Genomic DNA, 41935 nt, shown 5'->3' with positions numbered 1-41935 from the left:
GAATAGAACATGATAAGGTCTTCCAATTCATCCTTGTGCGTACCAAAGTCAGAATAAATTCCGTATTTTAATGTTCTTCCAAAGCTCTTATAGAACTTTTCGTATTTTTCGCGCTCGTTTTTTTGCATATTCAAAAGCTCGGACTTAATCTTCTCTTTAAGTTTTTTTGCTATGAACTGCAATTGTCTGTCGTGCTGCAAAAGCTCTCTTGAAATATTCAAGGACAAGTTTTCACTATCTACAAGACCTTGAACAAAAGCAAAATAATCAGGCAAAAGATCTGCACACTTATTCATAATTAAAACGCCGTTAGAATACAATTCAAGACCTTTTTGATATTCCTTAGAATAATAATCAAAAGGCGCATTTTCAGGAATATACATGATCGCTCTAAAGTTTGTAGCGCCCTCTACATTTTGATGTATATATGCCAAAGGCTTTCCAAAACCATAGTGCTTTTCTTCATAGAATTTATAATAATCTTCATCTTTTAGTTCGGACTTGTTCTTACGCCAAATAGGAACCATGCTGTTGAGTATTTCGTATTCTTTGTAATCTTCATACTCGTTTTCGGTGCCTTCTTTTTTGCGGCTCTTAGTAACAAGCATCTTAATAGGATATCTTATAAAGTCAGAATATTTTTTAACCAGACCTCTTATACGATATTCTTCCAAAAACTCGTCATAGTTTTCTTCATCTGCACTTGTCTTGATTGTCAAGATTATATCAGTTCCTATGGTGTCTTTTTGGGCTGGCTCGATTGTATAGCCTTCTGCACCGTCAGATTCCCAAAGATAGGCTTCAGTAGAATTATAAGCTCTGGTCAGCACCTTTACATTTTGTGCTACCATAAATGCGGAATAAAAGCCTACGCCGAACTGACCTATGATATTAATGTCTTCTTTTTGCTCCTTGTTAAGTTTGAAATCCAATGAACCGCTTTTTGCAATAGTGCCTAGATTGTTTTCTAGTTCTTCTTTTGTCATGCCTATACCGGTATCAGATATAGTAAGCGTACGCGCATCTTTATTAATGCTTATTCTTATATAATAATCTTCTTTATTAAAATTAATAGAATTGTCAGTCAATGCAAGATAATACAACTTGTCCAAAGCATCGCTGGCATTAGAAATAATCTCTCTTAAGAATATTTCTTTGTGCGTATAGATCGAATTGATCATCAAATCTAGAAGTCTTTTTGACTCTGCTTTAAACTCTTTTTTTTGCATATCGTCCTCCTGTACAATGTTAAGAATTTAAATCCATAATATTATTAGTTCAAATTTTTTCCAATGTCAAGTTAGTACCACACATCACTCAAAAAAGCATTTTTTATCAATCTTATATCATCATCAATTATTTCAATCACATCAAACCTTGCGGGCATATCAAAAAGATTATTTTGCTTAATATACGTAACAGCAGCTTTTGCAATATGCTGCTGTTTTTTGTAATTAACCGCTTCGGATGGTGAACCATAGGCTGTATTTGCTCTGCTTTTAACTTCCAAAAAGACAAGTGTTTTTCCGTCTAATGCGATAATATCAATTTCTCCAGACGAGCATCTGTAATTAGTCTTGAGAATCTTATATCCTATTTTCTTTAGATATGCTTCGGCTCTTGCTTCGCCTATCCTGCCTTTTTGGACATTTTGTTCGCTCATCAAAACCCCACAAAAAACTCTCTTAATCTTTAGCGTCTATATTTTCTGAATTTAAGTACAAATGCGTCAAAAAACTTTGTCTATGTATAGGGCAAGGACCCCATTTTTTCAAGGCTTCCAAATGAGATTTTGTTCCATAGCCTTTCGAATTTTTAAATCCATATTGCGGATACACCTTGTCCATTTCGCGCATATACCTGTCTCTTGTTACCTTTGCCAAAATACTTGCCGCTGCGATATTATAAGACAATTCATCGCCTTTTATAATTGCCTCGTATGGGCAGGGCAAATTAAGTCCTTTTACGGCATCTACCAAAATAATATCGGGTATTATCTTAAGTCCATTTGCCGCCAGTTCCATACCTCTTTTGGTAGCCTGTAAAATATTGATTTCGTCAATGACTTTATGGTCAATCATAACCACATTATATGCAACAGCGTTTTTTATGATAATTTCATAAAGTTCTTCTCGTTTTTGTTCAGATAACTTTTTGCTGTCGTCAACGCCTTCTATATATTGTCCTTTGGGCATTATAACAGCAGCACAAGACACAGGTCCTGCCAAAGGTCCGCGTCCTGCTTCATCAATGCCGCAGATGTAATTTAAATCGGCATAATTCTTTTCATAATCTAAAGTGCTTTTAGACAATTTATTACTCCGTTATGATGGTTGTTCCAAAGAAATATTTCCAAGTCTGCCTGAGCGAAAATCGTCCAACACCGCTACGGCAGTTCTTTCGATATCAAGTTCTCCACCTTTTATTAGATATCCTCTTGATTTTGCTATATCTTCCAATGTTTCTGTATTGTTTCCATATCTTTTGATGAGATTATCTTTAAACCTATTATTCATCTCCATCAAAAACTCTCTTGAAAGTTCAACAACATCAAGTATATCATCTTTTATGCTTCCGATGTATGCAAGATGTTTTGCCAAATCCATATCGTCCAGCTTAGGTGCTAGCACGCCCGGAGTATCCAGCATATCGATTATATTATCCACTCTGACCCATTGTTTGCCGCGGGTAACTCCAGGTCTGTTTCCTGTTTTTGTTCTGCCTGCACCGCACAATGAATTAATTATAGACGATTTTCCGGTGTTTGGGATACCTGCAACCATAACTTTTGGGATATAATTAATGCCCTTTTTTTGCCATTTCTGGATTTGATTGCTAACTAATTTTTTTATTTCTGGGATTATTACTCTTGCGCCGCCGCTTTTGGTCGCTATGACGCTTACCGCAAGATTGCCATTAGAAGACAGATGTTGTACCCACTCTTTGTTGTTTTTTTGGTCCGCCAAATCGGCTTTATTCAAAACGTACAAAACAGGCTTATTGCCTATGAGATTTAAAAAATGACTATTAATGCATGCTCTTACAGCACGCGAATCCAAAACATAAATAACTGCATCAACTATTTTTAAATTTTGCTCGGCTTCTCTTATGGCTTTTGCCATATGTCCGGGAAACCATTGAATGTTCATAATTTTATTCCTTAATTAGATCAGGGCGAAGCTTTTTTGTTATAATTTTGCTTTGCTCTTCACGCCATTTTTGTATCGCTTTGTGGTCGCCGCTAAACAAAACCTCTGGAACGCTATGTCCCATAAATTCTCTAGGACGTGTATAATGCGGATATTCTAACAATCCATTTTCAAAACTTTCAAACTTGGCGGACTGGTCGTTGCCCAGCACTCCACGTTCTAATCGCGCTACGCAGTCAATAACCACTTGAGCGGCAAGTTCTCCGCCTGTAAGTACATAATCGCCTATCGAAATTTCTTCGTCAATATAAAAATCTATTATTCTTTGGTCAAGTCCTTCATAATGTCCGCAAAGCAAGACCATATGCTCTTTTTGGCTCAATTCATTGGCAATTTTTTGGTTAAATGTTCTCCCTTTAGGCGATAAATAAACACGCCAAGCCTGATGTCCAGGATCTGCAGCTTCCAAAGCATCATATACAGGCTGAGGCATCATAACCATACCTTCTCCGCCTCCAAAAGAATAATCATCGCATTTCTGATGGCGGTCAATAGAATAATCTCTTATATTATAAAGCTGAACATCCAACACTCCAGCATCAATAGCACGTTTTAATATGCTGCATTTTAAAGAATCAAACATTTCGGGGAACAATGTCAGCACACTAATCTTCATAAATGCTGACCTCTTCAAATACTTTTTCGTCTAAAACTATCTTTTTGTTTTCGATATCTATTTGGATAACAAGCTTACGAAGATAAGGAAATCTTACTACTTTTTCGCCCTTTACAGTATAGACATCAGCAGCACCATATTGCTCAATATCAACAACTTTTCCAATATATTTTTGACCTGTATACACATCGCAGCCCAAAATGTCCACAATATAATATCCGCCATTTTCTAAAGGTGCAGCATCCTGTCTGTCTATATAGATATCCTTACCTCTCAAAACTTGGGCGTCTTCTATGCTGCAAATTTTGCTTAGATTAAGATACACCATACCGCCGCTTTCATAAGATGAAAGCACTTTGTAATTGATGTCATCTATATAAACGTTTTTAACTTTCAAGAGATTATCAATATCATCGGTAAAAGGTTTGACTTTTATCTCACCTTTTAAACCGCGAGTTTTTAGAACTGTCCCTATCAACATTCTTTGATTCATATATGTTCTCCGATATATTTAAGGCGGCAAAATCTGCCGCCTTAAATATATTAATTTTTCAGATTATTGTTTATCTACAATTTCTACGGTGTATTTTACACCTTCTTTCATTCCTGCGGCACGAACGATTGTGCGTATAGCCTTAACTATCTTGCCTTGTTTTCCAATAACCTTGCCCATATCTTCCTTGGACAACTCTACCTTAATAGTAGTATCTTCTTGCGACACCTTAACTTCTTCAAGATTATCAGCAAGCCCTTTTACTATATATTCAACTAGTTCAACCATTATTATTACTCCTTAGACTTTTTAACGGCTTTAGTCTTTGCAGGTGCGGGCTTAGCAGGCTTTTCAAGAACGCCAGCTTTAATTAATAGTGATTTTACTGTGTCTGTAGGTTGAGCACCTTTTTTAATCCAATCTTTTGCCTTTTCTACATCCACTTTAACTTCTGCGGGATCGGTTAATGGATTGTAATATCCCACAATTTCAATGAATTTTCCGTCACGGGGTGAACGTGAATCTGCGACAATTATTCTATAAAAAGGTGATTTTTTGTCGCCTAATCTAGTAAGTCTTAATTTAACTGCCATAAAAATTTTTCTCCTTGTATGTATGTATAAAATTTATATATAATTGGTTTTTATATATTTCGTATCTTTAGAAGGGCAAACGCATTCTTCCGCCTTTTCCCTTAAATCTTTTCATCATTTCTTTGGTCTGTTCGTATTGCTTTAACAGTTGATTAACTTCTTGTATGCTCGTTCCACTGCCATTGGCTATACGCTTTCTTCTTGATGCCTTGATGATATCAGGATTATTGCGTTCTTCTTTGGTCATAGACTGAATAATAGCCTTAAAAACTTTAATGCGGCTTTCATCCAAATCGCCATCCTTGATATTAAACTTGTTTGCGCCCGGCATCATGTTAAGAATTTCGGACAATCCGCCCATCTTGCTGATACTGTCAAACTGCACCAAAAAATCGTCTAGTGTAAAGCTGTTTTCAGCAATACGGCGTTCCATTTTTTTTAGGTCTTCTTCATTGACAGCGGCTTGGGCTTTTTCTATAAGAGTCAAAACATCGCCCATTCCCAAAATTCTGGACGCCATACGGTCAGGATAAAAAGGTTCAATATCTCCAACTTTTTCGCCTATACCGCAAAACTTGATAGGCTTGCCTGTTACTGCACGTACGGACAGAGCCGCACCGCCTCTTGTATCGCCGTCAAGTTTGGTCAAAATTACGCCTGTGATATTAAGTCTTTCGTTAAAAGTCTGCGCTACCGTAACAGCATCTTGACCTGTCATAGCATCAACGGTCAACAAAATTTCACAAGGACGCGTAGCCTTAATGATTTCTTCAAGCTCTTTCATCAGCTCGTCGTTTATATGCAATCTTCCCGCTGTATCCAAAATTAAGGTATCGCAAGATTTTTTGGATGCTTGAGTGATAGCGGATTTTGCGATTTTGACAGGATTGGATGTTCCTTGTTCAAAAAATTCAGCACCTGCATTTTTTGCAACGATTTCCAATTGCTTAATAGCAGCAGGACGATAAACGTCGCACGCTGCTAGCATGACATTGCGACCTTGCTTTTTTAACATATTAGCAAGCTTGCCGCACATCGTAGTTTTACCAGCACCTTGAAGTCCGCACATCATTATAATAGCAGGATTGCCGGATAACTCCAGCTTAGACAAAGTGCCGCCCATTAGATTGATTAATTCTTCATTGACAATCTTAACAACTTGTTGCGAAGCGGTCAGACTGTTAAGAATCTCTGCGCCTGTAGCTTTTTGGGAGACTTTGGAGATAAAGTCCTTGACTACTGCAAAGTTAACGTCCGCTTCCAGCAAGGCAACTCTTACTTCTCTCAAAGCGGTCTTGACTTCTAGTTCGCTAAGTCTGCCTTTATGGGCAATCTTAGAAAATATATGATTTAATTTTTCGCTTAATCCTTTAAATAATGCCATAAAAATCCTGCTTAGATTAGTTTTAGCAAACTATCTAAAAATTTTAAAACTTCGTCTTTATCTACGCTGTTTGCTTGAAAAGTCTTATCTTTGTATTCAATAATCTTTTCTCTCAAATCATAAAATTTGGAAGCCATTTTGAGTTTATCTTCATATTCGGTTAATGCCTTTTTGGCGCGTGTCAGATAATCTCTTACTCCCTGACGTGTAATACCCAATTCTTGAGATATTTCACCCAAAGACATATCTTGGTTATAAAACCTATCCAAAATATCTCTTGTCTTTTGATTGAGTAATGCACCGTAAAAATCCGCCAGCAAACCGACTTCTAACTCTTTCATTGCTTCTTCCTGTAAAGTATAATCACTTTACAGTCATAATATACACGGTGAAATGATTTTTGTCAATTAGATTGTAAAAAATAAAAAAAGAAAATTTTTCTAAACCATTGAATCTACAAATTCTTTTGAATCAAACTCTATAATATCATCTATACCTTCGCCAACACCTACATACATTACGGGCAAGCCCAGTTTTTTGGATATGGCAAGCACCACTCCGCCTTTTGCTGTTCCGTCCAGCTTGGTCAAAATTATACCGTCTAATTTGACAGCTTCATTAAATATATCTGCTTGAGATATTGCGTTTTGACCTGTGGTAGCATCCAAAACAAGCAGTCTTATGTGATTAGCTTCGGGATATTCTCTTTCTGCAATTCTTGTAATCTTTTTGAGCTCTTCCATCAGGTTCTTTTTGTTATGCAGTCTGCCTGCTGTATCTATAAGCAGGATATCAGTACCTTTGGCTTTTGCAGACTGTATAGCGTCATATACGACTGCTGCAGGATCTGCGCCTTCGCCCTGACGCACTATTTTTACCTTAGCCCTTTCTGCCCATACGGTAAGCTGGTCTGATGCGGCAGCTCTAAAGGTATCAGCGGCTGCAACCATAACTTTATACTTTTTATCTGAGAAATATTTTGCAAGTTTACCGACAGCGGTAGTTTTGCCTACGCCGTTAACGCCTACTACGGTAATAACCATAGGAGAAGTAATTTCGGGTACTTCTACCTCATCCAAAATTTCAGTAATTATTTCTTTTAAAACTTCTATGACATCATCGCGTTCTTTGATTCTTCTATCTTCTACTTCTTCTCTTAATCTGTCCAATATATATTCAGCAGCTTCGGCTCCCATATCAGAACTCAAAAGTATTGCTTCAAGTTCGTCAAAAAAATCATCGTCCAATACACCGCCTGTAAAAAGAAGGTGTAATTTGTAGCTTATTGACTCTCTTGTCTTTTTCAAAGCTTCCCAAATTTTTTTGAACAAACCCATAAGAAATTATGCTCCTTCTATTTGTGCAACCTTTACCGCGTCTTCTAGTCTTACGCTTACAACCTTGGATACACCCTGTTCTTCCATAGTTACACCGTACAAGCTATCGGCTAGCTCCATTGTCGGCTTTCTATGCGTTATAACAATAAACTGAGTCTTGTTGCTGAAGTTCTGCAAGTATTTTGCAAATCTCTCTGCATTGGCATCATCCAATGCCGCTTCAATTTCGTCCAGAATGCAAAACGGCATAGCGCGAAGCTTCAAGATCGCAAACAAAATCGCTATAGCGGTCAAAGCTCTTTCTCCGCCTGACAGCAACGAAATGCTCTGCAGCTTCTTTCCAGGCGGCTCGGCAATTATTTCGATACCTGCTTCAAGAGGATCTTCAGCTTCTTCCAAAACAAGCTTAGCATTACCGCCGCCAAACAACTGACGGAACACCTGTGAAAAATTGACCTTGATCTGTTCAAATGAACGGTCAAATCTGGTGATCATCTCAGAAACCATTTCTTTAATGACCTTTCGTATATCTGCCATGGATTTTTCAAGGTCTTCTTTTTGCTTGGTTTCTTCATCAACTCTTTCTTTTAGGATACGGTATTCTTCTATGGCATCAGGATTGACATAGCCTAAGCGGATAATTTCACGCCTTAATCTATTGGCTTCGGCAATTCCTGCTTCGCTGTCAAAATCTGGCAGCTTAAACTCCAAACATCCTTCATAGTCAAGGTTATATTCTTCGGCTATTTTTTCGCTGTCTATATGTAAGTTGACATCAATATCGTTAAGACGTTTTTCATGTTCAAATTTCTTTTCTTTTAGCTTATTGAGTTCTTCTTGAACTTTTAGCCTGTTGGAATCCAACTCTATAAGTTTTGCCTGACAATCCTGTTTATATTTATCAAGGTCTGATAATTTTTCTGAAACTTCTTTTAGTCTTTCATGATCCTTAGGATCCGCAGCTATTCCGCCCAATAACGGCAAGTCTGCTGTTTCAATGACTTCGTTATTAGATTTTATATTCTTTTTGCTTTCCGAAATTGCTTCGTCCAGATACTGTATTCTTGCAGTCAGTCTGTTAATTTCGCTGTCGCATGCATTTTTTTGAGTATTATATGAAGCCAAATCAACTTTAGAATTGGTTATTTGAGCAAGCAGCTCTTCACGCTGTTTTTTCAGCTCTTCAAACTGTTTTTGCTTCTGACTGTTGACATTATCTTCAGATTTTTGCTGCGAACTTATTGTGTTTTCCTGACTGCTAAGAGTTGCAATCTGTTGCTCAATATTTTCTATATAGTCCTTAGCTTTTTCAACTTCTGAAGTATAGAATAATATTTCTCTGTTATAGCTTTCTATATTTCCTGCTGCTTTTTTATACTGCTCTTTTTCAGATGCAAGCTCAACTTCTCTTACGTGCAAGTCATTTTGGCATTTCTTTAACTGCTGATTAAGCTTTTCAACTTCTTCTTCGACTTGTGATTTTTCTTTCAAAGCAGCAGATAACTGTTCTTCTATATCTTTCAAATTCTTAGATGCTTGTTCCAGCTGATTTTCATAACTTAACAGGTTGGAAACATCATTTTTCTTGCTTCCGCCTGTAATACTTCCGCCGTAAGCAATAATATCTCCGTCTAGGGTAACGATTTTGAAAGAATAATTGGTTGCTTTTGCTATATTGACAGCGACATCAAGGTCTTTAGCAATAACTGTACGTCCCAAAAGCATGCGGATTATTCCGTCATATCTGCTTTCAAAAGATATAAGATCGGCAGCCACTCCATAGCAGCCGTCAAATTTCTTGATTTTATCAAGCAAATCCTTTTCCAGATAACGGGCCTTAACAGCAGAAACGGGCAAGAATGTAGCGCGTCCCAGCTTATGCTGTTTTAGATAATTAACGGCATATTTTGCGCCTTCTTCGTCAGGCGTGATTATGTTCTGCGCTGTAGCACCCAAAGCCATATCAATTGCTGTTTCTAGATGCGGCTTAACCTTAATGACTCTTGCTACAACATTTTCTATATGACGCGCCAAAACAGCGTCAGTTTTAGCTGCATTAAACAACGACTTAACGCTAAAGTTATAATTGCGCATATCTGATGCGATTTCGCTAAGCAATTTTTGTTGCGTTTTTTGTCTATGAAATTCTGCGCTAAGCCTGTCGCATTTTGCTGCAAGCTCTTTGGACGCTTTTAGATTGGTATTATAATCGTTGGATAAAACTTCTAGTTCAGATCTTAATTTGCTTCTCTCAAGTTCAAGTCTTTCAACATTTTTTTGAAGCTTGATTGCTCGTATTTCATCTTCAGTTAAGCGGCTTTTTAAAGATTCTGTCTTTTGGGTGTTTTCGCGGATTTTTTCTTCTAAACTTATTTTCTTGGTTTGCAAAGAAGACAATTCAGACTTGATGTCTGTTATTTTGTTTAAAGACAAAAGCTCTTCTTGATGTGCTTTTTGGGCTTGAGCTTCTATCTCGCTGATAACGCCTGAAATCTCTATATATTGATTGTTTAATTCTTCGATTGTATTTCTTAAATCATTGATATCGTCTTTTAGTTTTGAAGACTTGTCGATATTTTCGTCAAGCGCTTTTTTGCATTCTTCTCTTTCTGATTCGTCTTTCAAAAGCTGCATTGACAATCTGTCGTTTTGCTCTTTTAAATAAGTTATTTTTTCTCTTATCAGCTTTTGTCCGCTTTCTGCTCTTTCTAACTTTAATGACAAGGCAAGTCTTTCATCATTCAATGCTTTTATCTGGCTGTCAAGCTTGGATGAATTATCCATAGCTTCCATATAATCTAAATAAGCCTTATCATATAACTGTTGATATTTTTCAATTTCTTGATTAACAGCATCTAAAGCCTCTGCAGCGACTTTCTTTTTGGCTTCTGCTGTCTCATATAAAACTATATAATTGTTTATATCAAGAATACGTTGACGCTTTTTTAATTCAAGATATTTTTCTGCTTTTTCAGCTTGAGCTTTTAACGGCTCCAAACTTTTTTCAAGCTCATTCAAAACAGCAACATGAGTAGTCAGCTTTTCTTCTACTCTTGCAAGCTTTCTTTCATTTTCTATTTTAACTTGTTTGTACTTGGTAATGCCTGCTGCGTCTTCAAAAATGCCTCGCCTGTCTTCGGGCTTGGCGCTCAAAATTTCGTCTATTCTTCCCTGTCCGATTATCGAATAGCTGTCTTTCCCTAGACCGGAATTATGCAAAATAGCCGTAATATCTTTTAGACGGCAAGGAGTTTTGTTAATGGCGTATTCGCTTTCACCGTTTCTATATAATTTTCTTGAAATTACAACTTCTTCAAAATCTGTATCAAAAATTCTATCTTTGTTATCAAAGTATAATAAAACTTCGCAATAGGACAAAGATTTTCTGTTCGCAGTTCCATTGAAAATAACGTCCTGCATATTGGAACCACGCAAACTTTTTGGAGATTGTTCACCTAACGCCCATCTGATACTGTCGGCAACGTTGCTTTTCCCGCATCCGTTAGGACCAACAATGGCCGTTACACCTTCCCCAAATTCAATAGTCAGTTTATCTGCAAAGGATTTGAATCCGTATACTTCTAATTTTTTAAAATACAAAGCACTATACCCTTAAATTTACTTTAGTTATTTTAGCATATATAAGCCTGTTTGAAAAGTAATAAAAATCAACAAACAGCGTAATAATACCGTATTAATAACGCAGTTAGTCTGATTTTGTCATAAAAATCCTAACAGACCGATCTTATCTGGCAGTTATATCAAGCCCAATTTCTCACAAGCAATCTTAGCAGAAAGTTTTTCAGCTTCATTCTTGCTTTTGGCTTTTGCTCTTGCCAAAACTTTTTGGTTAATTACGACTTCAACCAAAAATAGGTTTTTATTATTTTCGACTATTTCTGAATATTTGAAAATATCTTTTTTTTGCTGTAAAGTATGTTCTAGCAAAAGTCCGACATAGTTATCCGTTTTGTTTTTTAGAGCCTGCGCCATATTGGCGCCTAAAGACCTAAAAATAAAATCTCTCGCTTCTTCAAGTCCGCCGTCCAAAAATATTGCGCCGGTAACCGCTTCAAAAAGATCGCATTTTGTGGCTTCGGACTTTACAGGATTAGAGCGTGTTTCGCCCACTCCGCAACGCAAAAAATCTATGATGTTTAGCTCATCCACAGCTTTTGCTAGCGGTGTTTTGTTCACAATTGATGCTCGCTTTTCTGATAGATGCTTTTCTTTCCAGCCTTCTTTGGCGTTTTGATATAAAAACTCTGCGACGACAAGGCTCAAAACGCTGTCGCCCAAAAACTCCAACATTTCGTTGCTTGGCACTTTTCTTTCATTGGAATATGACGAATGCGTAAAGGCGGTAATTAATATCTCTTTATCATTAAACTCATATCCAATAAGACTTTGTATTTTTGATATATCCATACTATTGTGCCAGTTTGGAAAGCCCTGATTTGATTTTTTCTATCAGGTCTTGCTTTGCCATTGATTGCGCCTGCAAAATAGCGGCTGCTATTGTTTGAGCTTTAGAAGAGCCGTGAGTTTTTACGACAATCTTTTTGCAGCCTAAAAAAGGAGCCCCGCCCATCTTGGTATAATCCAATCTGTCTTTTAGTTTTTTAAATGAAGGCTTCATTAATGCAGCTCCGATTTTGGACAATGTTCTTTCCATGATAGATTGCTTCAAGCCGGTCAGCATAAGATTCATTGCGCCTTCCAAAGACTTAAGCATTACATTGCCCACAAATCCGTCTGCGACTATAACATCATAATCGCCTGAAACTGCGTCTCTAGCTTCCATATTGCCCACAAAATTAACAGGCGCATTTTTTAAAAGTTCAAATGCGGCTTTTGATTGAGCATTGCCTTTTTCGTCTTCGGTGCCTACTGACAAAAGTCCGACCTTGGGAGATTGTATTCCATAAATTGACTGCATATATGATGAGCCCATTATCGCGAACTGAACAAGATATTCAGGCTTGCAATCCATATTGGCTCCGCTGTCTATAAGCATGGTATGACCGTAAGTCAATGTAGGCAGAACGGGCGCTAATGCAGGTCTGTCTATTCCGTCAAGACGTCCTACGATAAGCATAGCTCCTGTCAAAAACGCTCCGGTGCTTCCTGCCGATACCATAGCTGCAACTTCATCATCTTCTTTCAGACGGTAAAGCCCTTTTACAAGAGAAGATTCTTTTTTCTCTCTGATAGCCAATGTAGGATGCTCGTTATTTCCTATAACTTCGGCTGCATCCAAAACCTCTATACGGCTGTTGTCAAAAGTGTATTTTTCAAGTTCTTTAGAAATAACATCATTTTTCCCAGATAAAACAATCTTTATTTCATTGCTTTGATTTAAGGCTTCAACTGCGCCCTTGATGATTTCAACGGGTGCGTTATCGCCACCAAAAGCGTCAACAATAATCTTCATAATAATAACTCCATATTGATTGATAAAATTATTATAAACAAAAATATTAAATATAGCAAATTTGTATCCAAGGCAAGCAAAAAACTGTTTTTATTTTTGATTAAAAACTTTTAGACAAAATTATTTATTTTTTGCGATTAATATTTATTAATTATCTTTCTAAAAATCAATCGATTTTATATCTGTCCTTGTAGCGGTCTTTGGCTGCTTGCGTGTATTTTTTTATAAATTCGGTTTTGGCATGTGTGTATGCATCACGGTTATGTTTATATTTTTTTGCCAATTCTAATTTGAGCTTTTCATATTGTCTTGCTACATCATCAAATTCTTTTAGATAATCTCTAAAATACAATTCATCGCAATCGCCTGGATATCTTATATGCAAATGAAAAACTTTTTTCAAAAAACCTTGTTCTGAATAGCCTTTTAAAAACATCATGCTAGGCTTAGGTCTGTCTGGCTGAAACGAAAAGATGTATCCTGTATTAATTAGTGATGCTTTCAGCTGTTCCAAATCGGTATCAACTTTTATTTCAAGCAAAATATCTATGGTCGGCTTGGCGATAAGACCATCAACCGAAGTGCTGCCTATATGATTTATTCGCACTATATTATCAATTCCTACCGCATATATTATATTTTGCTTTTCTTCACTATACCAGTTTTTATATTCTTCGTTATATTCTTTTAAAATTATTGGAAACAACTGCCATAATTCTTCATTGGTCATTTCAGATAACTTTTTCATCTCTTCACCTAAAAAATTTTTATTAAAACCATTATACATAATAATCAAAAAAGAGTATGTATTGTAACATACTCTTTTTTATTTTTTAGTATAAAAACCACACCTGCATATCGCTTTTTTCTCTATTTGCCCACATAAAATATGGCAGCAATTTTAAATCTATTTTTTGATATTTTGGTTTTTGATATGAATACAGCTCTGTTTGCGCTCTCTTGTAAGCGGGCAATATAATATTATATTTAGCTATACTTCCTTCTTCTAGTTTAGGTTTTCTTGATAGATCAAGTTTAACATCATTTAAATCAATATTTGGATTGTCTATTCCTTCTGCGGCATATACAATCGGTCCTCTGGTTACTGCGGCTCTTCCGCTGTCAGCTCTGACCTTATTATGCGCATACACCAATCTTACAGACATTTCAAAATCAATTTTTATATTAGTTTCATCTGACAAACCTATTTCTAAATACCCATTCTTAACAGCACCTTTGTATGATTTTTTGTTAACAAAAACCTTATATCCTGTTGTCCAATACGGAATACGCAAACACACCTTAATTGGTTTTTTAGGCTTGATGTTAATATTAATCTTGCCTTCCCATGGCATTTGGGATTTTATATCCACAAAAACACCGTTGATATCGGCAGTTGAGCTTATATATTGATTGATAAAGATACTCTCTTCATCATATTTGAAAATCAAACCGCCGATAGATGCAATAGTTCTGGTCAAGTTTGGCGGACAGCACGAACAATCAAAAACTTCTTGGCGTCTCAAAATAGGCATATGCTGCTTTACCTTGCAAGTCTGATTAAAATCAAATTTTTGGACATCAGCTTCCAAAGGATTTTCATAAAAAAATGATTTTCCGTCTAAAGACACTCCCGCTAAGACATTGTTATATAATGCTCTTTCTATGGTATCAGCATATTTTGAATCAGCCTCAATATTATTCATGCGGTCACAAAACATTATCAATGCGATAGCAGCGCACGTTTCTGCATAAGCACTTATATTGGGTAGGTCATAATCATAAGTAAAAGCCTCTCCGTAATGCGATGAGCCAACGCCGCCAGTAATATACATACGCTTAGTTGTGATGTTTTCGTATATAGCCTTGCATGCATTCAAAAGCTCTTGATCGTTGCATTCTTTTGCAATGTCTGCCATTGCAGAGTACAAATATAATGCTCTTACACTATGACCTTCGGCTGTTTTTTGCTGCCTTACAGGAATATAAGATTGGTCATAACGATTGTCTACCGTTTGATAAACCTCTTCCTGTTTTTGTCCTCTTTGGTCTATAAAGAACTTGGCAAGATCAAGATATCTTTTTTCATCAGTTGTTTTATACAGCTTATAAAGAGCTAATTCTATTTCTTCATGTCCTGGCGTAACAAAAGCCGCGGTGTGTTCTATTTTGAACACTTTTTCTATATGGTCGGCAAGTTTTTTGACAATATTCAAGAATTTATCTTTGCCTGTTGCCTGATAATACACAACTGCAGCCTCGATAAGATGTCCAGCACAATACAATTCATGTTCTGTTCTTAACTTCCATTTTTTGTCAGGCTCTATATGAGAAAAATAGCTGTTAAAATATCCATCGCTTTGCTGATGAGCTTGTATTTCGTCAATATAACCATCGCACAGCTTTTCTAATTCTGAATCTCTATGGTCAATCAAAACATAAGCAACACTTTCTATCCATTTTGCCACATCAGAATCAAAAAAGATATGCGGCTTGTTGGGCTGCCCCTCTTTCCATATTTGCTTCAATGCCTCAAATCTGCCAGTTTCTAAAAAGCGTTTATGAATGCTTTTTATACTTTCGATATTTATTTTCTGGCGGTCTTTAAAAAAGCCTTCAGTTATCTTAACCTTACTTAAATCAACTCTTTGCATACACCTACCGATAACCGCTTAATAAATGCTTTTGTTCTTCCAAACAAAATCAGATATCAACAAATCGTTTTCCAGCTTATCCAAATCAGTATTTTTATCGATTACTACCAATTCAACATTCATAATTCTTGCAAAATCTCTTATATGCTCTAAATCCAGCTGTGTAGTTAAAACGCTGTGATGCGCTCCGCCTGCCATAATCCATGCAGCAGCGCTAGTCTTAAGATCAGGCATAGGTCTCCATAATACTCTTGCAACGGGCAGCTTAGGCATAGATGCAGGCTTTATTATTTCTGCCTGATTTACAATCATTCTAAAGCGGTCACCTAAGTCTATCAAGGTTACCAAAAGCGCATTTCCTGTTTTGCCCTCAAAAACAAGTCTTGCAGGAGGCTCTTTTCCGCCTATTGACAAAGGATGAACTTCCAGCGAAGGCTTGCTGTCTGCGATACTAGGACAAACCTCAAGCATATGTGCACCCAAAATAGCTTCTTTTCCTTTTTCTAGATGATATGTATAATCTTCCATAAAAGATGTTCCACCGTCTAACCCTTGAGCCATATATTTTAACAAATGCGTCATAGCCGAAGTTTTCCAATCACCCTCTGCGCCAAATCCATATCCTTCTTTCATTAGCGTCTGGCATGCAAGTCCGGGAAGCTGTTCAAGTCCGTGCAGATTTTCAAAAGTGGTAGTAAATGCACTAAAACCGCCTTCATTTAAAAAGCGTTTTAATGCTATTTCATATTTAGCCTGAACTTTTACAGCATCGATATCAACATCTTTTTCCAAAATATATTGCTCTTTATAATTTTCAATCACTCTGTCAGTCTCTTTTGGACTTACTTTATTGACATAATTCAAAAAATCGCCAATGCCATAGCCGTTTACAGACCAGCCAAATCTAGTCTGCGCTTCAACCTTGTCGCCCTCTGTAACTGCGACTTCACGCATATTATCACCTAGTCTTGCCACTTTTAAAGTATTGCTTTTATCGGCAGCGGCGGCGGCTCTACACCATGTAAAGATTTTTTTGCATACTTCTTCGTCTTTATAATAACCTGCCACAACTTTTCGTCTTATTCTCAATCTTGAAACTATATGTCCAAACTCTCTGTCTCCATGTGCGGATTGATTGAGATTCATAAAATCCATATCGATAGTATCATAAGGAATACATTCATTAAATTGTGTATTAATATGAAGCATAGGCTTATTCAAAATCTTAAGTCCATTTATCCACATCTTAGCGGGACTAAAGGTATGCATCCATGTTATTATGCCTATGCATTCAGGATCCGAATTTACTGAGCGTGCCATTGCGGTTATTTCTTCCGGAGTTTTGACGGTATCATAATATTTTATAGTGACAGGATTATCTTTTTGAGAATTAAAAAACATCGCGATTTCACGACCATGCTCTGCAACTTGTTTTAAAACCTCTTCGCCATACAAATGCTGGCTTCCTACCACAAAATAAACAACTTTATTCTTCATATCAATCATTCTCCTTATTGACGATTTTTGATTTATTTTTTTGTCTGTCCGTAATAAGCGTTTTTACCATGCTTTCTCAAATAGTGCTTTTCTATCAAAAAACTATCCGCAGGTGTTATCGACGGCTGAATGTTTTCACTCAAAAATGCCATTTTGGCTACCTCTTCCAAAACAGCGGCATTAAAAACCGCGTCTTTTGCGGTTTTTCCAAAAGTAAAAGGTCCATGAGATTTTACAATGACTGCAGGGGTGCTTAAGGGGTCAATGTTTTTAAATGTCTGGACTATTACTTTGCCTGTGTTTTTTTCGTAATCGGTCTTGATTTCTTCTTCAGTCAATGCTCGTGTACACGGAACATCGCCATAAAAATAATCTGCATGCGTTGTTCCGTAGCACTTTATCGGTCTGCCGGCTTGAGCCCATGCAGTCGCATATGTTGAATGAGTGTGCACAACTCCGCCTATACTTGGGAAGTTTTTGTATAATTCAATATGAGTAGGTGTGTCCGAAGAAGGATTGAGAGCGCCTTCAACAACCTTACCGTTTAAATCGACCAAAACGATATCTTCCACTTTAAGACGGTCATATTCTACGCCGCTAGGTTTTATTGCGATAACACCTGACTGTCTATCAATAGCAGAAACATTTCCCCAAGTGAAAATAACAAGATTATATTTGACAAGATTAAGATTTTGTTCCCAAACTTCTTTTTTAAGATTTTCTAACATTTTGATGCTTCCTTAATTGCTTTTAATCTTTTCATAACATCGTTTTCGCCGCGTCCAAAATAATCATGCAAGGTCTTGTATTCGGCGAATAATTTGTTATAAACTTCTACATTTTGAGGAATAGGCCTATACACAAGGTCTTTTCTGACCTTAGCCATAACTTTGACCGCATCCGAAATATTATCAAATCCGCCGCGTGCAGAACCTGCTGCAACTGCGCCAAAAATAGCGCTTCCTAATGCAGGAGCTTGCGGTGACCCGCTTATCTTAATTTCCATATTGGTAACATCAGAATAAATCTGCATCATCATAGGATTTTTTGATACTATTCCGCCTGCGGCATAGAGTTCGTTAATAGGAACGCCGTTTTCTCTAAATGTCTCAATAATCAGTCTTGTTCCGTAAGCGGTAGCTTCTATTAATGCTCTATATATTTCTTCCGGTTTGGTCAAAAGCGTTGCACCTAAAAGCAATCCAGTCAAATCCGCATCAACCAGAACAGAACGGTTTCCGTTCCACCAGTCAAGCGCCAATAATCCGCTTTCACCAACCTTTAGCTTTTGAGCTTTTTTAGTCAAAAAGTCATGTATGTTAAGATTTTGCTGCTTTGCCTGTTCATAATAAGAGTAAGAAACGCAATTTTTTACAAACCAGTCAAAATGATCGCCTACACATGATTGTCCTGCTTCATAGCCCATAAATCCAGGCAAAACTCCGTCTTCTACCACTCCGCACATACCAGGGACTATATGTTCTTCTTCTCCCAACAATATGTGACATGTTGATGTTCCCATAATCATAAGCATTTTGCCTGCTTCTGTTATACCAGCTGCCGGAACAGCCACATGCGCATCCACATTGCCGACAGCCACAGCAGTTCCTTTTCTTAGTCCTGTAAGTTTAGCTCCAAAATCATTAATTTCGCCTGCTTTTGTGCCTATGGGATAAATATCTCTTGATAATTTTGTATCTACGAGATCTTCCAATAATGGATTGAGTGCTTTATAAAACTCTTTGCTCGGATACCCGTTATGCTTATGCCACAATGCCTTATATCCGGCAGTACAGCTGTTTCGCATTTCTTTTCCTGTAAGCATCATTATTATCCAGTCAGTAGCTTCCATAATTCTGTCAGCTTTTTTGTATATATGAGGCGTTTCTTGTGCTATTTGCATAACCTTAGGAACAAGCCATTCGCTGCTTATTTTTCCGCCATAATAATCCAAAAACTTTTCTCCGCGTTCTTTTGCGATTTTATTAAGCTGGTTGGCCTGCTCTTGTGCAGCATGATGTTTCCAAAGTTTCACATAAGCGTGCGGCTCGTTTTTAAGTTCGTCATAAAAACACAAAGGCTTACCAGATCTATCTGTGGGCAAAATAGTACAAGCTGTAAAATCAATTCCTATACCTACTACATCATCAGCACAAACCTTCGCTGTTTTTAAAACATCAGGAATTGTGTTTGATAACACATCCAAATAATCCTGCGGATGCTGTAAAGCCCAGTCAACGCCTAACTTAGTTTTGCCGTCTGGCAAGTATTCATCCATTACTTTGTGAGGATATTCAAAAACAGAAACTGCGACTTCTTCGCCTGAGTTTAAATCAACCAAAACAGCTCTTCCGCTAAGCGTTCCAAAATCAACTCCAATGCTGTATTTGCTCATTTCTCCCTCCAATCTATTATTTTAATTTAAATTAAAATATTAAATAAAAAATTGAATTATTGACTTTATTTTATCATTATAAAATTACTAAGTCAATATATAAAATATAATCTTGTAATATATAATTTAATTTCACATAAAATTAAAATAATATAGGTGATTTAGCTTGCAATTACCATTTTAATTTATTATACTTATTAATAAAATAAAGTTTAGGAAAGACATAATGAAAAACATTAAAAATATTTATGATTGTTTACCTATATGCAGTGCTTTAAGTTCAGACGTAAGAATTGAAATAGTAAATCAGCTTTTAAAAAATAAAACAATGAATCTCGATAATCTGGCTAAGATATTAGGGTTAACAAATGGTGCTATTACTGCTCACATCAAAAAGCTATCAGATGCCGGCATTATTACTGTAACTACATCTTCAGGGGTACGTGGTTCTCAAAAACTATGCTCCTTGGCTGTTGATAAAATAATTATTGATATAACGGGCAATGAAGCTCAGACCAATGCATATGATTTTGAAGTGGATGTTGGTCAATATTCTGATTATCAGATCACGCCTACATGCGGAATTGTTACCAAAGATTCTATTATAGGCGAACTTGACGATCCTAGGTATTTTTCTTATCCTGAAAGATTTAATGCAGGGCTTCTTTGGTTTACAGAAGGATTTGTAGAATACAAAATCCCTAATGCGCTAAAGCCCAACCAAAAAGCAATTGAATTGCAATTGACTTTTGAAATCGCAAGTGAAGCACCTGGATTTTCTTCTCAATATCCGTCCGATATATATTTTAGCGTTAACGGCATAGAACTTGGATACTGGACTTCTCCTGGCGAATTTAATGACCGTCCGGGATTGGTTTCTCCCAGCTGGTGGTTTAAAAATCTGGGACAGTATGGAAGATACAAAATGCTTATCATAAACCAAGAGGGAACATTTATTGACGGATTGCCCATAGGAAGTACAACTATTGAAGATTTGGGAATATATCATAATTCAAACATAACTTTTAGAATATCAGTACCAGCCAAAGCCGCAAATAAAGGCGGAGTTACATTGTTTGGAAAATCTTTTGGAGATTATCCTGATGGAATAAAAATCAGACTGGTTTATGAAAATATAAATCAAAACGGAAATGCAAAATAACATTTATTAGAATATAATTATAAAAAAAAGCCTTCAAAAATTTTGAAGGCTTTTTTTATCTTAACATATCGTCATTTAGGCGGTTTAATAAACTAGAAAAAATATCTATATGTAATTCTTCATCTAGGATTATGCGTTCTAGCAGTTTTTGAACTTGACGGTTATCAATCATCCTTATATGACGGCGATAATTTCTAATTGCTGTTTTTTCGCCTTCTATATTAGCCAGCAGCATTTCTTTTGGATTTTTTGTATATATGACATAATCTGCTGTCCACATCCGGCATCCTACTTCATATTCAGGATCTCCGCCCAAATTCTTTATTGCCATACCCAGCAATTCCAAATGCTCCATTTCCACTATCGCTATCCCAAGCAATACCCCTGCTAATTCATCCAAAACATCATTCATAAGAATACGCTGATATATGTATACATTTATTGCTGTTAGTTCGCTTTGGCAGCCAGCATAATCTTCTTTTATGAGCATAACTGTTTTTGGATCACAAACAGGTTCGACTTCTGGATAAGGTAAGTCAAGTTTGAATCTTTTGCGGCGTTCGTTGTTTTCCATATTAACACCCCGATAATAATACTTCTAACCATTTGTATTAATACAGGATGCTTTTTGTTACAAAAAATTTTAATTCTTAGTGGTAAGCTTGATATTTCTATCTTTTAGCCATTCAACGCTAAGTTCCAGCCATTTATAAGCTGAAGTACTTGTAGCTTTCAAAACATCTTCAGCGTTAGTATCTCGTTCTACAGTAGCAAGCCCGTGTCTGCCCTTTTCAAAAATATGAAGCTCAAATGGAACATTATTTTTTTCACACGCCAAAGCATAAACTAAACTGTTATAGTAAGGAACAAAACGATCTTCATAAGTATGCCATAAAAATGCAGGAGAAGAATTTTTAGTAACTCTTTTCTCTAAAGATAAATACTCTCTCAAATTTTTATCATTTCCGCAAAGAAGATCAAAAGAACCTTTATGCGCTTTTTCTCCTGATGTGATTACAGGATAACTTAATATAACAGCATCGGGTCTTATGAGTTCTGCACGTTTTTGAAATATCTTTTGTGCAACAGGATCATCAAATAATGTAGCAAGACAGCCGCAAAGATGTCCGCCTGCTGAAAATCCAACTGCGCAAACCATATTTGTACCTATACTATACAAATCTGCATTTTCACGGATGTAAATCATCGCCATTGCTGCTTCTAAAAATTGTGTCGGATAATTTTGAACTGAGCCTTGTGTATAATCCAAGATAAAAGTTTGGAAACCATACATGCAATATCTTATAGCTATAGGGTCAGCTTCTCTAGGCGAACAAAAAGCATATCCGCCGCCTGGCAAAACAAGCATTGCAGGATAAATATATTTTTGGTCATAAACTTCTGATTTGTCTTTTATAAGACATTTCAAAAAACCTTTTACGCCCTGTTTTTTTGGCATTCCAAAATATTCATACAAATCAATAGTTTTGATATTCATTATATATTTCCCTCTTTTTCCCTTTAATATAAGTATTATAGCACAAACTAAAGATAGAGTTATTAAAACATTAATCATATGACACAAAATTTAGGTTATTAAAATGATCAAAAAATAAAAGGTTCTTAATAAAGAACCTTTTCTAAATCTCTTAGTCTTGATGATTTATCTTTGATCGATAGGTACATAATCTCTTTGCGGCTGAACACTCATATATGACGGTCGTATAATCTTGCCGGCATTAATCAATTCTTCCAATCGATGCGCACTCCAGCCGACTATTCTAGCGATTGCAAAAATGGGTGTATAAAGTTTTGTAGGAAGTCCAAGCATATCATAAACAAACCCGCTGTAAAAATCTATATTAGCGCTTACTCCCTTATACATCTTTCTTTCGTTGGCTATTATTCTGGGCGCGATTTCCTCTATAGCTGAATATAGATTAAATTCTTTTTCCAAGCCTTTTTCTTTGGACAGTTTTTCTACAAACGATCTTAACAAGGTCGCTCTCGGATCGGACAAAGAATATATCGCATGCCCTATTCCATAAATCAGACCTGTTCTATCAAAGGCTTCTTTATGCAAAATCTTCAACAGATACGCTTCAATTTCGTCTTTATCGTTCCAGTCTTTTACATTGTTTTTTATGTCTTCAAACATTTCGCTGACTTTGACATTAGCACCGCCATGCTTGGGACCTTTTAGCGAGCCCAAAGCCGCAGCGATAGCCGAATATGTATCTGTGCCTGAAGAAGTAACTACATGGGTTGTAAATGTAGAGTTATTGCCGCCACCGTGTTCTGCATGCAGCACTAGCGCAAGATCTAGAATTTGCGCTTCCAATTTGGTGTATTTGCTGTCTAATCTTAACATATGCAAAATATTTTCGGCGGTAGAAAGGGCTTTTATTGGCTCATGTATAAAGAAGCTGGTATTGTCAGTCAAATAATAATCATAAGCCTGATAGCTATAAACAGCAAGAAGTGGAAAAGTTGCAATAAGCTGAATACATTGTCTTAACACATTAGGTATAGATATGTCATTAGGGTTTTTGTCATAAGAATAAAGCGTAAGCACGCTTCTTGCAAGCGACACCATAACATCATCACTAGGTGCTTTCATTATTACATCGCGCACAAACGAATTAGGAAGAGAACGGTAGCTTGCCAAAAGATCTTTGAACTGCTCCAAAGAATTCTTATCAGGAAGTTGTCCAAACAGCAAAAGATAAGAAATCTCCTCAAAGCCAAATCTTCCATCCTGAATAAAGCCTTTTACCAGATCTTCCACATCGTAACCGCGGTAATACAGTTTTCCATCGCAAGGAATTTTTTCACCATTGACCGTCTTAAAAGCTTCTATTTCAGATATTTGGGTAAGTCCAGTCAAAACGCCCTTGCCGTTAAGATCTCGTAACCCTCTATATACTTTGTGTTCTACATATAGATCAGGGTTTATGCTGTTATCTTTGAAGCATAATTCAGATAATTTTAAAATTTCTTCAGTGATCTCTGAATAATTTCTGCTCATTAACACCTTCCTTTTCCTTATAATTTTTTTTGATTTTTTTGATTTGCGTATTTATTGAAAATTATCGATGATAAATAAAATTTAAATTAACAATTTAAAGTAAAGAAGTTTTTTATTATTATAACATTTTTTTAATAATAAGTAAATTTTATTATAATAGATGTATTAATATACAAAAATTATGTTTTTTGCAGTATTTTAAAGAATAACATCAAAAACAAGATATATTTTTTTGATTATTTAAAAATCAAGGCAAAATAATATGCACAAGACTGCTATCAGCATACTAAGCAAAGTACCTACCAAATATTTTTCAGCAAAACTTTTATCCTCAAGTAATTTGAATCTTGCAATTGATTTTGCTGTTAGGACTAGTGCTATTGATGTATACAATCCCATAAGTCCCAAAACCAATACCAAGAGTCGTTCTAAAACTCCTATTATAGAGCCTGCCTTGTTATTCTCATCCTCTTTGCATACATTTTCTGCTATGTTAGTTTCTTGTGTATGATTTGTTCTAAATACAAAATTAAAGAAATGCTTAATAAATACTGAAGAAGGCAAGCCTACAATGACGATCGCTAGTATTATTCTAAAAATTTTATTTAGATTAATATTCCATACAAATTCAAGTCCCAAAAAGTTATAAGGTTTTGTTATCAAAAAATTACCGATGAAGTTAAAGTCTTTTAGAAATAGCGATATGACAAAAAGTATGCTTATATGCATAAGCTGGTCAATAAGAAAACTATAAAAAGTATAGGTTACATTATTGAATTTTTTATCTAACTTAATCTTAATAAAATCCAATAAAATATGAGAAACAGATATTATTATTCCAAAAAATACAATCTGAAAAGTACTGCCAAATAACAAGCATACTAAAAATGTTAATAAAGAGTAAATCAAAGCATGAAGCAACAAAAATCTGATGCTGTTTTTTTTCTTTTCAGACAGCTTGTATGGCTGAAATGTAAAATCAGCTAAAAAATGACTTGTTAGTAAGAGTATAAAAGAATTCATTGTAATTACTCCTAGTAGTTTTTTTCTGATAACATAACCGCCAAAACATCAAGTTTTCTTATTTCATTAAAATTGCCCTTTTCAACCTTTTGTTCTATATTTTGTCTAGTAACGCCCAAAAGAGAAGCTACATAGTCATTAAGCGATGCAGGAATAACCGACTCATAAAAAATTCTCTGATCTTGCAAAACCTTTTCATCATATAGACGGTTTTTTGTAAGGTATTGAGATATTCTAAGATACAAATCATCATAATAGAACTTCTCTTGAATGATTTTGTATTTTATTAAATTCCCCTTTAATATTTTAATAACAAAATCATAATAAAATGAATTAATCTGCTTGCTGCCATATGTTATTGGAAAAAGCAAATTAAATATATCGAAAATATCTTTTTGGTATGAAGTTTGCAATTCTTCTAAAGTCATTGATGTTTTAAAAACCTGATTAATTACAATATCATCTTGAGGGCTGTCCGAAAAAATAAGAATATTATAATTTCTTTCTTTAGCGGTGTTAAGTGCGTTTATCGCTAAATGATAAGAACTGCCGTCAACAAAATTTGAATCAAGATGCTTGTCCGTATTTTTTATATGTTTTATATACTCATTGATTTCTCCAAAACCTATTCCGCATCTAAGTTGAAATGGATATAACAAAAACTTAGCAAGATAATAGCACCCTACAGCATTTTTTACATTATCAAACAACCCTTGCACAGAATCTCCGCTTGCAAAGACAATTTTTTCTTCTAAGTTAGACGAAAAAATATTGTTAATAAATTCTGTAATCTTTAGCAGTTTTTTTTGACATTCTGCACGAATGTCTTCTTCCATACCTTTGGAGTTTTTTATATCCAAAACAAATGCGGCGTATTTCTTTTTCATATCTTTTCCCTTCAACAAGCATATTATAACACACAAAAAAATTAATGCAAGTGATTTTACTTGCATTTTATATTTGCAAGTAATTTTACTTGCATCAGCTTTTTAAAATTATACTTCTTCATATATTAAAGCATTCTTTCTATAATTCATCGCAGATATCTTATATTTCTTTTTGAATGCCTTGCAAAAGAGCGATACGCTGTTAAAACCGCAGTAAAACGCTATGTCTGTAATGCTGTGCGAGCTTCTTGCGAGCATATAGCAAGCTTGTTTTAGTCTATAATCTTGAAGATATTCGCTTGGAGACATATTAAGACGAGCTTTGAAAATTCTAAAAAGATAAGTCCTGTTAATAAAAAGATATTTTGCAATCATATCTACTGTAATATCATCTTGAAAATTATTTTGTATATACATGCACGCCCTATCAATATAATCTTGCGTTCTATCCTTGCTAAGCAATTCATGCTGTCTGTATAAAGATGATAAAAACAAGTAAAGATATCCAATCATTGTTAGATTATTAAAGTTCATCTTTTTTGATTGATGAAACAAAAGCTTAATTTGCTCTTTTAAAAATTCGTCCTTATCATATTTGAAAACTGGATTATCTTTTGTTAAACCGCAACTTAAAACTATTTCTGATGCTTTTCTTCCGTTAAAACCCACCCAATAATAATACCAAGGATTGTCTTTGTCTGCTGTATATGTTGTGATGTCATCAGGGAATATTATAAATCCACAGTCTTTTTCGACCACATATTCTTTTCCATGCAAATAATATTTACCTTTGCCTTGCATGACAAAATGTATCAAAAAATAACCACGCTTATATGGACCAAAAGAATGTCTTGGCTGACATCGTTCATACCCTGTTTCAACAACATATATCTCATTATTAGACATTGACTTGTTGGTATAACTTGCAAATTCTAAATCCATAAAAACACTCCCATCTCAATCCATATTAACACATGTAAAGACACCTAGACAACATTTTATAAAAATTATATTATAAAATCCGATTTATTTATTAATTTTTGCAACAAAAAGACAAATTTTTGAAACAAATCAACTATTAAAGCTCATTCTAAAATATTATAATTTAGACATACAAAAGATTCTTTAGAAATACAAAAGATTCTAAAATACAAAAGATTAAATGGAGGATGTTAAAAAGTGAAAATAACTTTTTTGGGTGCAGGCAGCACAGTATTCTCAAAAAACGTTCTTGGCGATATCATTTTAACCCCAGAAATACAAGATGCTGAACTTGCACTCTATGATATTGACGAAAACCGTTTGAATGAATCTTACAGCATGCTCAACAATATTTTGAGCAACTCAGGCAGAAAAGATATTGTAATAACAAAATATCTTAACTTAAAAGATTCACTCAAAAATGCTGATTTTGCGATAAACGCTATTCAAGTTGGTGGATATGAGCCTTGCACGGTTACCGATTTTGAAATTCCAAAAAAATATGGACTTAGACAAACTATTGCAGATACTTTAGGAATAGGCGGTATTTTTAGAGCATTAAGAACTATACCTGTCATGAAAAATTTTACTGATGTAATGGAAGAAGTTTGTCCTAATGTACTTTTCCTAAACTATACCAATCCTATGGCAATACTAAGCGGCTATATCCAAAGATACACCAAAATTCAAACAGTCGGACTTTGCCACAGCGTACAAGTTTGCGCAGATGTTCTTTTGGACAATCTCGATATGAGTGAATACAAAGGAAAAGTAAAATGGCAAATTGCTGGAATTAACCATCAAGCATGGCTATTAAAAATTGAAGATCTTAACGGTAATGACCTATATCCTGAAATCAAGAAAAGAGCACTTGAAGGCGTAGAAAAACATCCCAATATAAAGTATGACCTAGTAAGACTAGAAATGATGAAGCAGTTTGGATATTATATAACCGAATCATCAGAACATACTTCAGAATATCTTCCTTATTTTATAAAATCAAAATATCCCGAACTCATTGACCGTTTTAATATTCCGCTTGACGAATATCCTAGACGTTGTATAAATCAAATAAAAGATTGGGAAACAAGAAAACACGACCTTGTCAATAACAAAAACATTGAACACCATAAGAGCCATGAATATGCTGCTAATATTATCAAGGCCGTAGTAACAGACAATCCTTACAAAATGCACGGAAATGTACTCAATACTGGACTTATAACCAATCTTCCTTCTAATGCATGCGTAGAAGTTCCTGTAATGGTTGATAGAAATAAGCTTAACCCGTGCTTTGTAGGCGATCTACCTGAACAATGCGCCGCAATCAATAGAACTAACATCAATGTTCAGTTGATGACAATAGAAGCTGCTAGAACTTTGAAAAAAGATTATATCTACATGGCAGCAATGCTTGATCCGCATACATCTTCTGAATTATCAATTGACGATATTCGTAACCTTTGCGACGACCTTATAGAAGCCCATGGTAATTGGTTGCCTAAGTTTAATTAAGCTTTATTGCACAAAAGAAAAAACCTAACTAACATTAAAAATATACCGACAAAACATTAATTTGTCGGTATATTTTTTATGAGTTTTACAAAAAATTTAAACAATAAAATGTCTTTTTAAAGTTTATCTATTATTTCCTTTAATTCGTTTAAATCAAAATCAGGCACATAATCTTCAATGGCGCTTGAAAGTTCTTGACAAAAACCGTTATCAAGACCTATACGGAAAAAATAATGTATTAATTCATCATATTCTGATTGAGTGATACGTCTATTTAATTCTGGATAATCTTTTACTTTTGGAGTGGGAAAATATTGTGACATTAAGCTTACTAATAATGTCTTATCAAAATCAGCCAAAAAGTCCAGCACTCTTTTGCTGTTCTCAACATAGCCTGGCAAAACAAGGTGCCTTACTATCACGCCATTTTTCATAAGTTCATTTTGAATACAGTCTTTTGGCTGCTGCCTTCTCATTTCTTTTATTGCCTTAGTAGCTACATAAAAATAATCAGGCACTCGTGAAAATTTTTGTCCCAAAGCATTATCGCTATATTTCAAATCCGGCAGATATATATCTACAAGTCCCTCCAATGCTTGTAGATTCTCTACGCTTTCATAGCTTGAGGTGTTATATACAATGGGAATTTTTAGTCCCCTTTGTTTTGCTTCTTTTAAGACTTGAGGTAACTTAGTTATATAATGAGACGGCGTTACAAGATTGATATTGTGTGCACCCTGTTGTTGAAGATATAACATAAGTTTGACCAGTTGATCTGAGCTAACAAAAAGTCCTTTTGCCTTATGCGAAATCTCATAGTTCTGGCAATAGGCACAATGCAATTGACAGCCGCTAAAAAATATTGTTCCGCTTCCATTTTGCCCTGAAATTACTGGCTCTTCCCAAAAATGAAGTCCTGCTCTTGCAATCTTAAAGTTCATACCATCAAATTATATCACAAAGCAATAAAATGAATATAATATTAATCTGCAAGTTTAAAAGCTATAATTCATAATTTATCAATATCAAAAAATGCCTTTTTGAATTAACAAAAAGGCATTTTTAACTTTATCAATTTTTTTATTTTTTAGGCTTCTAAACTAATAAAATCAAATTTTTCAACATCAAACAAGCCCTTGTCTGTCAGCTTTACAAAAGGTATTACAGGCAATGCCAAGAATGATAGAGTCATAAAAGGCTCTACTTCAGGATTTACGCCCAAAGAATGCGCTATTTTAATCATATTCTGGAATTGCTCGTTAACCTTTTCAATGGGCTCAGCCGTCATAAGACCTGCTACTTCTAATTTTAGGCTGCCTAAAATTTTGCCCTTAGACACGATGATTAGTCCGCCGCCTAAATTCTTAAGTTCATTAACGGCGATAGCCATATCCTCGTTATTGTCGCCCAAAACTATTATATTGTGAGAGTCATGCGCAACAGTCTGCGCAATTGCTCCGTTTTTTAAACCATAATTTTGAACAAGCGCTTTTCCAATATTACCTGTATTGTTATGGCGCTCAACAACCGCAAGTTTTAATAAGTCTGTGCCTTCAATGATCACTGAATTATCAGCATTTCTTTTAATTACTCTTACATCTTTTTCGGTAACAACATTGGCAGGAGTAAGCTTGATAGTATTGACTTTATCTGATTTAGAGTACATTTCAAAGTCCTGAGGCTTTACATCTTTTACTCTAACAGTATTTAAGACATTTTTGTCAAAAGTCGGTTGAGCTTCAAACAATGGCTTGCCTTTTTGAGCGACAAGTTCGCCTTTGAAAAATACCATGTCTGCAACAAAGTCTTTTAGATCGTTCATAACAACTATATCGGCTACATATCCTGGTGCTATTGCGCCATATCCCTTTAGGTTATAGCATTCTGCAGCGTTAAGAGTTGCTATTGTAACAGCGCTTATAGGATCAAGTCCGTTTTCTACAGCTACTTTCAGATTGTAATTGAGATGTCCTTCATACAGCAAAGAATCAATATGTCTGTCATCTGTACAAAAAATACATCTTCTCATATTTTGTGGAGTTATTCCTTTTACAAGCGTAGCGACATTTCTGGTTGCGCTTCCTTGTCTTAATTGAATATACATTCCACGATCAATTTTATTGAGCATATCTTCGACAGTTGTGCATTCGTGTTCAGTCTTTATTCCAGCTGCGACATATGCGTTTAACTCTTTATCTTTTAAGTTAGGCGCATGTCCATCAATAATTTTGCCTGCTTGGTGTGCTGCTTCAATTTTTCCTATACATTCATCTGCACCTAAAACAACACCTACAAAATTCATAAATTCGCCAAGTCCAAAGATATCATCATCGCCTATATGCTTTTTGGTAAGTTTGGCATCAATAACTGCGCCTGCACTTTCAAAAAATGTAGCTGGAACGCATGACGGCAGCATAAAGTGAGCATTTATAGGCAGTCCTTGAACTTGATTTATCATATACTTTACACCTTTAATACCCAAAACATTTGCAATTTCATGCGGATCGGCGATTATTGTTGTAGTACCGTAAGGAATAATTGCTTTACAAAATTCAACAGGTGTCAGCATTGTAGATTCTATATGCAAGTGCGTGTCAATAAGTCCAGGAATAATATATTTTCCGCTAACATCTATATTATTTTCACCATCATATCCGCCAATGCCGACGATTTTTCCATTTAGTATTGCAACATCAGCTTTTTCAATTTTTCCGCTAAAAACATTTACTACATTTCCGCCTTTTAACACCGTATCAGGCTTAACTTTACCCATAGCTGCATCAATCAATTTTTTCATATTCTCATCTCCAATAATTAATCTTAATTTAATTTTATCGGTTAATGCCTTTTTTATCAAGTAAATCCTAAAAAAGCAAAACAAGCCGTCTTAAACAACGGCTTGTCCTTTTATATAATTACGTTTTTTATGCAACATGTAAGTTAACAGGCAATACAAAGTATAATACAAACAATACTGCGATTACAGCGGTAACGGGATGAATTTCCCATGCAGGTTTTTCGTATTTTTCTTTGTTGCATGCATACTTGATAATGTTAACAAGCCATACGAAGAACTTGATAACTACATAAGACAAAATACCGATTCCAATACCATCAGTTATTGAATAAGCTAAAGGCATTGTGATAAATGTCAAAAATGCAGGTGCAGCTTCTGCAGCATCAGAGAAATCAATGTCTTTAACATTTGACATCATCAAAACACCTACATAAATCAAAGCACTTGCAGCAGCAGCTGAAGGTATAGAGCTAAACAAAGGAGCCAAGAACAATGCAAGTATGAATAACAATGCTACTACCAAAGCAGTAAGTCCTGTACGACCACCTACGCTGATACCAGAAGCTGATTCTACATAAGTGGTAACATTGGATGTACCGAGCATTGAACCAAATACAGTAGCAACAGAGTCAGCCATCAATGTTTGAGAGAATCTCTCAATCTTTCCGTCTTCATCAATTAGGTTAGCAGTTTTTGCAGTTCCCAACAAGGTTCCAAATGTATCAAACAAATCAATCATAGCAAGTGACAAGATGATAACCAATACACCCACTACATTAGAGAAGCTTGAGAATAATCTACCAAAATCGCCCCAGCTTTTCCAGAAAGCAGCTGCACCGCTAACTGCAACATCGCCTGAGAAGAACTTATCAAAAGCAGGAAGCCAACTTGTACCAAATTCATTCCATTTGGTAACGCCCATAGGAATACCTACAACAGTAGCAAAAATAATACCAATTAAAATTGCACCCTTAACATTGAGTTTGGAAAGAATTGCAATAGTAAGAAAACCTATTAAGCAAACAACTGCAGGTAAGCAATCAGCTACAGTAAAGTCAGCTAAATCTACCAAAGTAGCTCCGCCAATAATCAATTTTGCATTTTGCATACCTACAAAAGCAATAAACAAACCAATACCAACGGGGATTGCAGTACGAATAGTTTCGGGAACCGCATTAAGAATTTTTTCTCTTAATTTGGTTATTGACAAAAGCACGCACAAAAGACCACCAATACAGATGATGTTGAGTGCAACACCATAAGAAAGGCCAAAACCACCTGCAGCAACAGTAGCTGTAAGAGTATAAGCTACAAATGCGTTAAGTCCCATTCCAGGAGCTTGTGCATAAGGTGCTTTTGCATAAAAAGCCATAAACAATGTTGCCAATGCAGCGCCAAGAATTGTAGCAATATACAATGACTCATACATTTCAACACGGCCAGTTGACAAAATGCCAGGGTTTACAGTAATTATGTAAGCCATTGTCAAGAACGTTGTTACACCGGCAATAATTTCTCTAGGGAAATTAGAGCCTCTTTTGCTTATGCCCCAAAACTTATCGAGAGCATTTTTAAAAGTGGACATTTAAAAAAATCTCCTTGAAAATATTTGGTTTCATTAACCTCCAGAAACCATCGTTAATAATTTAACATATTGTGACAAAATCTTCAACTTTTTGATAGAACTTGCAAAACAAGAATAAATTTATTCATGGCTTTTACTATAAATATTGATAATTTTATCGTGGAATTGCTATAATTGCTTTTATTAAATCACCAATTATAGGAATATTTTGCAGCGGCAAAAACTGTACAACATACAGTAAAACAACTGCAATTCCTGAAAAACCTACAGCCATTCCCAATCCTCTCACTACTCCAAATACAAAGCTTGAAAAAAGATTAATTCTAACACGCTTAAATTTGGAAGTTCGAAATTTTCTTGTTTTTTGATTATATGAAAAACCTCTTGCCATAACTATAGTATTGATATTTAAATATAAATTTATAACCTTTGCTTATATCCCAAATCTTGATGTTAAAGATTTTTTATAACAATATATAGTACAAAATATTGACAAGATATTGCAAAAAGACTATTATTCTTTTTAGAAAAATATAGTTCCATGGGGGTTATTAAGTCATGCATTACAAAGCTGGTCAAGTAATTCCTTATTCAGGAAAAGTTGTAGTTCTTGATAAATATGGAGAAAAGACCAATATTATTATCAACGTGAAAAGAGGCGAGGTTTTTCCAGAAACATCTGATCCTGATCAAAGTTATCTCTACATAAGTTACAGTGAAGACTAAGACTAAAAAATACTCAGAGCATTTTTAATAGTTCTGAGTATTGTTATTTTTGAGCAAAAAAAATGCCGTTTCTAAAACGGCATATCGTTTTATTTACTCTTCTGAAGGGGCTGCAATTTCTACGCCTTCGGGAGTTAGCAAAAATATATTGTCTTGAATACGATGCATGCTTCCATTTAGGGCATAGATAGCACCGCTTAACATATCCAAAATTCTTTGCGCGATTTCTGCAGGCGGTTTGTCAAGATTGACTATTGCAGGCTCTCTACGCTTCAAATAATCAATCAAGCTCTCAACCTCTTCAGGAGTGGTTGGGCTGTGAATAACCACACTGCTCATACTGCGCTGCGTCTTAATCGGCATTTCTGGCCGTATATTTCTTGTTGTGCGTTTGGGCACAACATCTTCTATGAAATCTAATTCGTCTTCGTTAGCTGGACCTTTGAATAAAAAATCATTATATTGTCCCATAGCATCTCTCCAATAAATTTTATTATAATAATTTTCTTATGTACGTTCGCCCAAAATTGCTCTGCCAAGTCTTATCATATTGGCGCCGTATTTTATGGCTGTAAGATAATCTTCTGACATTCCTAAAGACAAATACTTAATATCATCTGATTGTATTCTCAATATATCATAAAGCTTGCTAATTTGTAAATATAGATTTTCACTTGCTCCTATGGGCATTACACTCATAATTCCTTTTATCCTAATGTTAGGATAGTTTTTTTGCACTGTTTTGTAAAAATCCAAAACATTGTTGAACGGTACTCCGCCCTTATTTTCCTCACCCATATTGACTTCTATTAAAACATTTATATTTATTCCGAGACGAGATGCATGTTTTTGAAGTTCTTGAGCCAAGCTTTCTCTATCAAGCGAATGTATAAGGCTGACCTTATCGATAATATACTTTACTTTATTGGTCTGTAATTGTCCTATAAAATGTTTTTCAAGCCGTTTATCTAGATATGGGTATTTTTCTATAAACTCTTGAACCCTATTTTCTCCCATGATATCAATACCGCAATCAGGAAGCATATTGATTATTTCAAGGCTTTTTGTCTTAGTAGCGGCAACTATTGTTACATCATGATTAAGATTGTACTCTTTTTTTATGTCTTCTATTTTTTGCTTTACGCCTTGTATGCAGGCTTTAAGTTCTATTTTATTCATCTTTTACTGTTGGAGAAGTATAAATAGTATCACTGTCTATATAATATCTTCTTCCAGTAGCAATATAATAAGATGTCATATTAAGACAGTTTAGCCATAAAATTGTAAGTGGTACTGTCAATAGCAGTCCTGCACCTAAAGTAAAGAAAGTTACAAAAACATTAACTGCAATTGCAAGCACAACTACCACTACAAACGCCGAATAGATTTGGAAAAAGTTCTTTTTCTTAAATACTTGCTTCAAATTATAACCAAAGCCTTTGAACACACCTTTTTTATCTACAGCTATGCTTGCTCCCCAGAGTGATAATGACGTTAATCTAAACGCAACAAGCAAAATTAATACTATCATTATCAAAAGCGGTAAAAACAATCTTATCGCAGTTATTTTAAATAAAAAGGTCATTGCATATAATACAAGAATCAAAATTATATCATAAGGTAAAGTAAACAACATTTTGAAAAATTGATACTTTATAGATTTTCCCAAATTAGAAAGATAAGCCCCAGCAAAGCTGTATTTTGCATTGGCGGACATATGACCTTCTAATACACTCAAAACTGCCATTTCACAAAAACCATAAAGCAGCCTTGCCAACACTCCAATTATGCCTAATAAAAAAATTCTAAGACTCCAACCTACCTTAGGAATAACCAAGAATTCATTAATTATTCTAAAATATAGCTTCATAAATTTTTCGCTTACAATTTGAAGTGATTCGTTTTGAAATAATGATATTAGAATTCCACTGAAGTCTTGGGCAAGTCCCATGCTTTTGAAAGTTTCTATCAAAGGTATAAGAACCGCCGCGCCTATGCTAGCAATAATTATTGTTGCCATAGCATAATAAAATAATATATTCCAAACTAATGAAAATTTCGCTACTAAAATTTTAAATGAGTGTTTAAATCTCATGGCTTATACTCCTGCGCCTAATTTTCTCTTGTAATCCATGCGCTCAGTTCCCGTTCTTTCATAATATACAGTCATAGATAATGATGAGAAATACAAGTATACAAAAACATAACACAAAATATTTATGGGAATATCAAGCAAATTCAGCATTCTGCTTACAAGTCCCACTAAAAAGATAACCAAGTATGGCCATAAACATGCAAAATATATCTTAAATGAATCTTCATGTCTTAGCTTAGTTGCATAGCTAATTGATGAAAGATACGGATAGCCTGCTATCATGTAAGTAGGCGGAACCAAAAGACAAATTGAGTATATTTCAATTACCAATAATTGTAATGCAATAAAAGCTATTATAGAAACTGTCCAGCTTAAAATTGTAGGGGTTCTGCCAAAATCAGAAAAGATATAATGAGCAAGCGTAACTATTCCGCTTGAAATTAGCGAAAATAATATTTCAACAACTAATGCAGTAATGAATACAGGAAGCAGGGCAAGCAAACTATCGTTTATGCGGCGTAAAGGTCTTTTAAAGCCAAACCTTCCCGAGCGCAAGTGCCTTTCCATAAGTCCAATAATAAGCGAAACAAAAATTAACGATATTGAAAATTGAGTTATCAAAATCCACCCATTTTTAAAATATGCAAACATGTCATTAAGAACTTCTTTGAATCCTGTTGGCATGGGTGAAATAGGTACATTAAAATTTTCATAAAAATAAAGAATATTTGAGCACGGCGGACCAAAAAAGCCTAAGATTGCAGCAGGAATCAATGCCACAAAAAAGAAATATGGCAGGGTCTTAAACATATAACTTGATGCCATTTTGACATATTTGAACATAATTTAATTATAGCCAAATATTGTTTGATATGCAAGACATTAATTTGGCTGTATTATGATGTTTGTGACACACTTAAAAATATAAATTCAAAAATGACATTTTACGACAAAGCCTAATTATTTATAGTTTTTAAAATCAAAATTATATATCTTTACCGTAAAATAATAATATTATTATAAATGTTTTTAACGTTTTATTTTTAGTCTTTTTTATATTGCTCTAAGGCTACATTAGCTTCATGAAATAATTCACGAGCAAATTCATCAGGATAGCCTTGCTCATAAACAACCCTTTTTATGCCGCTGTTAATTATCAATTTGGCACAAATAACGCAAGGCTGATGAGTACAATATAAAGTAGCTCCGTCTATGGATACCCCTAACTTGGCGGCTTGAACTATGGCGTTTTGTTCAGCATGTGCGGCATAACATAATTCAGGATGCGTTCCGCTTGGAATGTTCATTTTTTCGCGCATACAAAAGCCTTTTTCTGCGCAAGTTTTTATGCCGCTGGGCGCGCCGTTATATCCTGTAGCGATAATACGCTTATTTTTTACTATTACAGCACCTATTTGACGGTTAGGTCTTACGCAAGAAGACCAGCTACTTACTAGGTAAGCTACCTGCATAAATCTATCATCCCACTTGTCAAACAGATTTATTGAGGTAGTATTATTTTCAGAACTTATGTAATTATTTTTAATTTCTTCCATGCTAAAATTATACCAAATTGTAACATCAAATGCATTCTAATAGAACATAAAATACTAGCATTTTTCAAATTGATATTGTATAATATCATTTGGCTTTTGGTAAAATAAACCAGAAGCAGAAAATGGTCAAAAAAATTAACTATATAAAAGGAGGATGTAATCTATGAAGATTAAGCCTTTGTTTGACAAAATTGTTATTGAGGCTGTCGAGGCCGAAGAAAAAACAAAAAGCGGCATTGTATTGCCCAATACTGCTCAAGAGAAGCCTCAAATGGCAAAAGTTATTGCAGTTGGCCCTGGCGGACTTGTTGACGGTAAAGAAGTAGTTATGCAAGTTAAAGTGGGCGACAAAGTTTTGTACAGCAAATACGCTGGCAGCGAATTTAAGATTGACGGTAAAGAAGTTACTATTTTGCGTCAAAGCGATATTTTAGCTGTCATTGAATAATATTTGTAATACAAAATTTTAAAGGAGTAATTTCATATATGGCAAAACAAATTAAAACAGGTATGGAAGCTAGACAGGCACTTGAAGCCGGTGTAGATGCGTTAGTTAATACCGTTAAAATAACTCTTGGTCCTAAAGGCCGTAACGTAGTTTTAGATAAAAAGTTTGGGGCTCCGCTTATTACTAATGACGGTGTAACCATTGCTAAAGAAATCGAACTTAGCGATCCTTTTGAAAACATGGGTGCACAGCTTGTAAAAGAAGTTGCAACAAAGACCAACGACGTTGCCGGTGATGGTACTACCACCGCAGCTGTATTAGCACAAGCTATCATAAAAGAAGGTCTCAAAAACGTAGCAGCAGGTGCTAACCCCATTATTTTGAGAAAGGGTATTTTTGAAGCTACTGATACAGTAGTTGAAGAACTTAAGAAAATTTCAAAGAGCATTGATTCAAAAGAATCTATAAGCCAAGTCGCTTCTAACTCCGCAGGAGACGAAGAAGTTGGTAAACTTATTTCTGAAGCTATGGAAAAAGTTGGAAAAGACGGTGTTATTACCGTTGAAGAAAGCAAGACTATGAAGACTGAGCTTTCCATAGTGGAAGGTATGCAATTTGACAGAGGCTATGCTTCCCCTTACATGGTAACCAACTCAGAAAAAATGGAAGCAGTTTTAGAAAATCCTCTAATCCTTATAACCGATAAAAAGATCAGCAGCATTCAAGAAATTTTGCCTTTGCTTGAACAAGTTGTTCAAAGCGGCAATAAACTTCTAATTATCGCTGAAGATATCGAAGGCGAAGCGCTTGCTACATTGATCTTGAATAAACTTCGCGGTTCATTCACTTGCGTAGCTGTTAAGGCTCCTGGTTTTGGCGACAGAAGAGAAGCTATGTTGCAAGATATAGCTGTCTTGACTGGTGGTCAAGTTATCACTGAAAAATTAGGACTTGAACTCAAAGAAACCAAGCTCAATCAATTAGGTAGAGCAAAGCAAGTTAAGGTTGACAAAGAAACCACTACCATAGTTGAAGGCGCGGGTTCAAGCGAAGATATTAAAGCAAGAGTAAAGGCTATAAAAGCTCAAATCGCTGAAACCACAAGCGACTATGACAGAGAAAAGTTGCAAGAACGTCTTGCAAAACTTGCTGGCGGTGTTGCTGTTATCAACGTAGGTGCCGCTACCGAAGTTGAAATGAAAGAAAGAAAGCTTCGTATAGAAGATGCTTTGGCTGCTACTCGTGCTGCTGTTGAAGAAGGCATTGTTCCTGGCGGCGGTGTTGCATTGTTGTCAGCTATACCTGCTTTGACAAAACTTGTATCCAAATTAAACGGCGATGAAAAAACTGGTGCTGCTATCGTATTAAAAGCACTTGAAGCTCCTATTAAACAAATCGCTCAAAACGCAGGCGTTGATGGCGGCGTAATTATCTCCAAAGTTCTAGAAGGCAAGTCTGCTAACTTTGGTTATGATGCATTAAAAGATGAGTACGGCGACATGGTAGCTAAAGGAATTATCGATCCTACTAAGGTTACACGTTCTGCTTTACAACATGCAGCAAGCGTTGCTTCTACATTGCTTACTACTGAAGCAGTTGTAGCAGATATTCCTGAAAAGACTCCTGCAGCTCCTGCAGCTCCCAACGGAATGGATTACTAATTAACTCTTTAAGTTAAATAAGATAAAGGACAGATTTTTTAAAGTCTGTCCTTTTTTTATAGTTTTACAGCATTGAAACCATAAGACTGAAGTTCACTATAATCATTCTGATCATAAGTATAAAACGTCAAACTATAATACTTAAAATCACCATAATTCAGTTTGTCCAAATCACATTCAATATAAACACCTGTTCTAAATGAATCTTCAAAAGCCATTAATTCTAGATCAAGTTCTGTTTGACGGTCAGCAATAATGATTTCGGTTAAAAAATCATTTGAGTAAAATGCAAAACTATATATTTTAACTATATTACTTGGGATAACAACATGCTCAAGTATTGTATTATAAAAAGCATCACTGCCGATTTCTTTTACAGGCTTACCATTATACATTGATGGAATAGATATTTGCTTTTCTTTTTTAGCCTTAAATTCTTTTATAATATACCCCTGTCCATCTTGAGTTTCTATAAAACTAAAGATTTCACTCCAAGAATCTATTATGCTGACATTATAAAAACAATAAACACCCTGATATTCAACCTTGAGTTGTAAATTCTGAACACAGCTAGAATCAAAACCAGACACCATATCAAGAGTTAAAGAAATAATTTCTTCATATCCTGGATAAAAATGAAAATTGACTTTTAACAACCCATTAGAAACATCCAAATTTTCGCCCAATTCATATTCTGTTTTGGGTAACTGTATTATTGTCAAGTTTGATACTGTTTTCGGCGGGTCTGAAACATAGACTTTAATATTACATGTAAAAATATTAGAATTCATAATATATTGCACTAATAATTTTTGTTCTCCGGATTTTAAACAATCATACCCTGAAATTATTGCATTTTTTAAAGGAATTTCTTCAACAGTTTCATTGTCATATATTAGATGAAGTATACCGTCATTTGAAAGCTCTTCCATATATTCATAATGCGCTTTATATCCACTTGCTTCTATACATTGCAAGCTTTTAGGCTTGATATTAATTTCAAAATACGTACTGAAATTATCATATAAAACTATAATCTTGTGGCGTCCAATTTTGTTCATATCATAATCGGCCAAATATTGATAAATAAGAGGTGTACTTGAAATCTTACCACTATTATAATGAAGCAAAATTAGCGCATCATCAAGCACCAGTTCTTGACCTTCTATATATTCATTTTTTTCTATAACTGCTTCAATCTTAATAATGCTTTCAGTAGTTACAAAAACTTGGTAAGATGTAGTAAGTCCTAGATAATTTATGATTATTATTTGCCAACCTGTTTTTGAAAAATCATAACCGCTTAGTTTTAAACAGCTTATATCGTCTATTATTTCAGTTTCATCATTGTCATATATAACATCGATGGTCAAGCCTTTTGATTCTAACTGCTCATTTAAAAAATAATTCATCTTTTGAGGAAAAGTGTTTATTTCGATCTTAATAGGTTTTCTTTCAGTCCAACGAGCTTCAAGTACAAGATCTTTTGAAGTACCGTTTGGAATTATCTGATACTCTTTATCAGCTTCAAACCATCCCAAGAATTTATATCCAGATTTTTTTAACACAGGCAGTTTAATTTCGGGTGATTTGATTGTGAATTCTTTTGGTCTTTCTTCATTAGCTTGTCCGCCATTATCAATATAAGTTATTGAATAGATTTTTTCTTTCCATTTTGCATACAATGTTATATCATTTTTAGGCTCAATGTTAATATCAAACTTTTGTTGATAGTTTTCATCAAAAAACCAGCCCTCAAAATCATAGCCTAATTTTTGAGGCAATGGTAAAGCGCCAGCTTTTCTTAATTCATAATAAGATACAGTTGATATCACGCTGCCGCCATTAGTTTCAAATGATACATTATAATTTATATTTCGCCATTTTGCATAAAGTGTTATGTGGTTTTGAGGTTCGTCTTTGATATCAAATTCTCGGCTAAAATTTTTATCCAAAAACCATCCTTCAAAAACACATTGCTCCTTTTGAGGCACGGGTAAACCGTTTTGTATCAAATCGTTATACCAAATAGGCGATATGGTATCTCCACCATTAGTTTGAAAACTCACCATTTTTTTTGAGATAACAGGATAAAGAGATATGTCATATGCAGGCATATTAAAAACATCGTTAATATTAAATGTTTTTTCAACACCAGTGACTTTCCATCCTGAAAGAACATAGCCCTGTTTTACAAAGAAATAATCTATTAATTTGATTTCAGTTTCAAATTGAGCTTGAATTGTTCTTTCGGTTTCCTCATCATAACATATGGTTATGTTATATGTGTTTGGTGTCCATTTAGGATATAAAATGACATTTTTCGATTTTAAATTAGAAATTTCATTTTCTGTACATTTATTTTGTAGCTTTTGATCAAAAAACCATCCTTCAAAGGTATAACCTGTTTTTTGGGGTAAAGGCAAAGAAAAATCTTGTTCTTTATTTATACACAAATAATAAACTTTTTCCTGATCATATAAGCCAATATTTATTATTTCTTCTTTTGTACATCCTTGGAAAATAATTAAGACAAATAAAAATAAAAGGAAACAGTATTTGTAATGCTTCATATTCCTCCCCCAATGACAGTATTACAAACTGTTTCCAATTTACAAATTTTGACAAATTTTGACAAGTATTTTTACATTATTATGTTTTTTGTAAACATTTTTTTATAAATAAATATTGCAAAATTTAGGACAAATTTTCATTTTTTTATCCTTTTAAAAGCTATCTTTAGTATCAAATTAATATAATAAAAATAAATGTAAAATGTCAACAACTATTTAAATACATCAATAATGTGCCATTTTGTTTTAATCTTTTATATCTTTTTTAAAAGAATTATCTGAAACT

The 41935-nt window shown here is 34.9% G+C and carries 40 protein-coding genes; 5 read left to right on the top strand and 35 right to left on the bottom strand.

The genetic code is table 11. From position 1 onward, the window contains the following. The 19 genes from htpG to araB all read right to left on the bottom strand — a co-directional run. The coding region (gene htpG, locus VIL26_05820) for a molecular chaperone HtpG (protein HEY8390451.1) at positions 1-1229 on the bottom strand (1229 nt) is incomplete at its 3' end. 71 nt (positions 1230-1300) lie between these two features. After that, positions 1301-1663, bottom strand: a complete 363-nt coding sequence (locus VIL26_05815) for a YraN family protein (protein ID HEY8390450.1) — start codon at positions 1661-1663, stop codon at positions 1301-1303. Between the two features lie 22 nt (positions 1664-1685). Further along, a complete protein-coding gene (locus tag VIL26_05810; protein ID HEY8390449.1) occupies positions 1686-2312 on the bottom strand; it encodes a ribonuclease HII in 627 nt (208 codons plus the stop codon). A gap of 12 nt (positions 2313-2324) precedes the next feature. Next, positions 2325-3149 carry a ribosome biogenesis GTPase YlqF gene (gene ylqF / locus VIL26_05805; GenBank protein ID HEY8390448.1) on the bottom strand — a complete coding sequence of 275 codons (825 nt, stop codon included), beginning with the start codon at positions 3147-3149 and terminating at the stop codon, positions 2325-2327. Positions 3150-3153: 4 nt separating this feature from the next. Beyond that, positions 3154-3825: a tRNA (guanosine(37)-N1)-methyltransferase TrmD gene (gene trmD / locus VIL26_05800; GenBank protein HEY8390447.1), complete on the bottom strand. Its 672-nt coding sequence runs from the start codon at positions 3823-3825 to the stop codon at positions 3154-3156. Beyond that, a complete protein-coding gene (gene rimM / locus VIL26_05795) occupies positions 3815-4318 on the bottom strand; it encodes a ribosome maturation factor RimM (protein ID HEY8390446.1) in 504 nt (167 codons plus the stop codon). The genes trmD and rimM overlap by 11 nt, the downstream gene beginning before the upstream one ends. 63 nt (positions 4319-4381) lie before the next feature. Next, positions 4382-4606, bottom strand: a complete 225-nt coding sequence (locus VIL26_05790) for a KH domain-containing protein (GenBank protein ID HEY8390445.1) — start codon at positions 4604-4606, stop codon at positions 4382-4384. Between the two features lie 5 nt (positions 4607-4611). After that, entirely contained in the window at positions 4612-4911 is a 300-nt protein-coding gene (gene rpsP, locus VIL26_05785) for a 30S ribosomal protein S16 (GenBank protein HEY8390444.1), read from the bottom strand. Positions 4912-4978: 67 nt separating this feature from the next. Beyond that, positions 4979-6295, bottom strand: a complete 1317-nt coding sequence (gene ffh / locus VIL26_05780) for a signal recognition particle protein (GenBank protein HEY8390443.1) — start codon at positions 6293-6295, stop codon at positions 4979-4981. A gap of 11 nt (positions 6296-6306) precedes the next feature. Next, a complete protein-coding gene (locus VIL26_05775) occupies positions 6307-6636 on the bottom strand; it encodes a sigma factor-like helix-turn-helix DNA-binding protein (protein ID HEY8390442.1) in 330 nt (109 codons plus the stop codon). 99 nt (positions 6637-6735) lie between these two features. Further along, positions 6736-7632 carry a signal recognition particle-docking protein FtsY gene (gene ftsY, locus VIL26_05770; GenBank protein HEY8390441.1) on the bottom strand — a complete coding sequence of 299 codons (897 nt, stop codon included), beginning with the start codon at positions 7630-7632 and terminating at the stop codon, positions 6736-6738. A gap of 6 nt (positions 7633-7638) precedes the next feature. Next, the gene (gene smc, locus VIL26_05765) at positions 7639-11232 is read right to left on the bottom strand and encodes a chromosome segregation protein SMC (protein ID HEY8390440.1); all 3594 of its coding nucleotides are present in this window, start codon (positions 11230-11232) and stop codon (positions 7639-7641) included. Between the two features lie 156 nt (positions 11233-11388). Continuing rightward, entirely contained in the window at positions 11389-12060 is a 672-nt protein-coding gene (gene rnc / locus VIL26_05760; protein HEY8390439.1) for a ribonuclease III, read from the bottom strand. Between the two features lies 1 nt (position 12061). Then, positions 12062-13066: a phosphate acyltransferase PlsX gene (gene plsX, locus VIL26_05755; GenBank protein ID HEY8390438.1), complete on the bottom strand. Its 1005-nt coding sequence runs from the start codon at positions 13064-13066 to the stop codon at positions 12062-12064. A 166-nt stretch (positions 13067-13232) separates the two neighbouring features. Next, positions 13233-13814 (bottom strand): GrpB family protein, encoded by a 582-nt coding sequence (locus VIL26_05750; protein ID HEY8390437.1) that lies wholly within the window; start codon positions 13812-13814, stop codon positions 13233-13235. 85 nt (positions 13815-13899) lie between these two features. Further along, positions 13900-15720: a beta-L-arabinofuranosidase domain-containing protein gene (locus VIL26_05745; protein ID HEY8390436.1), complete on the bottom strand. Its 1821-nt coding sequence runs from the start codon at positions 15718-15720 to the stop codon at positions 13900-13902. 18 nt (positions 15721-15738) lie between these two features. After that, entirely contained in the window at positions 15739-17226 is a 1488-nt protein-coding gene (araA, locus tag VIL26_05740) for an L-arabinose isomerase (GenBank protein ID HEY8390435.1), read from the bottom strand. Between the two features lie 23 nt (positions 17227-17249). Next, the gene (locus VIL26_05735) at positions 17250-17945 is read right to left on the bottom strand and encodes an L-ribulose-5-phosphate 4-epimerase (GenBank protein ID HEY8390434.1); all 696 of its coding nucleotides are present in this window, start codon (positions 17943-17945) and stop codon (positions 17250-17252) included. Beyond that, positions 17939-19612 carry a ribulokinase gene (araB, locus tag VIL26_05730; GenBank protein HEY8390433.1) on the bottom strand — a complete coding sequence of 558 codons (1674 nt, stop codon included), beginning with the start codon at positions 19610-19612 and terminating at the stop codon, positions 17939-17941. Before araB ends, VIL26_05735 begins: the two co-directional genes overlap by 7 nt. A gap of 226 nt (positions 19613-19838) precedes the next feature. On the opposite strand from araB, the gene VIL26_05725 reads away from it, so the two are divergent. Further along, on the top strand, positions 19839-20774 hold the full coding sequence (locus VIL26_05725) for a winged helix-turn-helix transcriptional regulator (GenBank protein HEY8390432.1): 936 nt from the start codon (positions 19839-19841) through the stop codon (positions 20772-20774). 55 nt (positions 20775-20829) lie between these two features. On the opposite strand, the gene VIL26_05720 is transcribed toward VIL26_05725, so the two are convergent. From VIL26_05720 to VIL26_05695, 6 genes are all read right to left on the bottom strand, one after another. Beyond that, complete coding sequence (locus tag VIL26_05720; GenBank protein ID HEY8390431.1) at positions 20830-21348, bottom strand: ferritin-like domain-containing protein; 519 nt, start codon at positions 21346-21348, stop codon at positions 20830-20832. 69 nt (positions 21349-21417) lie between these two features. After that, positions 21418-22272 (bottom strand): alpha/beta hydrolase, encoded by an 855-nt coding sequence (locus VIL26_05715; GenBank protein ID HEY8390430.1) that lies wholly within the window; start codon positions 22270-22272, stop codon positions 21418-21420. Positions 22273-22437: 165 nt separating this feature from the next. Beyond that, a complete protein-coding gene (locus VIL26_05710; GenBank protein ID HEY8390429.1) occupies positions 22438-23802 on the bottom strand; it encodes a citrate/2-methylcitrate synthase in 1365 nt (454 codons plus the stop codon). A 240-nt stretch (positions 23803-24042) separates the two neighbouring features. Further along, positions 24043-24825: a DUF3307 domain-containing protein gene (locus VIL26_05705; protein HEY8390428.1), complete on the bottom strand. Its 783-nt coding sequence runs from the start codon at positions 24823-24825 to the stop codon at positions 24043-24045. A gap of 11 nt (positions 24826-24836) precedes the next feature. After that, positions 24837-25712: a SatD family protein gene (locus VIL26_05700; protein ID HEY8390427.1), complete on the bottom strand. Its 876-nt coding sequence runs from the start codon at positions 25710-25712 to the stop codon at positions 24837-24839. 108 nt (positions 25713-25820) lie between these two features. Continuing rightward, complete coding sequence (locus VIL26_05695) at positions 25821-26654, bottom strand: AraC family transcriptional regulator (GenBank protein ID HEY8390426.1); 834 nt, start codon at positions 26652-26654, stop codon at positions 25821-25823. 237 nt (positions 26655-26891) lie between these two features. Between VIL26_05695 and VIL26_05690 the strand changes: the two genes are divergently transcribed. Beyond that, positions 26892-28208 carry an alpha-glucosidase/alpha-galactosidase gene (locus VIL26_05690; GenBank protein ID HEY8390425.1) on the top strand — a complete coding sequence of 439 codons (1317 nt, stop codon included), beginning with the start codon at positions 26892-26894 and terminating at the stop codon, positions 28206-28208. A gap of 116 nt (positions 28209-28324) precedes the next feature. On the opposite strand, the gene VIL26_05685 is transcribed toward VIL26_05690, so the two are convergent. The 4 genes from VIL26_05685 to VIL26_05670 all read right to left on the bottom strand — a co-directional run bounded on the left by VIL26_05685 (position 28325) and on the right by VIL26_05670 (position 32981). Beyond that, the gene (locus VIL26_05685) at positions 28325-29149 is read right to left on the bottom strand and encodes a radical SAM protein (GenBank protein HEY8390424.1); all 825 of its coding nucleotides are present in this window, start codon (positions 29147-29149) and stop codon (positions 28325-28327) included. A gap of 146 nt (positions 29150-29295) precedes the next feature. Beyond that, the gene (gene ade / locus VIL26_05680) at positions 29296-31005 is read right to left on the bottom strand and encodes an adenine deaminase (protein HEY8390423.1); all 1710 of its coding nucleotides are present in this window, start codon (positions 31003-31005) and stop codon (positions 29296-29298) included. Between the two features lie 127 nt (positions 31006-31132). After that, complete coding sequence (locus VIL26_05675) at positions 31133-32590, bottom strand: NCS2 family permease (protein HEY8390422.1); 1458 nt, start codon at positions 32588-32590, stop codon at positions 31133-31135. Between the two features lie 154 nt (positions 32591-32744). Beyond that, entirely contained in the window at positions 32745-32981 is a 237-nt protein-coding gene (locus VIL26_05670; GenBank protein ID HEY8390421.1) for a DUF5665 domain-containing protein, read from the bottom strand. 167 nt (positions 32982-33148) lie between these two features. Between VIL26_05670 and VIL26_05665 the strand changes: the two genes are divergently transcribed. Next, a complete protein-coding gene (locus tag VIL26_05665; GenBank protein ID HEY8390420.1) occupies positions 33149-33316 on the top strand; it encodes a hypothetical protein in 168 nt (55 codons plus the stop codon). A gap of 93 nt (positions 33317-33409) precedes the next feature. On the opposite strand, the gene VIL26_05660 is transcribed toward VIL26_05665, so the two are convergent. The 5 genes from VIL26_05660 to VIL26_05640 form a co-directional block, all read right to left on the bottom strand. Beyond that, complete coding sequence (locus tag VIL26_05660) at positions 33410-33787, bottom strand: cell division protein SepF (GenBank protein HEY8390419.1); 378 nt, start codon at positions 33785-33787, stop codon at positions 33410-33412. A gap of 36 nt (positions 33788-33823) precedes the next feature. Further along, entirely contained in the window at positions 33824-34495 is a 672-nt protein-coding gene (locus VIL26_05655) for a YggS family pyridoxal phosphate-dependent enzyme (GenBank protein ID HEY8390418.1), read from the bottom strand. Next, a complete protein-coding gene (locus VIL26_05650; protein ID HEY8390417.1) occupies positions 34488-35411 on the bottom strand; it encodes a hypothetical protein in 924 nt (307 codons plus the stop codon). The genes VIL26_05655 and VIL26_05650 overlap by 8 nt, the downstream gene beginning before the upstream one ends. A gap of 3 nt (positions 35412-35414) precedes the next feature. Then, entirely contained in the window at positions 35415-36254 is an 840-nt protein-coding gene (locus tag VIL26_05645) for a hypothetical protein (GenBank protein ID HEY8390416.1), read from the bottom strand. 200 nt (positions 36255-36454) lie between these two features. Then, entirely contained in the window at positions 36455-36967 is a 513-nt protein-coding gene (locus VIL26_05640) for a cytidine/deoxycytidylate deaminase family protein (GenBank protein ID HEY8390415.1), read from the bottom strand. Positions 36968-37130: 163 nt separating this feature from the next. On the opposite strand from VIL26_05640, the gene VIL26_05635 reads away from it, so the two are divergent. Next, positions 37131-37415 carry a co-chaperone GroES gene (locus VIL26_05635; GenBank protein ID HEY8390414.1) on the top strand — a complete coding sequence of 95 codons (285 nt, stop codon included), beginning with the start codon at positions 37131-37133 and terminating at the stop codon, positions 37413-37415. Between the two features lie 38 nt (positions 37416-37453). Beyond that, positions 37454-39076, top strand: a complete 1623-nt coding sequence (groL, locus tag VIL26_05630; GenBank protein ID HEY8390413.1) for a chaperonin GroEL — start codon at positions 37454-37456, stop codon at positions 39074-39076. Positions 39077-39132: 56 nt separating this feature from the next. Here groL and VIL26_05625 read toward each other — a convergent pair whose 3' ends face one another. Then, on the bottom strand, positions 39133-41649 hold the full coding sequence (locus tag VIL26_05625) for an InlB B-repeat-containing protein (protein HEY8390412.1): 2517 nt from the start codon (positions 41647-41649) through the stop codon (positions 39133-39135). Positions 41650-41935 lie beyond the last annotated feature (286 nt).

The organism is Clostridia bacterium (assembly GCA_036562685.1).
GTDB lineage: Bacteria > Bacillota > Clostridia > Christensenellales > DUVY01 > DUVY01.
Note: the sequence above shows the minus strand (reverse complement) of the source record. Positions and strands in the feature narration are given on the sequence as shown.

Coding starts and splice junctions, on each gene's coding strand:
- ffh (HEY8390443.1), bottom strand. CDS start 6,295: ATGGCATTATTTAAAGGATTAAGCGAAAAATTAAATCATATATTTTCT.
- VIL26_05685 (HEY8390424.1), bottom strand. CDS start 29,149: ATGAACTTTAAGATTGCAAGAGCAGGACTTCATTTTTGGGAAGAGCCA.
- VIL26_05695 (HEY8390426.1), bottom strand. CDS start 26,654: ATGGATTTAGAATTTGCAAGTTATACCAACAAGTCAATGTCTAATAAT.
- VIL26_05750 (HEY8390437.1), bottom strand. CDS start 13,814: ATGAAAAAGTTATCTGAAATGACCAATGAAGAATTATGGCAGTTGTTT.
- VIL26_05710 (HEY8390429.1), bottom strand. CDS start 23,802: ATGAGCAGAAATTATTCAGAGATCACTGAAGAAATTTTAAAATTATCT.
- rimM (HEY8390446.1), bottom strand. CDS start 4,318: ATGAATCAAAGAATGTTGATAGGGACAGTTCTAAAAACTCGCGGTTTA.
- VIL26_05715 (HEY8390430.1), bottom strand. CDS start 22,272: ATGAATATCAAAACTATTGATTTGTATGAATATTTTGGAATGCCAAAA.
- groL (HEY8390413.1), top strand. CDS start 37,454: ATGGCAAAACAAATTAAAACAGGTATGGAAGCTAGACAGGCACTTGAA.
- VIL26_05645 (HEY8390416.1), bottom strand. CDS start 36,254: ATGTTCAAATATGTCAAAATGGCATCAAGTTATATGTTTAAGACCCTG.
- VIL26_05675 (HEY8390422.1), bottom strand. CDS start 32,590: ATGTCCACTTTTAAAAATGCTCTCGATAAGTTTTGGGGCATAAGCAAA.
- VIL26_05655 (HEY8390418.1), bottom strand. CDS start 34,495: ATGAATAAAATAGAACTTAAAGCCTGCATACAAGGCGTAAAGCAAAAA.
- VIL26_05720 (HEY8390431.1), bottom strand. CDS start 21,348: ATGGAAAACAACGAACGCCGCAAAAGATTCAAACTTGACTTACCTTAT.
- VIL26_05775 (HEY8390442.1), bottom strand. CDS start 6,636: ATGAAAGAGTTAGAAGTCGGTTTGCTGGCGGATTTTTACGGTGCATTA.
- ade (HEY8390423.1), bottom strand. CDS start 31,005: ATGAAAAAATTGATTGATGCAGCTATGGGTAAAGTTAAGCCTGATACG.
- VIL26_05815 (HEY8390450.1), bottom strand. CDS start 1,663: ATGAGCGAACAAAATGTCCAAAAAGGCAGGATAGGCGAAGCAAGAGCC.
- VIL26_05790 (HEY8390445.1), bottom strand. CDS start 4,606: ATGGTTGAACTAGTTGAATATATAGTAAAAGGGCTTGCTGATAATCTT.
- trmD (HEY8390447.1), bottom strand. CDS start 3,825: ATGAAGATTAGTGTGCTGACATTGTTCCCCGAAATGTTTGATTCTTTA.
- VIL26_05640 (HEY8390415.1), bottom strand. CDS start 36,967: ATGGAAGAAATTAAAAATAATTACATAAGTTCTGAAAATAATACTACC.
- plsX (HEY8390438.1), bottom strand. CDS start 13,066: ATGAAGATTATTGTTGACGCTTTTGGTGGCGATAACGCACCCGTTGAA.
- ylqF (HEY8390448.1), bottom strand. CDS start 3,149: ATGAACATTCAATGGTTTCCCGGACATATGGCAAAAGCCATAAGAGAA.
- araB (HEY8390433.1), bottom strand. CDS start 19,612: ATGAGCAAATACAGCATTGGAGTTGATTTTGGAACGCTTAGCGGAAGA.
- VIL26_05725 (HEY8390432.1), top strand. CDS start 19,839: ATGAAAAACATTAAAAATATTTATGATTGTTTACCTATATGCAGTGCT.
- VIL26_05625 (HEY8390412.1), bottom strand. CDS start 41,649: ATGAAGCATTACAAATACTGTTTCCTTTTATTTTTATTTGTCTTAATT.
- VIL26_05660 (HEY8390419.1), bottom strand. CDS start 33,787: ATGGGACAATATAATGATTTTTTATTCAAAGGTCCAGCTAACGAAGAC.
- VIL26_05735 (HEY8390434.1), bottom strand. CDS start 17,945: ATGTTAGAAAATCTTAAAAAAGAAGTTTGGGAACAAAATCTTAATCTT.
- VIL26_05635 (HEY8390414.1), top strand. CDS start 37,131: ATGAAGATTAAGCCTTTGTTTGACAAAATTGTTATTGAGGCTGTCGAG.
- VIL26_05665 (HEY8390420.1), top strand. CDS start 33,149: ATGCATTACAAAGCTGGTCAAGTAATTCCTTATTCAGGAAAAGTTGTA.
- araA (HEY8390435.1), bottom strand. CDS start 17,226: ATGATTGATATGAAGAATAAAGTTGTTTATTTTGTGGTAGGAAGCCAG.
- VIL26_05700 (HEY8390427.1), bottom strand. CDS start 25,712: ATGAAAAAGAAATACGCCGCATTTGTTTTGGATATAAAAAACTCCAAA.
- VIL26_05705 (HEY8390428.1), bottom strand. CDS start 24,825: ATGAATTCTTTTATACTCTTACTAACAAGTCATTTTTTAGCTGATTTT.
- VIL26_05670 (HEY8390421.1), bottom strand. CDS start 32,981: ATGGCAAGAGGTTTTTCATATAATCAAAAAACAAGAAAATTTCGAACT.
- rpsP (HEY8390444.1), bottom strand. CDS start 4,911: ATGGCAGTTAAATTAAGACTTACTAGATTAGGCGACAAAAAATCACCT.
- VIL26_05745 (HEY8390436.1), bottom strand. CDS start 15,720: ATGCAAAGAGTTGATTTAAGTAAGGTTAAGATAACTGAAGGCTTTTTT.
- VIL26_05650 (HEY8390417.1), bottom strand. CDS start 35,411: ATGAGATTTAAACACTCATTTAAAATTTTAGTAGCGAAATTTTCATTA.
- rnc (HEY8390439.1), bottom strand. CDS start 12,060: ATGGATATATCAAAAATACAAAGTCTTATTGGATATGAGTTTAATGAT.
- ftsY (HEY8390441.1), bottom strand. CDS start 7,632: ATGGGTTTGTTCAAAAAAATTTGGGAAGCTTTGAAAAAGACAAGAGAG.